The sequence below is a fragment of the Saccharothrix violaceirubra genome (genome assembly GCF_014203755.1).
GTDB lineage: Bacteria > Actinomycetota > Actinomycetes > Mycobacteriales > Pseudonocardiaceae > Actinosynnema > Actinosynnema violaceirubrum.
Map to the genome: position 1 here is coordinate 6,005,716 of NZ_JACHJS010000001.1, position 57,671 is coordinate 6,063,386.

Sequence of the window (57,671 nt, forward strand, 5' to 3'; positions counted from 1 at the left end):
AACCGCTCGCCGCCGCGCACCTGGTACGGGATGCCGAGCTCGGCCAACGCCTGCTCGAACAGCTCCGACTGGGCGTTGACCCGGTAGAGCACGGCGATCTCGCTGGCCGCCACGCCCGCGTCGAGCAGGGCCTTCGCCCGCTGCGCGACGGCGGCGGCCTCGACCGACTCGTCGTCGAACTCGGTGAACGCGGGCTCGGGACCGTCCGGGCGCTGCCCGACCAGCCGCAGCCGCGACCCGGCGGGCCGGCCGCGCGCGAACCTGAGCACGTTGTTCGCCAGACCCACGACCTGCGGCGTCGACCGGTAGTCGCGTTCGAGCCTGACCACGGTCGCGTCCGGGAAGCGGCGCGGGAAGTCCAGCAGCGGACGCGGCGAGGCGCCCGCGAACGAGTAGATGGTCTGGCTCGCGTCCCCGACCACGGTCAGGTCGTCACGCGGACCCAGCCACGCGTCGAGCACACGCTGCTGCAACGGCGTGACGTCCTGGTACTCGTCGACGACGAAGCACCGGTAGCGGTCGCGGAACTCCTCGGCGACCTCACCGTGCTCCTCCAGCGCGGCGGCCGTGTGCAGGAGCAGGTCGTCGAAGTCGAGCAGGCACGCGTCGTTCTTGAGCTGCTCGTAGGTCTGGTAGACGCGCACGACCTGGTCGGCGGGCGCGGGCGTGTCGCGGTGCGCGCGCTCGGCCGCGAGCGGGTACGACTCGGGCGCGATCAGGGACGCCTTGGACCACTCGATCTCGCCCGCGAGGTCGCGCAGCGAATCCGACTCGGTGGACAGGCCGACCCGGTTGGCGGCCTGCGCGACCAGGCGCAGCTTGTTGCCGTCGATCAACTGCCAGTGCGGACCGCCCACGACGCGCGGCCAGAAGTAGCGGAGCTGGCGCAGCGCGGCGGCGTGGAACGTGCGGGCCTGCGCGCCGTGCACGCCCAGCGCGCGCAGCCGGGTGCGCATCTCGCCGGCGGCACGCGCGGTGAACGTGACGGCGAGGACCTGGCCCGCGGCGACGTGCCCGCGGACGACGAGGTGGGCGATGCGGTGCGTGATCGTGCGGGTCTTGCCCGTGCCCGCACCGGCCAGGACGCAGACCGGTCCCCGCGGCGCCTCGACGGCGGCACGCTGTTCGGGGTCCAGTCCGTCCGGCATGCGGCCCATCCTCGCATTGGGACGAGGCGGCGGGGTGAAGGGGCGACCCGGCGAGCCGTATCCTGGTGGGTATGGCTGGTAAGCAGGACAAGGCGGCTGCCAAGGAAGCGGCGAAGGCCCGGCGCGCGGCTTCGAAGGCGAGGCGCTCGCAGATCTTCGAGGCGTTCAAGATGCAGCGCCGCGAGGACAAGGCGCTCGTGCCGCTCATGCTGCTGTGCCTGCTGGGCACCGCCGCGGTCGCCTTCCTCGTCGGTCTGATCTGGGACATGCAGTGGGTGCTGCTGCCGCTGGGCCTGGCGGTCGGCGCGCTGCTGGCGGTGATCCTGTTCGGTCGCCGGGTCCAGCGCAACGTGTTCGCGAAGGCCGAGGGGCAGACCGGCGCGGCGGCGTGGGCGCTGGACAACCTGCGCGGCCGGTGGCGGGTGACCCAGGCGGTCGCCGGGACGACCAGCGGCGACATGGTGCACCGGGTGATCGGCCGGCCCGGCGTCATCCTCGTCGCCGAGGGCGCACCGCACCGGGTCAAGGCGCTGCTCGCGCAGGAGAAGAAGCGGGTGGCCCGGGTGATCGGCGAGACGCCCATCTACGACGTGATCGTGGGCAACGAGGAGGGGCAGATCCCGCTCCGGCGGTTGCAGGGGCACCTGATGAAGCTGCCGCGCAACATCACCAACCCGCAGGTGGACTCGTTGGAGAACCGGCTGAACGCGCTGGCCAACCGGGGCGGGGCGGCGTTGCCCAAGGGGCCGTTGCCGCAGGGTGCGAAGATGCGGAACGTGCAGCGCGCGATGCGCAAGCGCTGAGGTTCGGATTTCGCGAAGGCCCCGCCCACCGGCGGGGCCTTCGTCGTGTCCGGGGTCCGACTCGCCGGCATGGGGTGCGGAGCGTCGGCGGCGGGGTCCGGTGGGCGTCCGAGTGCGTATTTCAGGGTGTCCGAACGCGTGTTTCGGGGTGCCTGAGCGTGTATTTCGGGGTGTCCGAGTGGAGGACTCGCGAAAGGCCGAAGGCCGGGCGCCCCGCGGGGTGCCCGGCCTTCGTGGTGAAGCTCGATCACACGTCGTAGTACAGGTGGAACTCGTACGGGTTCGGGCGCAGGCGCAGGGGGTCGATCTCCTGCTCGCGCTTGTACGTGATCCACGTGTCGATCACGTCGGGGGTGAAGACGCCACCCTCCAGGAGGAACTCGTGGTCGGACTCGAGGCTGTCGAGCACCGCGTCCAGGGTGGCCGGGACCTGCTTGACGCCGCGAGCCTCCTCGGGGGGCAGCTCGTAGAGGTCCTTGTCGACCGGGGCCGGCGGCTCGATCTTGTTCTTCACGCCGTCGAGGCCCGCCATCACCATGGCCGAGAACGCCAGGTACGGGTTGCCCGACGAGTCGGGGCAGCGGAACTCGATGCGCTTGGCCTTCGGGTTGTCGCCGGTGATCGGGATGCGCACGCACGCCGAGCGGTTGCGCTGGGAGTAGACCAGCGACACCGGGGCCTCGTAGCCCGGGACCAGGCGGTGGTAGCTGTTCACGGTCGGGTTCGTGAACGCGAGCAGCGACGGGGCGTGGTGCAGGATGCCGCCGATGTAGTGGCGTGCCATGTCGGACAGGCCCGCGTAGCCGGCCTCGTCGTGGAACAGCGGCACGCCGTCCTTCCACAGCGACTGGTGGGTGTGCATGCCCGAGCCGTTGTCGCCGAACAGGGGCTTGGGCATGAAGGTGACGGACTTGCCCGCCTGCCACGCCGTGTTCTTGATGATGTACTTGAACAGCATCACGTCGTCGGCCGAGTGCAGCAACGTGTTGAACTTGTAGTTGATCTCGGCCTGGCCGCCGGTGCCGACCTCGTGGTGGGCACGCTCGATCGTGAAGCCGCTGTCCTGGAGGTTCAGCGTCATCTTGTCGCGCAGGTCGGCGTAGTGGTCGGTCGGCGTGACCGGGAAGTAGCCGCCCTTGTACTTGACCTTGTAGCCCCGGTTGCCGCCCTCTTCCTCACGGCCGGTGTTCCACGCGCCGGAGATCGCGTCGATCTCGTAGAAGGAGGCGTTGGGCTGGGTGTCGAAGCGGATCGAGTCGAAGATGTAGAACTCGGCCTCGGCACCGAAGTACGCGGTGTCCGCGATGCCCGACTCGGCGATGTACTGCTCGGCCTTGCGCGCGATGTTGCGCGGGTCGCGGCTGTACGCCTCGCGGGTGAACGGGTCGTGCACGAAGAAGTTGATGTTCAGCGTCTTCTCGATCCGGAACGGGTCGAGGCGCGCGGTGTACAGGTCGGGCAGCAGCAGCATGTCCGACTCGTGGATCGACTGGAAACCGCGCACGGACGAGCCGTCGAACGCGAGGCCCTCCTCGATGGCGTCGGCGTCGAACGCGGCGGCCGGGAGCGTGAAGTGCTGCATCACGCCGGGCAGGTCGCTGAAGCGGACGTCGATGAACTTCACGCCCTCGTCGGAGATGAACTTCAGGACCTCGTCGGGATTCTTGAACACCCTCGTCGACTCCTCTGCTGCGGTGGGGCGTGTATCGCCGCCGCGCTTCGGGCGCGGCCGTTCCGTCGTCGGTGACGCTATGGGCGCGGTGTTGCCCGGCAGTCACCCTCGTGTTTCGCCAGTGTTAACGGGGCCCGTGTGCCGGGCAACACGACCTCGCGTCCCTCACCCAACGACACGGGCTTACGCTGGTGGGGTGAGCAAGTGGACCGGTTCGTGGCTGTCGGGACCGCGCGCGGCGCTGGAGCCGGGCGCCGACTCGAACGACGGGACCGCACAGCGCTGGAAGGGCGAGCGCCTCGGTCTGCCCAAGGACGGTCCGGGTTCGGTCGCCTCGACCGGGCGCCGGGCGTTCGCGATCATCGTGGACTTCGCGCTCGCCGCCGGTGTCGCCGGGCTGTTCACCTACCCCGACCTGCCGCGCAACTGGAGCCTGCTCGCCTGGTTCGCCATCACGACGGTCGCGGTCGCGTTCTTCGGCTTCACGCCCGGTCACGCGCTGTTCGGCCTGCGTGTGGCCCGGATCGACGGCGTGGCGCTGGTGGGCGTGCCGCGGGCGGCACTGCGCACCGCGTTGATCTTCCCGATCATCCCGGCCGTGGTGTGGGACGCCGACGGCCGCTGCCTGCACGACAAGGCGGCGCGCACGGTCGTCATCCGCGTCCGTTAGCGCGGGATCACCACGTCGTCGACGGTGAGCGAACCGCCGGTCGGCGCGAGCTGGCCGAGGATGCCCGCGAAGGTGATGTCCAGGGTCTTCGCCGCGGCGGACGGTCGCCCCTCGAAGTCGAACCGGCCGGTGATCGTGCCGCTCTTGGGGATGCTCGCCGGCCACTGGCTGGTCGACACGGACGCGCCGTAGGTGCCGCCGGCGTCGTCGACCGCGGACACGGTCGCGACCGGCAGTTCCATCCTGGCCGCGCTCGCGTTGACCGCGACGGCGTGCACGCTCAGTCGACCGTCCTGGTAGTCGACCCTGGTCACCTCCACCGTGAGCAGGCCGCGCGACCGCTTCCACGAGCCGATCGCGACTCTGGCCTCCTCTGCGGCCTCCTCGGTGACGCGTGGCGGCGGCGTGGTCGTCACGTCGGACGCGCTGTCCGCGATCGGCGCGACCGGCGGCGACGTGGTCGGCCGCAGGTCGAGGCTGAACGCGCCGATGCCCACGACGCCGGACACCACGCCCTGCACGACGGCGAGCAGCACGAGCACGCCCGCGGCGGCCAGGGCGATCTTCGGCCCCGCGTGTCGCTTCCTGCGGTGGGAGTGCGGCATGGTGTCCTTCGTCCGGGTTCTCGAACGGGTGACGGCGGCCAGTCTGCAAAGCAGAGCCCCGCTCGTCAACGTTCGCGGCGCACGGGCTGCCCATGACCCGTCCGTGGCCTCGGGTTAGGGTCGCGCCGTGTCTGAAGACCTCGCTCCCACCGCCCAGGTGCTGTCCACCGTCGTGTACGACTCCGCCGCCGAGGCGATCGAGGCGATCGCCGCCGCCGACACGCTCGGCCTCGGCATCAAGGTCGCGAACCGGCTCGTCCCCGAGGAGGAGTCCGAGGACCTCGTCGAGGAGTGGGTCGTGGAGATCCTCACCGCCGTCCCCACCGTCGACGAGAGCTGACCGGCCCGACGGTGTGACGGGCCGGTCCCGTCACACCGTCAGCACGACCTTGCCCCGCACGTGCCCGCCTTCGAGCAGGCGTTGCGCGTCGGCCGCCCGCTCCAGTGGGAACGTCCGCTGCACCTCGACCCGCAGCGCGCCCGCGTCGACCTGCCCGGCCAGCCACCGCAGGTCCTCGGCCACGGGCTTGGCGTAGGCGTACACGCCGCCGAGCGCCGCCACATTGGCGTCCACAATGGACACGATGCGACCGGGTTCGCGGGTCAGCGCCACCGAGTCCTCGACGGCCGGCCCGCCGACGCAGTCGAACGACACGTCGACCCGCCCGTCGCCGCCGACCGCCTCGGCCACGTTGTCGACCAGCGCGTCGCCGTAGGCGACCGGCTCGGCACCCAGCGAGCGCAGGAAGTCGTGGTTGCGCGGCGAAGCCGTGCCGACCACGCGCGCCGCGCCGAGCGCCTGGGCGATCTGCACGGCCAGATGTCCGACACCGCCCGCCGCCGCGTGCACGAGCACGGTGTCGCCGGCCGACACACGGACCTTCCGCAGCGCCTGCACGGCGGTCAACCCGGCCAGCGCCAGGCCGCCCGCCTCGACGAATGACAGCGACTCCGGTTTGTGCGCGAGGCCGCGTTCGTGCGCCGCGACGAGTTCCGCGTACGTGCCGTGCTGGACGTGGTCTTTGCGCTGGTAGCCGAACACCTCGTCGCCGACCGCGAAACCGTCGACCGCCGAACCCACCGCGCGGACGACGCCGGCGACGTCCCAGCCGGGCACGAGCGGGAAGTGGTGTGGCAGCGCGCCCGCCGCGAGGCCTTGGCGCACCAGCCGGTCCACCGGGTTCACGCCCGCCGCCCGGACCTCGACCAGCACCTGGTCGAAGGAGATCGGCGGGTCGGGCAGTTCCCGGTACTCCAGGACGTCGACGTCCCCGAATTCGTTCTGCGCGATCGCTTTCACGATCCCAGTGTTCACGAACCGGTGAGGGTTCGCCGGATGGTCACCCAGTGTCCACAATGGACCTACGAGCCGTAGAAGATCCGTTCGACGACGGCACGGGCCCGACGCGTGGTGCGGCGGTAGGAGTCGAGGAACTCGCCCGGCTCCTCGTCACCGTGCCCCATGGCCGCCGCGACGGCGGTCAGGTCACGACCCGACGAGGGCAGCTGGTCGTTGGGCTTGCCCCGCACCAGCATCACCGCGTTGCGGGCACGGGTGGCGAGCGTCCACGCGTCGAGCAGCGCGGTCGCGTCGTCGTCCTCGATCAGCCCCGCCTCGCCCGCCGCGCGCAGGCCGCGCACGGTCGACGGCGTGCGCAACGCGGACACCTCGCCGGCGTGCTGGAGTTGCAGCAACTGCACGGTCCATTCCACGTCGGCGAGCCCGCCGCGACCGAGCTTGGTGTGGGTCGACGGGTCCGCGCCGCGCGGCAGGCGTTCGGCCTCGACCCGCGCCTTGATCCGGCGGATCTCCCGCACCGCCGCCGCGTCGAGCCCCGCCGCGGGGTACCGGATCGGCGCGATCATCTCCACGAACCGCGCGCCCAGCTTCTCGTCGCCGCCGACGACCCTGGCCCGCAGCAACGCCTGCGCCTCCCACAGCTCCGACCACTGCGCGTAGTACGCCCGGTACGACTCGAAAGTCCGCACGAGCGGACCCTGGCGGCCCTCGGGACGCAGGTCGGCGTCGACCTGGAGCGCCGGGTCCTGGCTCGGCGCGCTGAGCAGGCGGCGCACGCGTTCGACGACCGAGTTCGCGTACTTCACCGCCTCCTGGTCGGTCGCGCCGTCGACCGCCTCGCACACGAACATCACGTCGGCGTCCGAGCCGTAGCCGAGTTCGCGTCCGCCGAGCCGGCCCATGCCGATCACCGCGATCCGGGCCGGCGCCGGACCCGCGGCGCGGACCACGGCGTCGAGCGCGGACTGGAGGACCGCGACCCACACCTGCGACAGCGACACGCACACGTCCCGCGTGCCGGCCAGGCCGAGCAGGTCGGCCGACGCCACCCGCAGCAGTTCCTGGCGGCGCAGCGACCGGGCGGCGGTGACCGCCCGGTCGAGGTCGTTGTAGCGGGACACGGTGCTGCGCAGGGGATTGCCGATGGTCATCGGGTCGAACCCGGTCAACGCGGACGTGTCCGCCAGCACCCGCAGCACCTCGGGCGCGCGCACGAGCAGGTCCGGCACGAGCCGGGACGTGCCCAGCAGCGTGGCGAGCCGCTCCACGACCAGGCCCTCGTCCCGCAGCAGCCGCAGGTACCAGGGCGTCTCGGCCAACGCCTCGGACACGCGCCGGTACGCGAGCAGTCCGCCGTCCGGATCGGGCGTGGTGGCGAACAGGTCGAGCAGCACGGGCAGCAGCGCGCCCTGGATACGGGCCCGCCGGGACACGCCGCGGGTCAACGCCTCGATGTGCTTGAGCGCGCCGTCGGGCGCGGCGTAGCCCAACGCGGACAGCCGGAGCGCGGCCTCGGCCGTGGTCAGCCGCAACGCCTCGGTCGGCACGTTCGCCACGGCCTGGAGCAACGGCCGGTAGAACAGCTTCTCGTGCAGTCGGCGGACCTGGTTGGCGCGCTTGCGGAACTCGCCCAGCAGCACCCTGGCCTCGGACTGGCCGCCCTCGCCGGTGAAACCGACCGAGCGGGCGAGCCAACGCAGGCCCGCCGCGTCGTCGTCGGCCGGGAACAGGTGCGTGCGCAGCAGCCGTTGGAGCTGCAACCGGTGTTCGAGCGTGCGCAGGAACCGGTACGCGCGCCCGAAGTCGGCCGCGTCCGCGCGCCCGACGTACCCGCCGCGCCCCAACGCGGCCAACGCCTGGGTCGTGGCCTGGATGCGCAGCGTCTCGTCGCCGCGGCCGTGCACCAGTTGCAGGAGCTGCACGGCGAACTCCACGTCGCGCAGGCCGCCCCGGCCCAGCTTCAGCTCCCGGTCGGCCAGGCCCGCCGGTACGTGCTCCTCGACGCGCCGGCGCATCGCCTGCACGTCCGGCACGAAGTTCTCGCGTTCGGCGGCGGTCCAGACCATCGGCCGGACCACCTCCAGGTAGTCCCGGCCGAGCCGCTCGTCGCCGACCACCGGCCTGGCCTTGAGCAGCGCCTGGAACTCCCACGTCCGGGCCCACCGCTGGTAGTACGACGCGTGGCCGTCGAGCGTGCGCACGAGCGCGCCCGCCTTGCCCTCGGGCCGCAACGCCGCGTCGACCTCGAAGCACGCCTGACCCGCGACCTGCATCATCGTGCCCGCCACCCGCGTGGCCACGCCCAGGTCGCCCTCGCCGACGAACACCACGTCGACGTCGCTGACGTAGTTCAGCTCGCGCGCGCCGCACTTGCCCATGGCGATCACCGCCAACCGGCACTCGTCGGACTTGGCCACCTGGCGCCGGGCCACGTCCAGCGCGGCGTCGAGCGCGGCGACGGCCAGGTCCGACAGCAGGCCCGCCACGTGGTCGTAGTCGACGTAGGGCAGGTCCGGTTCGACCACGTGCGCCAGGTCCTCGGCCGCGATCCGGCACAGGGCCGCGCGGTAGGCCAGGCGCAACGCGCGCACCGCGTCCGCACCGGAGCGGTCGGCGACGGCGGGCAGCAGGTCGAACGAGGACACCGGCTCGGGGTCGACCAGCGACCGCCACAGGTCCGGGTTGCCGACCAGCAGGTCGGACAGCGCGGTCGACGAACCCAGCACCGCGAGCAGGCGTCCACGCAGCACGACGTCGGCGCGCAACACGGCGTCGAGCGCGGGCCAGTCGACGGCTTCCCGCAGGCGGTCGACCCCGCGCAGCGCGAGGTCCGGGTCCGGGCAACGGGACAGCGCGACCAGCACGGGTTCGCTGCCCTCGGTCGGCCGGTCGAGCCACCAGCCGGCCGCGCGGAGGTGGTCGACGGTGCGCGCCTCGGTCAAGCCGAACCGCGCGGGCGACATCGTGGGACGGACTGACTCGGTCATCGCGACCACCGTAGACCCGTCACCCGAACGGGTAGAACGTCAGCGGGCCACGATCAAGTAGACCCCGAAGCCGACGACCGCGAAACACCCGGCGAAGCACACCGACGCCAACGCCGTCGCGCCACCACGCGAGTCGCGCGCCGACCACACCCGCAGGCCCGCCGAGAACAGCACCACGATGCCCAGCACCACGGCCAGGCTCACGCCGAACACCGTGCCCAGGGCCGACCAGTCGATCTTCACAGCACCACCTTGTGCGGCTCGGCCTGCGCGGCGAGCTCGTCGACGACGTGCTCGGGCCGTACCGGTTCACGCCGGGACATCAGCCAGATGACCAGCGACACCGCGATACCCACGGCGGCGACCGCGACCACGCCCGCCGTGCCCAGCGACGCGACCTTGCCCGCCAGCGCCCCGACGAGACCGGCGGCCGGCAGCGTGAACAGCCAGGCCAACGCCATCCGACCGGCCACGCCCCACCGCACCCCGTCGAGCCGGCGGCCCAGGCCCGAGCCCATGATGCCGCCCGACGCGACGTGCGTCGTCGACAGCGCGAAGCCCAGGTGCGACGACGCCATGATCACGGTCGCCGCGCTGGTCTGCGCCGCGAATCCCTGCGGCGCCTCGATCGTGGTCAGGCCCTTGCCCAGCGTGTGCGTGATCCGCCAGCCGCCCAGGTAGGTGCCGAGCGCGATGGCCACGGCCGCGCTCAGGATCACCCACAGCGGCGGTTCCGAACCCGGCGCCAACGTGCCCGCCGTGATCAGGGTCAGGGTGATGATGCCCATGGTCTTCTGGGCGTCGTTCGTGCCGTGCGCCAACGACATCAGCGCGGCCGAGGCGATCTGCCCGGTCTTGAACCCACGGTCTCGCACCTTCTCGTCGGTGCGCCGCGACAGCCGGTAGGTGAGCACGGTCGCGAGCAGCGCCACGATGCCCGCGACGAGCGGCGCGGCCACCGACGGGACCACGACCTTGTCGACGACCTTCGCGAAGTGCACTGCGTCCGCGCCGGACGCGATCCAGGTCGCGCCGATCAACCCGCCGAACAGGGCGTGCGAGGAACTCGACGGCAGGCCGACGTACCACGTGACCAGGTTCCACAGGATCGCGCCGACCAGACCGCCGAACACGATCGCGGGGGTGATGCGCGCGTCGTCGACGATCCCACCGGAGATGGTCTTGGCGACCTCCACCGACAGCAGGGCGCCGACGAGGTTCAACACGGCCGAGAACGCGACCGCCGTGCGGGGCCGCAGCGCACCGGTCGCGATGGACGTGGCCATCGAATTCGCCGTGTCGTGGAAGCCGTTGGTGAAGTCGAATGCCAAAGCCGTGACGACCACGACGATGACGAGGAGCGAGGCGTCCACGCTGAGTCCTCCGGCTGAACAGGACAGTCCGGGGTGAACGCTACCTGGCCGTCAGGTGAACACCGAATCAACCGAGATTCGTCACACCAGGGGAAGTTCACGCCTCGACGTGATAGCGCCCGACGCGAACCGGACGAAACGCTCGACGAACGGACGCCACACCTCTTCGATGTCCTCGTGACCGCGCGCGAGGCGTTCGGGGTCGAACCGGGAGGGCGGCACGGAGGCGGCCAGACCGGGCGACCGCACGACCCAGTCGAGCACGATGTCCGCGGTCGTCTCGATGTGGAACTGGAGCCCGTACGCCGCCGGGCCGACCCGGAACGCCTGGTTCGCGTAGGCGGGCGAGGACGCGAGCAGTTCGGCCGTCGGCGGCAGCAGTGCGATCTCGTCCTGGTGGAACTGGAGCACGTCCGGTGTCCAGGGCAGTTCGGCGAACAGGACGTCGTCCTTGGCCACGTCCCGCTTCGCCACGAGCCCCAGGCCGATCTCGGAACCGTTCACACCGCGCCGGACCTGCCCGCCGGTCGCGACCGCGAGCAGTTGCGCGCCCAGGCAGACGGCCAGGACCGGGACCCGCTTGGCCACCGCGTGCGAGAGCAGTCGGCGGAGGTCGGCCAGCCACGGGAACGCGACGTCGTCGAGCGCGCCCATGACCCCGCCCAGGCACACCAGCGCCCGGTAGCCGTCGAGCGTGTCCGGCACCGGGTCGCCGGCGTAGGGCCGCAGCACCACCGGGTCGGCGCCGGCGTCGGCCAGCCAGTCACCGAGGCGGGCGGGCGGGTCGGTCTCGTCGGGCTGCACCACGAGTACGCGCGTCACCCGCAAGAGGGTAGATCAGCAGTCGCAGGCAATCCCGTGGCCGGTGCCCTCCGTGGGATGGCCCGCCGCGTGCCAGGCCGTGATGCCGCCGGCGAGCCGCTTGACCCGGAAGCCGAGCCGGGCAAGCTTGAGGGCGCCCTTCGTGGCGGCGTTGCACTCGGAACTCTCGCAGTAGCAGACGTAGACGAGGTCGCGGTCCCAGTCCGCGGTCGTGGTCTCGTCCATCTCCCAGTGCGGGAGGTTGATCGCGCCGGGGATGCGCAGCCGGGCGAACGCCTCGGGGCGGCGCGTCTCCACGAGCCGGAAGCCCGCGGCGGTCCCGTCGGCCAGGTCGCGGACGACGTCGTCCGGGTCGGCTTCGAAGGCGAGTTCGGCGGCGAAGAACGCCGCGGCGGCGGCCGGGTCGGCGGCGGGGTGGACATGGCTCAATCGTGCGTCGTGGCAGGTCGGCGGCACCATGTGGAAGCCAAGGCGTCCGGGCGGGTCGACTTACGATTCCACGGTGGAACTGGACGATGTCGACTGGAAGCTGCTGGAGATCCTCCAGACCGACGGGCGGATCACGTTCACGGAGTTGGCACGCCGCGTGTCGCTGTCGGCGCCGGCCACGACGGAACGGGTGCGCCGGCTGGAGCAGGCGGGCGTGCTCACCGGGTACGTGGCGGTCGTCGACCACCGGCGGTTGGGGCTGCCGATCGAGGCGATCGTCCGGGTGCGGGTGCGCAGCCTCGACACGCCCCGGTTCCGCGAGCGGGTGGTGCCCCTGGCGCAGGTCCGGGATGCCGACCACGTGACCGGTGACGACTGCTGGCTGCTGCGCGTGGTGTGCCGCTCGACGCAGGAGTTGGAGGAGTTCGTCGAGCACGCCCAACGCTTCGGGGACACGACGACGTCGCTCGTGTTCTCGTCGCCGGTCCGCACTCGCCCGGTGACGCGGGAGACCTCCGACGGTATCGTTTTTCGATAACATCGAAAAACGATATGCAAGGGGGAGGCATGTCGCCACAGGGTGATGTCGCGGTGCGGAGGTTCACCGACGTCGTGCGGTTCGGCTGGGCTGTGACGGTGACCGGCGCGCTCTTGGGCTTGGCGGTCGCGGTCGGGGTCTGGTTCCAGGACAGGTTGTGCTTCGGCACCACACAGGGCGCGGCACTGGTCCGGGCCGGCACGACAACGACGCACATCGCCGCGAACGAGGTCTCGCTGTGCTTACCGGATCCGACCGGGGTCGACCGGCTGTTCGGGTCGCTGGTGTGGGCGCCGACGCTGATCGCCTACGCGGTCACGTTCCACCTGCTCCTGCGCACGACCGAACGTGCGCTGCGCGAAGGTCCGCACTCGCATGCCACGGCCCGTGGACTGCGGACGTTCGGGTGGTGGCTGCTGCTCGGACCACTGGCGGTGTCCGCGGTGGAGTTCGGCTCGGTCCTGGCCTTGGTCCGGTCGGCGGTGGGCGAACTCGGACCGGTTTCACTGCGCGACTGGCACGTGCCGTGGTGGGCGGTCGTCACGGGTTTGGGAATCGTCGTGCTGGCGGGGATCATGCGTACCGGTGCGGAGATGAGACTCGACCTCGAAGGAACCGTGTGACGATCCGGGTTCACCTCGACCGGCTGCTGGTCGAGCGGGGGATGACGTTGACCGAGTTGGCCGACCGGGTCGGCGTGACGGTGGTGAACCTCTCGGTGCTCAAGAACGGGCGGGCCAGGGCGATCCGGTTCAGCACGCTCACCGCCCTGTGCCGGGAGCTGGACTGCCAGCCGGGCGACCTGCTCAGCGACTCGGGCGAGTAGTTCGGCTCCGTTGCCCTTGAACGCAAAAAGCCCTGTGGGGTCGGACGATTTATCGTCCGACCCCACAGGGAAAGAATGTTCGGCGGCGTCCTACTCTCCCACACCCTCACGAATGCAGTACCATCGGCGCTGGAAGGCTTAACTACCGGGTTCGGAATGGGACCGGGTGTTCCCCAACCGCAATGACCACCGAAACACTATGAAGATAACCAACCGACCACACCCGACACTCCCAGCCGACCCTCACAAGTCGACCAGAACCCGCCGGGGGCCTGGTTTCGGTTCCTTCAGAACCGCACAGTGGATGCGTAACATCTTCATGACAAGTCCTCGGCCTATTAGTACCGGTCAACTCCAGCCGTTACCGACCTTCCATCTCCGGCCTATCAACCCAGTCGTCTACTGGGGGCCTTAACCCACAAAGGGGTGGGACACCTCATCTAGGAACGAGCTTCCCGCTTAGATGCCTTCAGCGGTTATCCCTTCCGAACGTAGCCAACCAGCCATGCCCCTGGCGGGACAACTGGCACACCAGAGGTCCGTCCGTCCCGGTCCTCTCGTACTAGGGACAGCCTTCCGCAAGTATCCTACGCGCGCGGCGGATAGGGACCGAACTGTCTCACGACGTTCTAAACCCAGCTCGCGTACCGCTTTAATGGGCGAACAGCCCAACCCTTGGGACCTACTCCAGCCCCAGGATGCGACGAGCCGACATCGAGGTGCCAAACCATGCCGTCGATATGGACTCTTGGGCAAGATCAGCCTGTTATCCCCGGGGTACCTTTTATCCGTTGAGCGACCACGCTTCCACAAGCCATGGCCGGATCACTAGTTCCGACTTTCGTCCCTGCTCGACCCGTCGGTCTCACAGTCAAGCCCCCTTGTGCACTTGCACTCGACACCTGATTGCCAACCAGGCTGAGGGAACCTTTGAGCGCCTCCGTTACCCTTTGGGAGGCAACCGCCCCAGTTAAACTACCCACCAGGCACTGTCCCTGATCCGGATCACGGACCGAGGTTAGACATCCAGTACGACCAGAGTGGTATTTCAACGACGACTCCACAACCACTGGCGTGGCCGCTTCACAGTCTCCCACCTATCCTACACAAGCCGAACCGAACACCAATACCAAGCTATAGTAAAGGTCCCGGGGTCTTTCCGTCCTGCCGCGCGTAACGAGCATCTTTACTCGTAATGCAATTTCGCCGGGCCTGCGGTCGAGACAGTCGAGAAGTCGTTACGCCATTCGTGCAGGTCGGAACTTACCCGACAAGGAATTTCGCTACCTTAGGATGGTTATAGTTACCACCGCCGTTTACTGGCGCTTAAGTTCTCAGCTTCGCCACAAAGTGACTGACCGGTCCCCTTAACGTTCCAGCACCGGGCAGGCGTCAGTCCGTATACATCGTCTTGCGACTTCGCACGGACCTGTGTTTTTAGTAAACAGTCGCTTCTCGCTGGTCTCTGCGGCCGGAAGATCCTAGCCCGCAAGGGGCTTCAAATCCCCCGGCCCCCCTTCTCCCGAAGTTACGGGGGCATTTTGCCGAGTTCCTTGACCACAGTTCACCCGATCGCCTCGGTATTCTCTACCTGACCACCTGTGTCGGTTTGGGGTACGGGCCGCATGAACACTCACTAGAGGCTTTTCTCGACAGCATGGGATCACTCTACTTCGCCTCAATCGGCTACGCATCACGTCTCAGCCTGTATGACGTGCGGATTTGCCTACACGTCGGCCTACACGCTTACACCAGTACTACCACTCACTGGCGGAGCTACCCTCCTGCGTCACCCCATCGCTTGACTACTACAAGTTCAGGTCCCGCGCTCCACGTCACACCATCACCCGAAGGATCAGGCGCGGGCTTCGGGCGGTTAGTATCACAAGGTTCGCCATGGGCGCGTTCACACGGGTACGGGAATATCAACCCGTTGTCCATCGACTACGCCTGTCGGCCTCGCCTTAGGTCCCGACTTACCCTGGGCGGATTAGCCTGGCCCAGGAACCCTTGGTCATCCGGCGGACGAGTTTCCCACTCGTCTTTCGCTACTCATGCCTGCATTCTCACTCGCACAGCGTCCACACCTGGATCACTCCGGCGCTTCACCCGCTGCACGACGCTCCCCTACCCATCCACGCTGATGCGTGAATGACACGGCTTCGGCGGTGTGCTTGAGCCCCGCTACATTGTCGGCGCAGGACCACTTGACCAGTGAGCTATTACGCACTCTTTAAAGGGTGGCTGCTTCTAAGCCAACCTCCTGGTTGTCTGGGCGACCCCACATCCTTTCCCACTGAGCACACACTTAGGGGCCTTAGCCGGCGTTCTGGGCTGTTTCCCTCTCGACTACGAAGCTTATCCCCCGCAGTCTCACTGCCGCGCTCTCACGTACCGGCATTCGGAGTTTGGTTGATTTCGGTAAGCTTGTGGGCCCCCTAGACCATCCAGTGCTCTACCTCCGGCACGAAACACACGACGCTGCACCTAAATGCATTTCGGGGAGAACCAGCTATCACGGAGTTTGATTGGCCTTTCACCCCTAACCACAGCTCATCCCCCAGGTTTTCAACCCTGGTGGGTTCGGGCCTCCACGCGGTCTTACCCACGCTTCACCCTGGCCATGGCTAGATCACTCCGCTTCGGGTCTAGACCACGCGACTATCACGCCCTCTTCGGACTCGCTTTCGCTACGGCTACCCCACACGGGTTAACCTCGCCACGCAGCACTAACTCGCAGGCTCATTCTTCAAAAGGCACGCCGTCACCCCGAAAGGCTCCGACGGATTGTAGGCACACGGTTTCAGGTACTATTTCACTCCCCTCCCGGGGTACTTTTCACCTTTCCCTCACGGTACTAGTCCGCTATCGGTCACCAGGGAGTATTCAGGCTTAGCGGGTGGTCCCGCCAGATTCACAGCAAATTCCACGAGCTCGCTGCTACTTGGGAACACCACAAGGAGACACCGGGTTTTCGCGTACGGGGCTGTCACCCGCTACGGCCACGCTTTCCAGACGCGTTCCGCTAACCACAGTGCTTTCTGACTCCTTGCCAGTCCGGCAGAACTGACCAGTGGGTCCCACGACCCCGTACACGCAACCCCTGCCGGGTATCACACGAATACGGTTTAGCCTCTTCCGCTTTCGCTCGCCACTACTCACGGAATCACGGTTGTTTTCTCTTCCTGCGGGTACTGAGATGTTTCACTTCCCCGCGTTCCCTCCACACGCCCTATGTGTTCAGACGTGGGTGACCCCACATGACTGGGGCCGGGTTTCCCCATTCGGAAATCCTTGGATCTCAGCTCGGTTGACAACTCCCCAAGGCTTATCGCAGTCTCCTACGTCCTTCATCGGCTCCTGGTGCCAAGGCATCCACCGTATGCCCTTAATAACTTGCCACAAAGATGCTCGCATCCACTGTGCAGTTCTCAAAGAACAAACCAGACACCAGCCCACCAACGTCAACGCCTACCCGCACACCCCCGAAGAGGCACACCAGCGGTTCGAAGACCGGACCGGTCGGTCACTGAAAGACACTCGCGTGTTCTCTCAGACACCCAACAGCGCACCGAACAGAAACCCTCGACCCTCTGATCACCTTTCCACGCTCCGGAGAGCAGTACTCACTGACCAGACAACCGAAAACCCCGCATTAGCCAGCATCCACAAAATTGAGCCCCACCCGACGATCATCCGCCGCCGGCGTGGCCTCCACCACGACCCTCCGAAAAGGACCGCGGTGCAGATGCTCCTTAGAAAGGAGGTGATCCAGCCGCACCTTCCGGTACGGCTACCTTGTTACGACTTCGTCCCAATCGCCAGTCCCACCTTCGACCGCTCCCCCCCTTACGGGTTGGGCCACGGGCTTCGGGTGTTACCGACTTTCGTGACGTGACGGGCGGTGTGTACAAGGCCCGGGAACGTATTCACCGCAGCGTTGCTGATCTGCGATTACTAGCGACTCCGACTTCACGGGGTCGAGTTGCAGACCCCGATCCGAACTGAGACCGGCTTTAAGGGATTCGCTCCACCTCACGGCTTAGCAGCCCTCTGTACCGGCCATTGTAGCATGTGTGAAGCCCTGGACATAAGGGGCATGATGACTTGACGTCATCCCCACCTTCCTCCGAGTTGACCCCGGCAGTCTCCCATGAGTCCCCGCCACTACGCGCTGGCAACATGGAACGAGGGTTGCGCTCGTTGCGGGACTTAACCCAACATCTCACGACACGAGCTGACGACAGCCATGCACCACCTGTACACCAGTCCGAAGAGGCCACCATCTCTGGCAGTTTCCGGTGCATGTCAAGCCCAGGTAAGGTTCTTCGCGTTGCATCGAATTAATCCACATGCTCCGCCGCTTGTGCGGGCCCCCGTCAATTCCTTTGAGTTTTAGCCTTGCGGCCGTACTCCCCAGGCGGGGTGCTTAATGCGTTAGCTGCGGCACGGAGGACGTGGAAGCCCCCCACACCTAGCACCCACCGTTTACGGCGTGGACTACCAGGGTATCTAATCCTGTTCGCTCCCCACGCTTTCGCTCCTCAGCGTCAGTATCGGCCCAGAGACCCGCCTTCGCCACCGGTGTTCCTCCTGATATCTGCGCATTTCACCGCTACACCAGGAATTCCAGTCTCCCCTGCCGAACTCAAGTCTGCCCGTATCGACCGCAGGCTCCACGTTAAGCGTGAAGTTTTCACGGCCGACGCGACAAACCGCCTACGAGCTCTTTACGCCCAATAATTCCGGACAACGCTCGCACCCTACGTATTACCGCGGCTGCTGGCACGTAGTTAGCCGGTGCTTCTTCTGCAGGTACCGTCAGTCACCCTTCGTCCCTGCTGAAAGAGGTTTACAACCCGAAGGCCGTCATCCCCCACGCGGCGTCGCTGCATCAGGCTTCCGCCCATTGTGCAATATTCCCCACTGCTGCCTCCCGTAGGAGTCTGGGCCGTGTCTCAGTCCCAGTGTGGCCGGTCACCCTCTCAGGCCGGCTACCCGTCGTCGCCTTGGTAGGCCACTACCCCACCAACAAGCTGATAGGCCGCGGGTCCATCCCGTACCGCCGGAACTTTCCACCCCACGACATGCGTCGCGGAGTCGTATCCGGTATTAGACCCGGTTTCCCAGGCTTATCCCGAAGTACAGGGCAGGTTACCCACGTGTTACTCACCCGTTCGCCGCTCGTGTACCCCGAAGGGCCTTACCGCTCGACTTGCATGTGTTAAGCACGCCGCCAGCGTTCGTCCTGAGCCAGGATCAAACTCTCCAATAATGAACGAGTTGATCGCTCGAACGATGCTGACCCACGGACCGGAATATGGTCCGCGTTTGACAGTCAGTCGTCCAGTATTCGATCTCAAAGGAATACCTCTTGACGAGGTATATCAGTTTACTGGCTATTCGGCACGCTGTTGAGTTCTCAAAGAACACGCGCTCACCATCGTGTCCCGCGTCTTACCGCGGTTCATTCCGGGGCTGTGTCGAAAGCTTAGCTCGTTCGTTTTCGCGGTGTCAAATCGGCCGTTTCGGCTTCTTCGCTCCGCGACAAACCCGCTTCGCATTCATTTGGCTTGTGATTCCCCCGAGCCGAGGCAGCCGCAGTGGACCGCTTATTCGATCTCGGGAGTGACGCCGAGCAACTCTACCCGGCCCGATTCGCGGTGTCAACCGCTCGTTCCGGGGGTTTCGCTGGCGACGAGGGAAAAGTTACCCACGGCCTGAGACGAAGTCAAATCGCCTGGTCAGCGGGCTGCCGAGCGATCACGTCCACCTGCGGACCAGGCGGTTTGGGCGCCACGGGCCGGGGTCGCAGCCACAGCGTGATCGAACGGAGACCTTCCATCGCCGCCACGATCTGCTCGGCCGGCGCGGGTTCCCGCGTCGCCACGGGCACCAGGTCGTAACCCCACACCCGGAACTCCTTGAGGACCGTGACCGGATCGTCGCCGATCGACTCCGTCGCCGTCGCCGAGAACTCCAGGAACACGTGGGGCCGGTCACGGCGCAACAGCCGGACCAGACCGGCCAACGCGCGGTGCCCGCGTCCCGGCGCGTCGACCCGCACCACGGACAGCTTCCGGCCGGCCAGCTCGGGCACGGCCTCCAACTCCTTGTCCAGGCGCGTGGACCGGACGGTGTCCGCGCCCTCGGGCGCGTCCGACGGCAGAGGTGCCACCGACACGCCGCCGGTCAGTGACGGCGACGCGGCCAGCACACCGGTGCTCTCCCACGCCGCCGCGTCCACCAGCACGAGCCGTTGGGCGATGCGCTCCGGCAGGTTCACGGTCACGTTGTGCCGCAGCAGCTCGCACGACGACGGGCACGGCTCCACCGCCACCACGGCACCGGTCGGGCCGAGCCGGTCGAGCATGCGCACGGTCTGGTAGCCCACGTACGCGCCGACGTCCACGAAGATGCCCTCGGGGTCCACCAGCGAGTCGATCAGCTCCGACAGCTCCGGTTCCCACACCCCGTTGCTGGACAGCAGCGGCAGCATGAACGCGTCGTCGGCGGGCAGCCGGAGCAGGCCGACGTCGGTCAGCACGAGCGAACTGCGCACGGTCGGCGCCGACGTGGCGTGCCGCTCGTGCTCGCGCACCACGACCCGGCGCAACGCGTCCGCCGTGAGCTGCGCCTGGCCGGCCGCCCGGATGCCGACGTCCATCCGGGAATCGCGGTCGCGCAGCACGTCGACCACCTTCGACTCCAGCGAGTCGATCCGGTCCAGCGTGCGTTCCAACGCGACGGCCAGCTTGTCGATCCGCTGGGCCAGCGCGTCGCCCTGCTTGGCGCGCTTGGCCGCCTCGGCGACCACGGCGTCCTCGGCGTCGCGCAGCCGACGGCCCTGCCCGGCCATGTCCGCGCGGACCCGGACCACGCCGTCGTCCAGGCCCAGGACCTGGTCGGCGAGGCGGGCCGCGTGCTCGGCGTGGTGCTCGACCTCGTTGCGCAGCACTTCGAGTTCGCCGATGCCGATGCCGGTGGTGACCTCGTCCTGCCGGCGCACCACCTCGGACACGGTCCGCTCGACACCGTCCACAAGGGACGAAAGCACGTCGCGCATGTGGTTGTCGTAGTGGTCGAGCAGGCGCAACACGACCTTGCGCAACTGCGGCGCCATGGGCGTACGGCTGGCCTTGCCCACGTCGGGCTGGCGCAGCAACGCGTGCTTGGCCGACTGGAGTGGACGCAGCGGGTCGGTGGCGGGCGTGGGCTTCTGCGCGGCACGACGGGCACGCCACGCGCGATAGGCGTGCTCGACGCGGTCACGCATGAGGTCGGAGCTGTGCGCGAGCGTGCGCGTACGCCGGAGGCGGTCGCGGCCTTCGGCACCGATGCGGCGGGCGGTGTCCAGATCGTCGGCCAGCACGCGCAGCAGCTTCACGGCAGCCTGCACGTCCGGCTCGCCGCCCTGGCGGCACGGCACGAACACCGCCGACGACTGGTCGAACAGCTCGGCGACGGCACCGTGCCGGGCGACCAGCACGGGCACGCCCAGCGCGGCGACCCCGGCCAGCCGGAAGGCGATCCGGTCGTCGGCGCCCTTGCGGTGCACCGAGATCAGGCAGTCGGCGTGCGGGTCGACGTCCTCGACCAGCGTGATGCGCGGGTCGGCGGCCGTGGCCAGGCGCAGGCGCTCGGCGGCCTCGGGGTGGTCGTCGGCACCGGACACGGCGATGCGCAACGCGACGTCGGCACGGTCGGTGAACGCGGCCAGGAACGCGGACACGGCGCCGAGCACGTTGCCCGCCCGGTCCACGGCGTGGTCGGCGACGGCGGCGAACACCAGGCCCTCGTGCCCGTCGGGCGCGGGCGCGTCGACCTCGGGCGCGGGCAGCGGCAGCACGCGGACGGCCGGGCCGCCGGTGCGTTCGACATCGGCCTTCGTGGTCTCGGACGGCACCCACAGCTCGTCGGCCCGCGTGCTCGCGGCGGCGTCGAACCGGAAGTCGACGACGAACCGGTCCGCGGGCACGGGCGCGTCGTCCAGGCGCACCACGACCGGGTAGCCGTCGCCGGTGGGCAGGCCGGAGGCACGGGCGACGTCGCGGACCACGTCGGCGACCGGGCCGGTGCCCTGGATCGTGACGCCGAGCTGGTCGAGCAGCGCGGGCGCGTCGGCGACCGGGCCGGGCACGGCCGGGATCGGCAGGCGGGCCGCGGCGACGCCGACCGTGGCGCACCACTCGCGGAACCCGGTGAGGTCGGCGCCGAACGGGTCGGGGAACTGCGCGCGCAGCGCCGGGTCGTCGTGCCACACGGCCGCGGCCCAGCGCGTGCCGCGCGGGTGGACGTCGTCGGGTTCGCACGCCCACGCCACGAACGCCAGGCCCTGGTCCGGGCCGAAGGCGGCCGGCGGGGTGGTGCGCGGCGCGTCGGACGGGACCTCGCCCGCGTGCTCGGGGGCGAACGCCGAACGCGGGTCGCGGCGGGCGATCTCGCGGTAGCCGGCGCGCAGCCGGTCCGGCAGGCGGGTGCCGTCGGCGAGCTGCCCGAAGCCGTAGCGGACCCGCTGGGGCGTGTGGCCGCCGCGGACGAGTTCGGCGCGGTAGGCCGTGCACAGGTCGGCGAGCACCGGGTGCTCGGAGAGCAGGATGCGCGGCCGGTCGGCGAACTCGGCGGACAGCAGCCACGGGCGCTGCGGGTCGAAGCCCGCGAAGTGGACCGTGCGCAGGGGTTCGCCGAGCACGGTGATCGTGCCGTCGTCGAGGCGGTGCAGGGCGCGCTGGCCCGCGTTCCACGCGGACAGGCCGAGGGTGGCGTCGCGCAGCACGTGCACGTTGACCTGGGCGGGCGCGGTGTCGAGCACGGCCTTGGTCGCGTCGGGCGTGCGGCGGAGCTGGTCGGACAGCGTGCGCAGGAACACCTCGGCGCCGGGCGCGACCACCAGGAAGCCGGGGTCGAACACACCGGTGTCGAGCAGTTCGGACTGGGTGGGGCGCAGGTCGTCGTCGGGCAGCGGGCGCAGCGAGCGCGGCAGGAGCACGAGCGTGCCCCGGCGCACGGCGTCGAGCACGACTTCGGTCAGCGGGGACAGGACGTGCACCCACGGGTCCAGGTACAGCACGGGCACGCCCTGGCCCAGGAGCTGTTCGAGCAGCTTGGGCCGCAGCAGGCCGCAGAGCTGGTCGGCGGTGCACCCGGTGGCCAGCTCCGCGAGTTCCTCCGGTGTCACGCCCAGGTCGGCCGGTGTGACCAGGCCGGGGCCGGAGTTCTCCGGCAGGGCGTCCACGACCAGGGCCAGGAACCGGCCCTCGGGGTGGTTGGCCAGGAACGAGCCGGACAGCGCCTTCACGGCGGGCAACTGCGCGGCGGTCGCCACGGTGCACGCGATCAGGGCCGGCCGGGCTTCCGCCTTCGCGGGAACCTCGGTCACGGTGTGCAAACCTAGCTTCTCCGAGTGCCCGGTGTGGACCACCCGCACGGGTTGTTCCCTCACAGGACCGGCAGCAGGGTGCGGAGTTCGTACGGGGTGACGCTGCGCCGGTACGCGTCCCACTCGGTGCGCTTGTTGCGCAGGAAGAAGTCGTAGACGTGCTCGCCGAGCGCCTCGGGCAGCAGTTCGGAGTTCTCCATCTCCGACAGCGCCTCGCCGAGGTTCTGCGGCAGGTTCGCGTACCCGGCCGCCCGGCGTTCGCGGTCGGTCAACGACCAGACGTCGTCCTCGGCGGGCGGCGGCAGTTCGTAGCCCTTCTCGATGCCCTTGAGCCCGGCCGCGAGGATCACCGCGTACGCGAGGTACGGGTTGCACGCCGAGTCCAGCGAGCGGATCTCCACGCGGCGTGACGCCGACTTGCCCGGCGAGTACATGGGCACGCGCACCAGCGCGGAGCGGTTGGCGTGACCCCAGCACACGGCCGTGGGCGCCTCGCCGCCGACGATCAGCCGCTTGTAGGAGTTGACCCACTGGTTGGTGACGCCGGAGATCTCGCGGGCGTGCTTGAGCAGGCCGGCGACGAACATCTTGCCCGTGTCGGAGAGCTGGTAGGGGTCTTCCGCGTCGTAGAACGCGTTGCGGTCGCCCTCGAACAGGCTCACGTGCGTGTGCATGCCGGAGCCGGGCTGGTCGGTGAACGGCTTGGGCATGAACGAGGCGCGCACGCCCTGCGTGATCGCGACCTCCTTCACCACGTACCGGAACGTCATCACGTTGTCGGCCATGGTCAGCGCGTCGGCGTAGCGCAGGTCGATCTCCTGCTGGCCGGGTGCGCCCTCGTGGTGGCTGAACTCGACCGAGATGCCCATCGCCTCCAGCGCCTCGATGGCGTGGCGGCGGAAGTGGGTCGCGGTCTCGTGGCTGGTCTGGTCGAAGAAGCCGCCGTTGTCCGCCGGGATCGGCGCGCTGCCGTCGTCGGGCAGGTTCTTGAGCAGGAAGAACTCGATCTCGGGGTGCACGTAGCAGGTGAAGCCCGCCTCGCTGGCCCGCGCCAGGGTCCGCCGCAGGACGTGCCGGGGGTCGGCCCACGACGGCGACCCGTCCGGCATCGCGATGTCGCAGAACATCCGCGCCGAGTACAGGCTCTTGTCCGGCGTCTGCCAGGGCAGGACCTGGAACGTCGACGGGTCGGGCTTGGCCACCATGTCCGACTCGTACACCCGGGCGAAGCCCTCGATCGCGGAGCCGTCGAAGCCGATGCCCTCGCTGAAGGCGCCCTCCAGTTCGGCCGGCGCCACCGCGACGGACTTCAGGAAGCCCAGCACGTCGGTGAACCAGAGCCGGACGAAGCGGATGTCGCGTTCCTCGAGGGTGCGGAGCACGAACTCCTGCTGGCGGTTCATGGCACGAAGCCTAGGTAAAGCCGGCCGGAACCGCGCCGGCGACCTCGTCACTCGACCGTGACCCGCAGGTCGACGCTCTACGATTCGGCCCATGATCCCCCGTCGTGCGTTCCTCGGGTCGCTCGTGCTCGCGTTGGTCGTCGGCTGCTCCTCGGCCGCCGACGGTCCGGCCGGCGCCGAAGTGCTGACCAAGGCCGCCGAGTCGATGAAGGCGGTCACCGGCGCGCACTTCGTGCTCAAGGTCGACGGCACGCTGCCGGGCGTGGGCGTGCAGGCCGCCGAGGGCGACCTCGGCGCGGACGGGCAGTCGTCCGGGCACGCGCGCGTGGAGCAGTTCGGGCAGCTCGTCGAGGTCGACTACGTGCTCGTGGCCAAGGACCTGTACATCAAGGGCGCGACCGGCGGGTTCACCAAGGTGCCCGCCGCGCTGGCCGGGTCGGTGTACGACCCGAGCGCGATCCTGTCGCCGGACAAGGGCGTGGCGAAGGTGCTGTCGAGCGCCCGCGACCCGAAGACGGTGTCGTCGTCCGGCGGGACGCACGTCGTGGAGGCGACCGTGCCGCGCGACGTGGTCGCCGGGCTGGTGCCGGGCATCGCCGAGGACGTGGCCGGGTCGTTCTCGGTCAAGGACGACAAGCTGGTGAAGGCCGTGTTCACGGTCTCCGGCGGTGCCAAGGCCACGATCGAGCTGTCCGACTTCGGCAAGACCGTCACGGTCGAGCGCCCGGCGTGAGGTCCCGGCGGCTCGCGGTCGGCGCGGGCGCGGGCGCGGTCCTGCTCGGCGCGCTCGACGCGTACGTGGTGGTCGGCGTCCTGATCGACATGGTGCGCGACCTGGGCATCCCGGTGAACCACCTGGAGCGGGCCACGCCCGTGGTGACCGGGTACCTGCTCGGCTACGTGGCCGGGATGCCGCTGCTGGGGCGGCTGTCGGACCGGTTCGGGCGGCGGGTCGTGCTGCACGTCGGGCTGCTCGGGTTCGCGCTCGGGTCCGTAGTGACGGCGTTGGCGCCGGGACTCGAAGTGCTGGTCGTGGGGCGTGTGGTGCAGGGGCTGGCGGGCGGTGCGCTGCTGCCCGTGACGATGGCCCTGGTCGCCGACCTGTGGGAGGAGCGGCGGCGGGCCGCGGCGCTGGGTGTCGTGGGCGCGGCGCAGGAGTTGGGCAGCGTGCTGGGGACGCTGTACGGCGTCGGGGTCGCGGGGCTGTTCAACGCGTGGGCGTTCTTCTCCGCGTTGGAGCCGCAGTCGTGGCGGTGGGTGTTCTGGGTGAACCTGCCGTTGGCGCTGATCGCGTCGGTGGTCGTGCAGGTGAGCGTGCCGGGCGGTGGTGGGCGGCGGGTCCGGCTCGACCTCGTCGGGGGCGGGTTGCTGGCGGCGTCGCTGGCCCTGCTGGTGGTGGGGTTGTACAACCCCGATCCCGAGCATTCGGTGTTGCCGTCGTGGGGGCCTTACGTGCTCTTGGCGGGTGTTGCGGTGTTCGGGGCGTTCCTGTGGTGGGAGCGGCGGGCTTCCGTCCGGCTGCTGGACCCCGTCGGCGTGGCGTTCCGGCCGTTCGTGGCCTGCCTGGCGGTGTCGTTCGCGGCCGGGGCGGCGTTGTTGGTGACGTTGGTCGACGTCGAGCTGTTCGCGCAGACGGTGCTGCTCGAGTCGGCCGGGGACGCGGTGCTGGTGTTGGCGCGGTTCCTGATCGCGTTGCCGGTCGGTGCCGTGCTCGGCGGGTGGGTGGCGTCGCGGGTCGGCGACCGGTGGCCGGCGGTCGTGGGGCTGCTGGTGGCGTGTGGTGCGTACGTGCTGATCGCGCGGTGGCCGGCGGACGTGGCGTCCGGGGTCGTGGACCGGGACCTGGCGATCGCGGGGTTCGGGCTGGGACTGGTGATCGCGCCGGTGTCGGCGGCCGTGCTGCGGGTCGTGCCGGCGGCCGAGCACGGGGTGGCGTCGGCGTTCGTCGTGGTGGCGCGGATGACCGGGATGCTCGTCGGGGTGGCCGGCGTGACGGCGTGGGGGTTGCACCGGTTCCGGGAGCTGACCGCCGGGTTGGCGACGCCGTTGCCGTTCGGGGTGGCCGAGGCCGAGTTCAAGGCCCAGGTCGAGGTGTACCGGCGGCAGCTGACCGAGGCGTTGCTGACCGAGTACCACGAGATGTTCCTGATCACGGCCGGGATCTGCCTGGTCGGGGCGGTGCTGGCGCTGGGCCTGCCGGGCCGTTCGCGCGAGTCCTCCACTCAAGCACCCTGAAATACGCACTGGGGCACCCCCGATCGGGGTGCCCCAAGTGCAGGTTTCGCGGTGCCTGAACGTACAACTCGCGGTGTCTGAACGTATAACTCGCGGGGTCAGCCCTCGCGCCAGCCGTTGGTGATCGGCAGGCGGCGGTCGCGGCCGAACGCCTTGAACGAGATCTTGGTGCCCGGCGGGTACTGGCGGCGCTTGTACTCGGCCTTGTCGACCATGCGCAGGACACGGTCGATGAGGTCGTGGTGGAAACCGGCCGCGATGAGGTCCTGGTAGCCCTTGTCGCCCTCCACGTAGTCGTCGAGGACGGCGTCGAGGAGTTCGTAGTCGGGCAGCGAGTCCGTGTCGACCTGGCCCGGACGCAGCTCTGCCGACGGCGGCTTGCTGATCGAGTTCTCCGGGATCGGGGGCTGCTCCCCCAGCTTCTCCGCCTCGGCGTTGCGCCAGCGGGCCAGGTCCCAGACCAGCGTCTTGAGCACGTCCTTGATCGGGGCGAAGCCGCCGACCGCGTCGCCGTAGATCGTCGAGTAGCCGACCGCCAGCTCGGTCTTGTTGCCGGTCGCCAGGACCAGGTGCCCGTGCTGGTTGGACAGGCCCATCAGCGTCACGCCGCGGCAGCGCGCCTGGACGTTCTCCTCGGCCAGACCGGTCAGGCCGAGCTGGTCCACGAACACCTCGACCATGGCCGCGATGGGCTGGACCTCGTAGTGCAGGCCCGTGCGCAGGGCCATGTCCTCGGCGTCGGACTTCGAGTGGTCCGACGAGTAGACCGACGGCATCGAGACGCCGTACACGTGGCCGGCGCCCAGGGCGTCGACGGCCAGCGACGCGACCACCGCGCTGTCGATGCCGCCCGACAACCCCAGCACCACCGAGCGGAAGCCGTTCTTGTGCACGTAGTCCCGCAGGCCCGTGACCAGGGCGTGCCACACCTCGGCCTCGTCGGACAGCGGCTCGGCGGTCGGCGGCACGGGCAGGTGCTCGTACGCGGGGACCGGTGCGTCCGAGATCGTCTTGCGGGTCACGGTGAACCCGCCGACCTCACCCGACGCGCGCGCCGCGCCGCCGGGCAGGTCCAGGTCCAGCACGGTCAGGTGCTCCACGAACTGCGGCGCGCGGGTGACCGGCACGCCCGCGGCCGTGACGACCATCGTGTCGCCGTCGAAGACCAGCTCGTCCTGGCCGCCGACCAGGTTCACGTATGCCAGCGGAGCGCCCGCCTCGGCCGCGCGGCGGGCCACGAGCGGCAGCCGGGCGTCGTCCTTCTTGCGCTCGTACGGCGACGCGTTGGGCGACACGACCAGGTCCACGCCCGCCTCGCCCAGGGCCGCGATCGGGCCGCCGTCCTGCCAGAGGTCCTCGCAGATGACCATGCCGACGTCGACGCCGTGCAGCCGCACGATCTCCAGCGCGTCGCCGCGCACGAAGTAGCGGCGCTCGTCGAACACGCCGTAGTTGGGCAGGTGGTGCTTGTACTGCCGGGCCACGACGGCGCCCTCGTGCAGCACGGCGGCGGCGTTGCGCACGCCCCGCTCGTCGCGGTCGAGGTAGCCGACGAACACGGCGATCCCGCCGAGCCCGGCATCCGCCAACCGGGTGGCCAGGGCCGTCAGGGCCGCGCGGGACGCCTCGGCGAACGACTCGCGCAGGGCGAGGTCCTCGACCGGGTAGCCGGTGAGGGCCATCTCGGGGAAGACGACCAGGTGCGCACCGGACTCGACCGCCTTCCGGGTCCAGTCGACGACCAGGTCCGCGTTGCCGGACAGGTCGCCGACGCAGGCGTTGACCTGGGCGAGGGCGAGTCGGAGCGAAGGCATGGGGACATCTTCGCTCACGCCACGGGCAGGTGGTGCCGGTTGTGTCCGGCCCGTCACACCTACGATCTGGAGGGTGCGCCGTTTGCTGCTGCTGACTTTGGCCGTCCCGTTCCTCGCGTCGTGCACGGTCGTCGTGGCCGGCGCACCGTCACCGGGGGTGAAGTTCGAGAAGAACGCCCCGTCCGCCGCGCCACCCGGGCTGGAGCGGTTCTACAGCCAACAGCTCGGCTGGGAGGACTGCGGGCCCTACGCCACGACCGCCACGGCCCAGTCGCAGTTCAAGAACCGCAAGAGCCTGGAGTGCACCCGCATCGAGGTGCCGCTGGACTACGCCAAGCCCGACGGCAAGGTGATCAAGCTCGGGCTGCTGCGGCAGAAGGCGTCCGGCGAGCGGATCGGGTCGCTGATCCTCAACCCGGGCGGTCCGGGCGCGTCCGGCATGGAGGCCGCCGCGAGCCTGTCCACGAGCGTGCGCCGCACGCCGGTCAGCGAGCACTTCGACCTGGTCGGGTTCGACCCGCGCGGCGTCGGCGCCAGCGAACCGGCGGTGAAGTGCCTCAGCGACACCGAGCGCGACACCGACCGGCTCGACAACGACGTGGACACCTCGTCCGCCGGCATCGCGCAGACCGAGGCCGAGAACAAGGCGTTCGCCGACAAGTGCGCGGCCAAGATGGGCGCGGACGTGCTGGCCAACCTGGGTACGCGCGACGTCGTGAAGGACCTGGACGTCATGCGGTCCGTGCTCGGCGACACCAAGCTGACCTACCTCGGCTACTCGTACGGCACGGCCATCGGCACCGCGTACGCCGAGGCGTTCCCGGACAACGTCCGGGCGCTCGTGCTCGACGGCGCGGTGGACCCCACGCAGACCGAGGCCGAGTCGCTGGTCGCCCAGGGCGCCGGTTTCCAGAAGGCGTTCGAGGAGTTCGCCGCGTGGTGCGCGCGCCGTGACGACTGCGCGTTGGGCAAGGACGTGGCGTCGGCGAGCAAGACCTTCCGCGAACTGACCCTGCCGCTGGTGCAGAACCCGATCGCGGTGGGCGACCGCAAGCTGTCCTACGGCGACGCGATCACCGGCGCGATCCAGGCGATGTACTCCAACGACCTGTGGACGCCGTTGAACACCGGACTCGCCGAGTTGCGCGGCGGCAAGGGCGACATGCTGTTGACGTTGGCCGACGCGTACTTCGGTCGGGACGAGGACGGTCGCTATTCGTCGATCACCGATGCCTTCACCGCGATCAAGTGCGTCGACGAACCGCGGTTGACCGACCGGACCGTGCTCGACGACATCGCGCGCAAGTACAAGGCCGCGGCGCCGTTCCTCGACGACGGCAACCCGGCGGTGGGCGCGCTGGACGCGTGCGCGTTCTGGCCGGTGCCGCCGACCGTGACGCCGCACCCGCCGTCGGTCAAGGGCCTGCCGCCGGTGCTGGTGATCTCCACGACCGGCGACCCGGCGACGCCGTACGACGCGGGCGTGAACCTGGCGCAGGCGTTGGGCGGCTCGCTGCTGACGTTCGAGGGCAACCAGCACACGGTGTACCTGCAGGGGAACAGCTGCGTCGACCCGATCGGGCACGCCTACCTGGTGGACCTGACGCTGCCGGACAAGGGAAAACGCTGCTCGTAGACGTGCGGCCGGCCCGGTCCGCGCGGTGGACCGGGCCGGTGTCGGGCAGGGCGATGGGACGGGTTCCGGCCCCGCGGCCGGGCCGGGCTTCGACGCCGGCCGCGTCGTGGACGCGGCCGGTCGCCCGCGGGCTAGAACCGATCGGCCTTGGCGGCGGCCAGGAACGCGGCAAGGCCTTCAGGACCGATTTCGAGCACCGGCCCGTCCAGGTTCTTCGAGTCCCGGACGGCGGTGAGCCCGGACCTCAGCTCGACGCACTGGCCGCCGCTGTTGCCGCTGCGGCTGCTCTTGCGCCACACCGCCGTTTCGTGGTGCCCGATCATGTCAGTCACACCTCCGCTGGTGTTCACAGTTGCCCGGCGACAGTAGCGAGTAGCGCCACCGACGCCGTGGGCGAGAGTGCGACCCCCATTAGTTCCCGAAATGCGGTCTCATATTTCGCAACGCGTAATGGCTCGTCGACGAACAACCCGTCGGTGAGCGTTTCGACGTACACCATTCGGCGCCGTCCTTGCGGAGGGGTGAGAATTGTGAACGGCAGGCCGGAGCCCGCGTGAGCACCCAAACTCGTGGGAATCACCCGTATGGTGATCTCCGGCCGGCGGGCGAGCCGGCGCAGGTGTGCGAGTTGTTCGGCCATGACCACCGGACCGCCGACCTGGCCCCGCACCACGGCCTCGGGAACGGCAAGTGTCAACGCGGGCGCATCACTCGATTCGAGCAGTGTCTGACGGGCCATCCGGGCGTCGACGAGCCGCTCGACCTCCTCGGGCCGGAACGCGGAGTTCGTCGACAGGACGGCCCGCGCGTACGCCTCGGTCTGCACGAGGCCGTGCAGCAGCTCGGGCAGGTACGCCTCGATCTTGACCGCGGTCTCCTCGGTGGTGAAGAACTTCTTCAGCCGGTCCGGGATGACGCTGCCCCAGGGCGTGCGGGGCCGTCGGCGTTTGGCCTCCGCGGCGAGGTGTTCGACGTCGGCCCGTTCGTCGCCGGTCACGCCGTACAGGTCGAGGACGACCTTCAATTCGGCGGCGCGGATGGCCACGTCACCGCGCTCGATCGTGCCGATCTTCCCCTCGCTGCACCCGAGTTCGTCCGCCGCGGCCTTGCGCGGCAGCCCGGCGTGCAGCCGGAACCTCTCCAGCGCGGCGCCCAGCTGCAACTTGTAGCTCGTCGGGTTCTGCTCTCGCACCATGCCCAGCTCTCCTCGGTAGATCGCGCAACAGTCTGCACGATCACCGGGTCGGAGTACGGCATTCCCACGCTGCGTGTGAAACAAATATTGCCGTCAAGATTTGACGTCAATATTCAGACGACCGATTCAACGGCTTTCCAGCCCCGGGAGCAGCGGCGCACCGTCCGTCGGATCAGCCGCCGATCGGTGCGCTCCAGCTCGCGAGCAACCGGAGACGTTCCTGTGTCGGCGAGCCGACCGGCGCCGTGTAGACGCAGAGGGCCAGGTCCGGTTCGCCGGGCAGCCGGAAGGTCTCGTAGTCCAGGTCCAGGTCGCCGACGACCGGGTGGCGCAGCAGCTTGGTGCCGTGCGTCTTCTCCAGCACCGCGTGCCTGGCCCACAGCTCCCGGAACGTCGCGTCCTTCACCGACAGCTCCCCCACCAGCGCGGCCAGCAGCGGGTCGTCGGGGTGGCGGCCCGCGTCCAGCCGCAGGAAGGCGACCTGGTCGGCCGCGACCGTGTCCCACTCGCGGTAGAACGACCGCGCGTCGGGGTCCAGGAACGTGTGCCGCGCCGAGTCGCGCATCTCCGGCGCGGCGTCGTCGAACCCGTACAGCGCGCCCGCCAGCGAGTTCCACGCCAGCACCTCGGTGCGGCGGCCGAGCACGAACGCGGGCACGTCGGCCATCGACTCCAGCAGGCGCAGCACGCCGGTCCGCACGCGCCGCGGGGCGGACCGCCGCGACCGGGCGGGCCGGACCAGGTTGCGCAGGTGCGCGCGTTCGGTCTCGTCCAGCCGCAACACGCGGGAGACCGCGTCGAGCACCGCGTCCGACACCGCGGGCGTGCGGCCCTGCTCCAACCGCATGTAGTAGTCCACGCTCACGCCCGCGAGCAACGCCAACTCCTCGCGGCGCAGCCCCGGTACGCGCCGCCGCCCACCGCCCGGCAGACCGACGTCGTCCGGCCGCACCCGGGCCCGCCTGCTGCGGAGGAACTCGCCCAGATCGTGGTTCACCGGGCCAGTATGGCCCGGCCGGCACCGCCGATCCTGGTCCTGCGGGACCCCGGTAACCGCCGTGCCCGGGAAGATCGGACACAGGAAAGTCGGACACAGGTAGGCCAGGCACAGGAAGACCGGGGCCTGGGACCGCGACCGTCCCGGCGGCACGGTTGTCCCATGACCTACGACCTCACCGACCGCACCGCGGTCGTCACCGGTGCCTCCAGCGGCATCGGCGCCGAGACCGCCCGCACCCTGGCCCGCGCCGGAGCCCGGGTCGCCCTGCTCGCCCGGCGTGCCGAACGGGTCGCCGAGCTGGCCGACGAGATCACCGCCGAGGGCGGGCAGGCGGTCGCCGTGGCCGCCGACGTCACCGACGACCTGGCCGTCGCCGTCGACCGCGTGCACGACGCGTTCGGCCGCGTGGACCTCGTGGTGGCCAACGCCGGCGTGATGCTGCCCAACCCGATCGCCGACGGCCGCGTCGACCAGTGGCGGCGGATGCTCGACACCAACGTGCTCGGCCTGCTGGCCACGGTCCGCGCGTTCACCGACGACCTGGTCGCGGCCGGCGCCGAAGGCCGCCGGTCCGACCTCGTCACGGTGTCGTCGATCGGCTCCTACCTGGTGCTGCCCGACTACGCGGTCTACTGCGCCACCAAGGCCGCCGTGACGCACCTGGCGGCCAACCTGCGCACCGAGTTCGGGCCGCGCGGCGTGCGCGTGACCAACGTCGAGCCCGGCCTGGTCGAGACCGAACTCGGCGACCACATGGACAACCCGCGCATCAAGGCGGACCTGGCCGCGTGGCGCGAGGCGGCACCGCCGCTGTCGCCGGTCGCGATCGCCGACGTGATCGCGTACACGACCAGCCGGTGCCGGGAGTTCAACGTGCGCCAGGTGGTCGTGCTGCCCACGGCCCAGGTCTGAGCCCGGGACGGGGCTAGGACGGCCGCACGAACGGGAACAGCACGGTCTGCCGGATCGACGTGCCGGTCAACATCATCAGCACCCGGTCCACGCCCATGCCCAGGCCGCCGGTGGGCGGCATGCCATGCTCCAACGCGAGGAGGAAGTCCTCGTCGAGTTCCATCGCCTCGACGTCGCCGCCGGCCGCCTTGAGCGACTGGGCCTCGAGGCGGCCACGCTGCTCGACCGGGTCGGTCAGCTCGGAGTAGGCGGTGCCGATCTCCGCGCCGAACGCGACCAGGTCCCAGCGTTCGGCCAGGCGCGGGTCGACCCGGTGCCGGCGGGTCAGCGGCGACACGGACGTGGGGAAGTCGGTGTAGAAGGTCGGTCCGACGGTCGCGGGTTCCACCAGCGCGTCGTACGCCTCCTGCACCAGCGCGCCGTGGTCGGCGTCCTCGTCGGCCGCGACGCCCCGGTCGGCGAGCAGGGCGCGCAGCCGGTCGACCGGGGTGTCCGGCGTGACCTCGACGCCCAACGCGCCGGAGACGGCCGAGTACACCGGGACCACCGGCCAGTCCCCCGAGATGTCGACCTCGACCCCGTCGCCGCGCACGGCCACCTGGCGGCCGTGCGCGGCGACGGCGGCGTGCTGCACGAGTTCGCGCATCAGGTCCAGCATCACCCGGTAGTCCGCGTACGCCTGGTACGCCTCCAGCATCGTGAACTCGGGGTTGTGCGTGGCGTCCGCGCCCTCGTTGCGGAAGTTGCGGTTCAGCTCGAAGACCCGGTCGACGCCCGCCACGCACAGCCGTTTGAGGTACAGCTCGGGCGCGATGCGCAGGAACATGCGCGTGTCGTAGGCGTTGATGTGCGTCACGAACGGACGGGCGTTCGCGCCGCCGTGCACGGCCTGGAGCATCGGCGTCTCGACCTCCAGGTACTCGCGGTCGTGCAGGAAGTCCCGGATCGCGCGCACCACGTCGCTGCGCAGCCGCAGCATCCGCGCCGAGTCCCGGTTCACGACCAGGTCCAGGTAGCGCTTGCGGACGCGGGCCTCGGGGTCGGCGAAGCCCTTGTGCCCGTCCGGCAGCGGGTGCAGGCACTTGGCGGTCACCGTCCACTCGTCGACCAGCACGGACAGCTCGCCGCGCCGCGACCGCACGACCTCGCCCGAGGCGCCCACGTGGTCGCCGAGGTCGACGCCGTACTTCCACAGGGCCAGGTCGGGCAGGCGGCCCGCGTCGAGCATGAGCTGGATCTCGCCGGTGGAGTCGCGCAGGCGGGCGAAGCACAGGCCGCCGAGTTCACGGGACGCCACGACGCGGCCGGCGACGTGGACGTGGTCGCCGAACCGCTCGCGGGCCCGCGCGAGGGAGACGTCGCGCGGGAAGCCCACCGGGTACGGGTCGACCCCGGCCGCCCGCAGCCGGTCGAGCTTGGCCAGCCGCACCCGCACCTGCTCGGGCCGGCGCACCGGCTTGGCCTCGACCTTCGCCGCGTCGATCGCGGCCACCGCGGCGACGAAGTCCGCGCCCGCGCGCTCGTAGCGCAACGCCCGGCCCGAACCGCGCTTGAGCAACGACCGCAGGCTCGGCACGAACCCCTCGGCGACACCCGCCGCGATCCCGGTCCGGACGAGGTTGCGCGTCCGGCCGAAGCACAGGTAGCGCGGCTGCCAGTGCGGGTCGTACTTGGCGTTGGACCGGTACAGCGACTCCAGCTGGAAGAACCGGGACGCCACGCCCAGCACGCGCCGCCACGCGCGCAGCACGGGTCCGGCGCCGATCCGGTCGCCCTCCTCGAACACCGCGCGGAACATGGCGAAGTTGAGCGAGATCCGCTGCACGCCCAGCCGCCCGGACGCCGCGACCAGTCCGTTGACCATGAACTCGTTGAGGCCGTTCTCGGCCGTGCGGTCGCGGCGCATCAGGTCCAGCGACACGCCCCGGCGTCCCCACGGCACGAACGACAGCAGGCCGCGCAGCTCGCCGCCGGCGTCGTAGGCCTCGACCATCACGCACCGGCCGTCGCTCGGGTCGCCCAGCCGCCCCAACGCCATGGAGAAGCCGCGTTCGGTCTCCGTGCCGCGCCACCGCCGGGCCAGCTCCAGGATCGCGGCCATCCCGTCGGGCGGGATCTCGGCGTGCCGCCGGACGCGCACGGTGTACCCGGCGCGCTCCACCCGGCTCACCGCCTGGCGGACCGACCGGTGCTGCGGGCCGGACAGGCTGAACCCGCGCACGTCCAGCACGGCCTCGTCGCCGATCTCCAGCGCTTTCAAGCCCGCCCTGGTGTAGACCCGCGCGCCGCGCTCCCCGGCGCCGAGCACGGCGGGCAGCCACCCGTAACGGCGCGTCTCGGCCAGCCACGCCTCGACGGCGTGCGGCCACGCGTCCTCGTCGCCGATCGGGTCGCCGCCGGCCAGGGCCGTGCCCGCGAACACCCGGTAGGTGAGCGCCGCACGTCCGTTGGGCGCGAACACCACGCTCTTGTCGCGCCGCGTGCCGAAGTAGCCCAGCGAGTCCTGCTCGCCGTGCTCGGCGAGCAGGCGGCGCACGGCCAGCTCCTGCTCGTCGTCGACGAGCAGGCTCGACCGCTCGCCCCGGAAGAAGACGTAGAGCGCGACGATGGCCACGACCGTGCCCGCCAACCCGAGCACCACGCTCAGCCACTGCGGGCCGGTGCCCACACCGGCGCGTTCCAGCGGCAGCACCTCGCCGACGACCTGGTTGGCCGCCCACACGAACTTCTCGCCCGTGCCCTGGAGCGTGCCCGGGAAGACGCAGGTCAGACCCCAGCCCGCCGGGATCCACGCGAGCAGGCCCAGCACGAACACGGCCAGCGCCCGCCGCCACGCGCCGGGCGCGAGCTTGGCCGGGAACGCGTCCCGGGACAGCCACAGCACCACGATGAACGACGACAGGCAGACCAGGCCCGCGATCTCCGCCACGACGGCCTCGCCGAACACCGGGTCGGCCGGGTCGGCCAGCGTCTCCGCAGGGGCGACCACCAACAGCGCGCCGAGCAGGAGCACCAGGCCAAGGCCCAACGACTCGAACAGCAGCAGCGTCAGGAACGCGGCCCGCTTGCGGCGGCGCAACGCGGCGCCGAGCACGAGCAGCACCAGCACGATGAACAGGTTCGCGTCCACCGGCAGGCCCAGCACGAAGCCGCCGAGGAAGATGGCGTCCGACAGCGGACCCTCGTCGGACACCAGCAGCACCAACGACGCCAGGGCCGCGAGCTGCACCACGGTGGCGGCGGCACCCGCCACCCGCCACTTCCACCCGGCGACCGCCACGAACACACTCCCACCCAAGACCGTCGCCGGAAGGGCCCGACGTGACCACCATGATCTCCTCACCGGCCGGCCGGGTGCACGTCCGGGCGACGGGCCGGGCGGACGGTCCGGTCGTGGTCCTCAGCTCGGGCCTGGGCGGCGCGTGGTTCGACTGGGACGCCACGGCCGCGCTGCTCGCGCCGCACGCACGCGTGCTGGTGTTCGACCGGCCGGGCACCGGCGGCAGCGGACCGGCGCTCGCGCCCGCCTCGCTGGAGCGCGAGGTGGCCGTGCTGGACGCGGTGCTCGCGGACGTGCCCGAGGCGGTGCTCGTCGGCCACTCGATGGCGACGCTGCACGTCGAGGCGTGGACCCGGCTGCGCCCGGACCGGGTGCGCGGGCTCGTGCTGGTCGAGCCCGACCCCGAGGTGCCGGGCGCGGGTCGGCCGTTCGACGTGTCGGCGGTCGTGGCCCGGTGGCTGCTGCGGCTGGGCGCGCAGCGGTTCATCGCCCGCCACGGCGTCCGGTTGCGCCGCCGGGCGGTGGCGTCCTCGACGCTGGGCCGGCGCGACCCGGCGCCCGCGGAGCTGGTCCGGGAGGTCTACGGGCGGCCGACGCTCGCCGGGGCCGTGCTGGACGAACTGGCCTCCTACCCCGACCAGGTGGCGTCGGTCGACCGGCTGCGCCCGGCTCGGCCGTTGCCCGAGGTGCCGTTCACGGTGTTGAGCGCGGGACGCGTACCGACGGCGCACCGGCTGCTCGCGGGCCTGGTGCCGTGGGGCGAGGCGGTCGCCGTGCCCGGCAGCCGCCACCTGATGCCGGTCGACCGGCCCGATGCCGTGGCTTCAGCGGTGTCGCGTTCCCTGTGAAGTGACTCGCAACCCCGACGCGGGTCGACGGCATCGGTGTCACGCTGGACGGGTAACCGTGCAACACAGCCCGGAGACCCGCGACGGCGCGGGCTTCGAGGAGGGACGGTCGACGATGACCTCATCAGCCGAGGTGGCTGCGCCCTACGGCGGCGGCGCGGATCGCCCGCTCAAGCGGGTCCGCGTGCACCACCTGCGCGAGCTGAAGCAACGCGGTGAGCCGTGGCCCATGCTCACCTCCTACGACATGTACACCGCCGCGCTCTTCGACGAGGCGGGCATCCCGGTCCTGCTGGTCGGCGACTCGGCGTCGAACAACGTCTACGGCAACGAGACCTCCCTGCCGGTGACCGTGGACGAGCTGATCCCGCTGGTCCGGGCCGTGACGCGGGCGACGAAGCACGCCCTGGTCGTCGCGGACCTGCCGTTCGGGTCGTACCAGGTCTCGGTGGAGCAGGCGGTCGCCACGGCCGTCCGGTTCATGAAGGAAGGCCAGGCGCACGCGGTCAAGCTGGAGGGCGGGCGCCACTTCGCGCCGCACATCCGGGCGATCGTGGCGGCGGGCATCCCGGTCATGGCGCACATCGGGTTCACGCCGCAGAGCGAGCACCAGCTCGGCGGTTACCGGGTGCAGGGCCGCGACGCGGCGTTCGACGACGTGGTCGCGGACGCGCTCGCGGTGCAGGAGGCCGGCGCGTTCGCCGTGGTGCTGGAGATGGTGACCGCCGAGGTCGCCAAGCGGATCACGCACGACCTGGAGATCCCCACGGTCGGCATCGGCGCGGGCCCGGACACCGACGCCCAGGTGCTGGTGTGGCAGGACATGATGGGGTTGAACCGGGGCAAGGGGCCGCGGTTCGTCAAGCGGTACGCGGACCTCGCGGGCGTCATGTCCGCGGCGGCGCGCGAGTTCGCCGCCGAGGTGCGGGGGCACGCGTTCCCGGGTCCCGAGCACACGTTCCACTAGCCGGGTGATGCGGCGGTAGCCGGACGAAGGGTGTTCGGGATCCGTGATCCGGACACCCTCCCACCGCTCCGACGCGACCACCCCGAGCGGCAGCCCGCTCGGGCGGACCGCCGACGTGACCCGAGACGCGACCACGAGCCCGCCCGGCCTGCCGATCATCGCCGATCAGGGTCCCGTGGACCGATTCCGCGGCCCGCCGGGCGCATCACCCGACGACCGGCCTACGCGTCGCCCGTCCCGGCCAAGGCCGAGCCCAGGCTGTCCCGGGCTTCGACCAGTGCCGGGCCGTACCAGGTGAGGTGCCGCCCGTTCACGTGGACGGGCCGCTGTCGCGGGAAGAACCGCGGTCCGTCCTCGGGCGTGAACACGTACGGCTCGTCGGGCAGGACGACCAGGTCGGCCTCGACGGCGGCGAGTTCGTCCCGGTCCGGCCGGGGGTAGCGATCGGGGTGGCCGGCGAACGCGTTGACCACCCCCAGTCGGCGCAGCACGTCGCCCGCGAACGTGTCCCGGCCCAGCACCACCCACGGTTTGCGCCACACCGGCACGATCGCGGTGGCACGCGGCGGCGGGACGTCGCGCCACAGGTCCTCGGCGGCGGTCAGCCACGCCGGTTCCTCGTCCCACACCGTGCCGAACAGGCGGCGCAAAGACGCGAGCGCGGCGGGCACGGTGGCGGGCGCCGCGGTCACCCACACCGGGATGCCGTCGGCACGCAGGGCGGCCACGTCCTCGGGCCGGTTCTCCTCGCTGTTGGCGATCACCAGGTCGGGGCGCAGCGCCCGGACCCGGTCCACCTTCGGGTACTTCGAGCCGCCGACGCGGACGACGTCGAGGTCGGCGGGGTGCGTGCAGTAGTCGGTGGCGCCGACCAGGCCGTGCCCGGCGACGGCCTCGGTGAGGGACGGGACCAGGCTGACCACGCGGGTCGGCCGCGTCGGCAGCACGACGGGCGCGTCGAGGTCGTCGACGGGGATCACGCCTCGAACCCGATCTTGCGGCGGACCGGGTCGGCGACCGTGAGCCGCACCCGCACCCGGCCGCCCTCGGGCAGGTCGCGGCCGACGCACCGGCCGACGACCGGCGGGTCGGCGACGAACACGTCCGCGCCGTTCTTCTCCGCGCGCAGCACGACCGCGTCGAACTCCTGCCCGATCCGGTCGGCCAGCACCCACGCCTCGACCTGGTCCACGCACGCCCGGTCGACCTTGGCGGCCACCGAGTCCGAGGCGCCCATGAGACCGGGCAGCAGCGGCAACGCCCGGCGCAGCCAGGCCGGCACCTCCTCCCCCGCGGTCACGGCCAGGCACACCTCCGTGGCGAACCGGTCCACCAAGCGCCGCAAGGGAGCCGTGACGTGCGCGTACGGCGCGGCCACCCCGGCGTGCGTGGTCACCGGCGGCAGGTCGCCGTCGAACGCGGTGTACCCGGCGCCGCGCAGCAGCCGGGTCGCGTCGGTGAACAGCGCGAGCGACTCGGGCCGGGCCGGGTCGAGTCCGGCGAGGAAGCGGGCGGGCGAGGCGCCGTCGGGCCACGGGATGCGCAGCGCCGCCGCGTCGCGCTTCAGGGTCTCGACGGCGGTCGGTTCGGCGTCGGGCAGCGTGCGCAGGACGCCGATCCGGGCGTCGAGCATGATCCGGGCGGCGGCCATCCCGGTCAGCAGCGAGATCTCCGCGTTCCAGGCCTCGACCTCGACGCGCGGGCGTACGACCAGCTTCCAGTCGCCGGCGCCGTTCGGCGCGATCTCCTGCTCGGGCAACTGGAGTTCGACCGCGCCGCGTTCCAGCGCGCGTTCCCGCCGCAGTCGACCGAACGCCTCCAGCGCGGCCAGCGACGGGTGCACGGGTCCGCGCGCGACCTGCGCGTAGTCGAACTGCTCCCGTGAACGCACGATCGCGCGGCGCACCACGGTGCTCCGGGGTTCGCCGTCGGTGTCGCAGTCGAACGTCCACAGCACGGCGGGCCGGGTCCGGCCGGGCAGCAGGCTCGCCGCGCCCTCGCTGAGGACCTCCGGGTGCAGCGGCACGTTGCCGTCGGGCAGGTAGTGGGTCTGGCCCCGGCGGCGGACCTCCTGGTCCAGCGCGCCTTCCGGGCGGACGAACAGGCCGAGGTCGGCGATCGCGTAGTGCACGCGGAAGCCGGACGGCGTGCGTTCCAGGCACACGGCCTGGTCGAGGTCGCGCGAACCGGGCGGGTCGATGGTGACCAGCTCCAGGTCGGTGGCGTCGTGCCGGGGCCCGGGGGCGGTGTGCCGGGCCTGTTCGGCCTCGTCGCGCACCGCCTCCGGGAATCCCGTCGGCAGCCCGAACCCGGTACGGATGCCGGTGAAGTCCAGGTCGGTCGCACCCGTGCGGATCACCATGGAGGCCACGTCCCGCACCCTAACCCGGCTCAGGTGCCGCGGTTCCACTCCTTGTCGCGCTTGTCCTCGGATTCGGTGCGCCGCCGCGCCAGTTCGAGCGCGTCGCGCGCGGTGGCCTCGTCCGGGTACGGGCCCATGCGGTCGCCGCCCCGGCACCCGACACCGCGTTCCGCCTTGCCGTGCGTCAGGCAGTAGTACCAAGCGTTCTCGTCCGACATGGGACCAGACTTCCATGCGCGAACGCGCATGTCATGCGGGCCAGGACGGCGGGGCCTGGACCTGTAACGGGCCGGACGGCGGGAACTGGGGCTGCGGGAACCCGTTGGGCGGCGTGCGCTGCGTGGCGTTGGCGTAGGCGGCCGGGATCGGGTCGAGCACCGACACCAGCGCGGTCTGCCCGTCGGGGTTCTCGATGCGCTTGCCCGCGCGGTCGCGGTAGACCAGGTCGCCGTCGCCGTCGATCTCCATGATCACGCCGACCTCGGCGAGCTGGTCCTCGTCCAGGTCGACCAGGCGCTCCACCCGGGACGGCACGACCCGGTACACCGGCCAGCCCAGGTGCGCGTAGGTCCGGTGGAACTCGGCCAGCAGGTGCGTCATCTGCTGCTGCCACGCCAGGGGCATGGACTCGACCAGGTTGCGCGGCAGCACGGCGTAGGTCTGGTCCACGCCCGGCGGGCGCGTGTTCAGGTAGTCGCGGGCCGGTGTCCCGGACGCGGGCGGGCCGACGGGCCGCTGGACCGGGTCTGGGGTGTACATGCCCGCCTCCTCACACGCCCGGCCGGACGGCCAGCGGCATCAGCTCGTAATAGTCCCAGTTGATCTTGCTGATCTTCACGACGTCACCGGTCTGGGGCGCGTGGATGTACTGGTCGTTGCCCAGGTACATGCCCACGTGGTGCACGGTGACCGGGTTGGCCGGGTTGGTCGCCCAGAAGATCAGGTCGCCGGCCTTGGCCTCGCGCACCGGCAGGTGGGCGCCGCCGGACATGTACTGGTCGTTGGCCACGCGCGGGATCTTCACGCCCGCCGCGCCGAACGCCTTGACCAGGATGCCCGAGCAGTCCCACGCGTCCGGCCCGTTGCCGCCCCACAGGTACGGCTCGCCCAGCTGCTGCCGGGTGAACTCGATCGCGGTCGACGCCGCGCCCGAGGCGACCAGGAAGTTCCCGGCCGACGCGCCGCAGCCCGCCGGGTCGGGCACGTCGCCGAGTTCGCCGATCATGAACGCGGCCATGGCCTCCCACCGGTGGTAGCGGTCGGGGTAGGCCGAGCGCTCCACGTCCTGCGCCGAGTCGCCGGGCCGCTGGTCCTCCCAGCCCGGCACGTTCAGCAGCACGGCGTAGAACTTGCGGATCGCGTAGTCGGGATCGGTGACCTGCTGGGGCGTGCCCCAGCCCATCGACGGGCGCATCTGGAAGATGCCCAGCGAGTCGCGGTCGCCGTAGTCGAGGCTGCGCAGCCCGGACTCGGTCATGCCCGCCTGGATGGCGATCTGCCACGCCAGCGGGGGCAGCTTCAGCTCCTGGCCGATCGAGATGATCATGCCGACGGTCTTGCGCTGCTCGCCGGACAGCCGACTCGCGTCGCCGCGCCCGCGTTCCTCGCCGCCGCCTTCCCAGGGGCCGATGGACGCGTTGCAGCCGACGCTGCGGATGTTCATGCCCTCGACCGGTGTCGACCCGCTGACGGCGGTCTGGACTCCGTTCACGACCGCGACGGCGATCACCACGACGACCGCGGTCACCGCCAGGACGATCTTCAGCATCTCAGCCCACCTTGTCGTACCTGTGCACGCGCCAACCCTCGGGGCGCTTCACCACGGTCAGCAGAAGCTTGCCGCTCTCCAGCGGGACTTCGAACTCCACCGAATCGGTGAACGACTTCGTCGACTTGACCACACCTTTGATCACGGTCGGTGCGTTCGCCGGGTCGATGGAGGCCAACTGGGGGAAGAACTCGGTCGAGGTGTAGCTCTCCAGCCCCTTCAACCACGCCTCCTTGGTCGTGCCCGGCTTGAACGACACGAACGCCTCGGCCCAGTTCTCGGCCACGATCTGGGCCTCGGGCGCGACCGCCGCGGTCGGCGGCGCGGACGTCGGACTCGCGGCCTTGGTCGGCGGCGGGGTCGTGGTCGCGCCGCTCGCGGGCAGCACGCCGACCTGGCCGGCGCCCGTCGTCGGCGGCGCGGACGTCGTGCCGGCCGCGGTCGTCTTCGACTCGATCGCGTTGGGCACGACGACGCTCACGACCGCGATCAGCACGGCGAACCCGATGATCGTCACCGCGAGGTGGCGGGGCGAGCGCAGCGGCCAGCCCCACAGTCGGCGGTAGACCGCGGCCCGGCCGCGGTTGGTCCTGATCGGCATCAGCTGTCCCTGACTTCGAGCCCGCGCGACGGTCGGTAGATCACGTGCACCTGGCGGCCCGCGACGACCTCCGTCTCCGCGCGCCGGGGTCCGGGCAGGACCGGGCCGTCCGCGGCGAGCCGCTGGTGGCCGTTCGACACCCGGCTCGGCACGAGCACGGCGTCGTCCTGGCGGTCCCAGCCCCGGTCGACCACGGGCGGCGTGTCCACCACGCGCGACCGGGTCGCGGCGGGCAGGGCAGCCTGGCCGCCGCCCGAGGGCAGCGCGGCCTGGCGTGGCCGGCCGTCGAGTTCGCCGCGCACGGCAGGGGGCCGCCGGTCGAGGCGCTGGGCCGTGGCGACGACCGGTCCCGAGGACACCGGCCCGGACGCCTCCGGGCGCACCCGGCCATCCCGACGCGGCGCCTCGGGCGAATCGGGGTCGGTGTCGCGGACCTGGTCCCAGAACTCGTCCTGGGGCGTGGGCCCGGCGTCCTTCTTGCGCCGCAACCGGGACAGCAGGCCGCCGCGCATCGGCAGGGCGCTGCTGGCGCCGCCGACCGACATCTCGACCATCTGCCACATCCGCCGCAGCGGCTTGCCGATCATGAAGCAGACCACGGTGAGCATGAGCGCGAGCAGCGTGCGGGTCAGCAGCGACAGGCCCGTGGCGTTGAAGATCGCCTGGAGCAGCAACGCGTGCGTGCCCGCGAGCACGGCCAGGACCAGGACGTTGAACACGGTCACGGCCGCCGCCCGGCCGACCTTGCGCAGCAGGTCGTGGTGGATCAGCGCGACCAGGCCGATGAGCGGGCCGGCGAGCGTGAGGACGCGCAGCAGCAACTGGGCCAGCAGCACGGCCGCCTTGGCGAAGAGCTGGAACAGCGAGAACGCCACGGCCTGCAACAACGCCAGGAACCCGGCGCCCGTCCGGCCGCCGTCGGCACCGGTGAAGGCACCCCGGGCCGAACCGAGTTCCTTCTCCAGCGCCTTGTAGTCGTTCTTCTTGGCCTCCATCGCGGCCTGGTCGCCGTCCTTGTGGTCGGCCAGTTCCTGCACCGACCACGCCTGGTCGGCGAGCAGGCGGGACCCGAACTGGGCGGCCTGCGGTGCCTCGGGTGAGCCGAACACGCCGCGCAGCCAGCTCTGGTAGACCACGGAGTCGTGCAGCCGGGACGGCAGGATGTCGAGCTTGTCCTTGCCCTCCTCGACGTCGATGAACCCGGCCTGGATCTCGGAGGTGCGGGTCACCAGCGTCGAGTCGAGCAGGTTGTAGAACTGGGGCAGCGCCAACGTCGAGGTCGCCAGCCACATCGCGGCCAACGCCCACATGCCGCGTTTGCTGATCGCGGCCAGGTCGCCGCTCCAGATCTGGCGGAACATCAGCATCGCCAGGACCAGCGCGACCAGGCCGAACCAGCGCAGGTAGACGTTGTCGTAGACCTTCTGCACCCCGGCCTTCACCGCGTCGTCCAGCGGCTGGAGCAGACCCTGGCCGACGACCGTGTAGTGCAACGCGTTCGTGGCGCCGACGATGTTCTTGCCGACGTTGAACAGCTCGTTGCCCATCCACGTGTCGATCACCGCGGCGGTGTCCGGCAGTTTGAGGCAGTCCGGCTGGTAGGCGTGCCAGACCATGCCCGCGTACCCGTAGACCAGGTACGGGCTGTCCTTGACACCGTTGCCGATCGACGGGTCGATCGCGCCGACCATGCCCGAACCCGGGCGCTCCGGGTTGGGCGCGTCCCCGCAGCCGACCGCGTTCGCCGCCGGTGCGCCGAGCACGGCCTGCAACGCCAGGATCGACACCACGCCCGCCAACGCGGGCCAGCGGCGTACCCCCTTACGGGCCGGGAAACGGCGACGCAGCCACACCAGCGCGACCACGACGGCCGCGATCGACAACAGCGTCATGCCGCACCTTCCCGGCCGTTGCGGCGGTTTCCTCCCTCGCCGTGCGCCGAGTCGACGAGTTCGTCGGTCAGGCCGACCTCGAGGTCGGCGGCCAACTCGTCGTCGATGTCGTCGGCGTAGTCCTCCGCGTACGCGAACGGGTCCTGCGGTGGCGAGCTGACCTCGACCTCGGTCTGCGCGCCGCTCTCGCGCAGCGCGTCCGGTGTCGTGTCCAGCGCGTTGCGCAGGTGTTCCAGGTGCGGCCCGGAGAAGTCGATGCGGATGCGCTCCACGCCGCCCGCGCCGTCGCCGAAGATGAACTGGCGCGGTGCCCGGTCGCGTTCGACGTTGGTGCGCACGCCGCCGGGCCGCCGGCCCAGCGAGGCGACCACCTGCTCGTAGCCCGCGCCGACCGGGACTTTCAGCAGGCGCAACGCGTCCGCCTGCGCCTGGTCGTCGTCGAGGCGGCCGACGAACACCGAGTCGAGCAGCGCAACGAAGCCCTGGATCTTGAGGAAGTCCGCCGGGATCTGCGAGGACAGCAGGACGCGGACGTTCCACTTGCGGGAGTCGCGGGCGAACCGGTTCATCAGCACGCGACCCGTGGGCACCTCGGACAGGAAGAACGCCTCGTCGATCCAGACGCCCTTGCGCAGGTCCTTGGGCCGCTCGTAGATCGACCGCTGGGTCAGCCACGCGGCCAGGTTAAGCATCTCCACGCCCAACGCCTCGGCGTCGGTCCAGTGCTCGCGGCCCACGCCGTCCTTGGGCAGGTTCAGGCCCGCCATGGTCAGCACGGTCAGCCGGTCGTCGCGCTGCTCGTTGTACGGGTCGGCGTCCTCTTCGGGGATGAGCAGCGACATGCGCTCGCGCATCTCGTCGAGGAAGTCCGCCACCACGACCGCGTGCTCGTGGTGCTCGGACGCGTCCCGCCGCAGCGCCTCGAACACCTGGCCGGGGTGGGCGTCGGGCCGGCCGCCGACCGTGCGGACCGCGCGCAGCAGCACGATCCGGGTCTGCGGCAGGCGGGCCACCTCGTAGGGCAGCAGACCGGTGAGCACGTCGAGCACCAGGCGGCGGCGGGTCGCGGCGGCCAGTGCGCGCTCGCGGCGCCAGGCGCGTTCCGCGTCCTCCTCGTCGACGAAGTGCTCCAACTGCGGCTCGGCCACGACCCGGTACGGGTTGAGGATGCCGGGCTGGGCGTTGAGCAGGTTGATCGGCCGCGCGTACGGCTTGAGCTCGGGCAGTTCGCACAGCGCGGCCAGCGGACCGGACGGGTCGAGCAGCGTCCAGTGCGCGCCGGCCCGCAGCGTCTTGTAGACGATGCCGCCGCCGAGGAACGACTTGCCCGCGCCCAGACCCGCGACCATCGCGGTCAGGCCCGAGGCGTCCCGGAGTTCCTGTGCCATCCACGGGTCCCAGGCCACCGGGCGCCGGGTCGCGGTCACGGTCTCGCCGAGCAGGATGCCGCGGCGGTCGCCCACCTCGGCGGTCGCGGTGGGTACCGCGGAGGCCGCCCACAGGACGGAGCCGCGCCGCAGGTAGGCCGAGGACGACAGGGCCTCGCCGGGGATGAACTCGCGGGCGATCGCGTACTGCGCCTCGGGGTGCTCGATGGCGACCTTGGGCTTGTAGAGGTCCAGCAACGCCTGCGCGAGCCGCAACGCCTCGCGTTCGGTCGGCCCGGAAACCGCCAACCGCCACCAGGAACGCACGCGTGTGCCCAACGCGGTGAAGCCCGACGTCATCTCGTCGTCGATCTCCAGCACGCGGCCCGCCTGGCGGGCCAACGACTGCGGCGGTTCGAGTTCGTGCTCGTCGGTGTAGTGGCGGACCTGCGAGCGCACCTTGTTCATCTGGCGCTGGAGTTCGCCCGAGACCTCCTCGGGCCGGCGCACGTAGATCCGGGCCGACCACTCCACGGCCGCCGGCAGCCGGTCCGCGCGCTGCACCCACGGGTCGTCGACCTCGGGGATCTGCAGGCCGTGCATGAGACCCACGGTCAGCACGGCGACGTGCCGCCGGACGCCCGCGTTCGAGCCGGTCCGGCCGCGCACGGTCACGGTCGGCGAGTACGGCTCCTGGTGGAAGTCGGCCGCGTCGGTGAACGACGCCAGGTCCTCGGGCTCCCACGGCGCCCCGGGCACCGCGGGCAGGTTGCGCGGCGCGGGCAGGCCCAGCGAGCACGACCGGTGCATCAGCCAGGACATCTCCTCGGCCGTCGCGGGCCGGCCTTCGAGCCCGGCCGAGCCGATCACCTGGTCGAGGTGGTCGACCTCGGACTCGATGGCGACGAGTTCGGCGTCCACCGCGTCCGGGAAGACCTTGCGCAGCACGGGGGCCGCGCGTTCGACCGCGCGGTCCATCATGTTGCGGGTCTGCACCTGGACGCCGAGGTAGACCTCCTTCTCGGCCATCGACCGGCCCATGAGCTGCTGCTGCTCGCCGACCATGTAGTCGTCGAACGACAGCGTCCCGTGGGTGTCGGGCAGCCGGCGCACGGCGTTGTGCACGTGCGCCTCGGCCCACATCCGGATCGGGTACGGCCGGGTCGTGACGCGCAGGTGCATCCAGCGGCCCTGGAGTTCGGCGTACTGGCCCGCGATCGCCGCGATCAGGTCCTGGCGCTGCGAGTCCGAGCGGAACGACCAGCGCTGCGGCGCCAGCCGGTACCAGGCGTAGACCTCCTGGCCGGTGCGCAGCAGATGGCCGTCGATGCTGCGGGCGGCGATCGACGGCGTGTAGCTGGGCACCGACTGCTCACCGGGCAGGCGGCGTCCGCGCTTGCTGTAGGCGCTGCGGTCGTTGCTCGCGGCGGCGGCGTGCTGGGCGACGTGCGCTGCGGACCGACGGTCACGGTCTCGCCGGCGTCCGAACACCGCGAACCTCCTTCTTACGGCGGTCTGACTGCCTGGGGGTCTGTGCTCGGGTGGCGCTCGCGGCGCGTTTCGCCCCCTTTTTCCTCTGCTGCTTGGGTTGTCTGCGCGGGCGTTCGGCGGTGACGCGCAGCCGGGCGGCACTGGACGCGCCGCCCCGGCCGGAGGTGACCTCGCGCGGCGCGGTCAGTTCCCGCCCCCACATCGTCAGCACGGCGGACAGCGGGCGCTCGTGGCTGATGCGCGCGCAGATGAACCGGGTGAGGATGAGGGTCGCGACGAACGCCCAGGCCGTGCTGAAGAAGCCGAATCCGATGCCCATCTGCCGTTCGACGGTCATGACCAGCAGGAACACCGCGATGCCGACACCCCACGCGACATAGCGCGCACGCCAGGGGAAAGTCGCCTTCGGCGGGCCGAGCCACACGGCGTCGACCCGGTAGACCTCGTCGTCGGTGCGCACCCGCAAGGGGTCACCCGCCGGTGAACAGGCCGGCGATCCACGAGCCGATGTTGGCACCCGCGTTCGTGGTCACGGCCAATCCGATGATCGCCAGCGCGATGATCACGCCGCCCAGCCGGCGCATGACGCCGGCGTTGTCGCCCTTGCCGCCGCCGAGCCAGAGCAGGAGCAGCGCGACGGTGAGCAGCAGCAGCGGCACGAGGTTGTCGAGTATCCACTGGCGCACCCCTGTTGTGCCCGGAGTCGTCTGCTGGGCGAGCGTTGCCAGGGTCAAGGCGGTCATCTCGTACTCCTGAGTACGCGGGACTTCACCGGGCGGTCGGAGGGGGGTCCGTCCAGGTGGTGCGCTGTCGAGTAGAACACGTCTCCGTCACAAGCTGTATCGGTCGGCGAGCGGTCGGTAGATCAAGTGCCGTTCCCCCCGAACAAGATTACGTCTAATCTGGCCATGGACATCATGGTTCGAGGTGAGCCGGTGGTGAACCGGCGACGCCGGATTCTCCCGATTGCCAGATCAGTTCACCCGACTGCGACAAGGTCGGTCACGCACCGTGTGTTGAACTGTCCGCCCCCTGTCCGATCGCCAGCCCCTGATGACCCGTTCGGTCCGGACGGCTGCTCCGAACGGTCCGCCCCGGAGCCACTCGCCGAGGAGTGCAGAACGATGGCCCAGTCGCCCGAAGCCGCGCCCGAGCCGGTCTCCGCAGTGAACGAGATCACCGTCGCCGTCACCGTTTCGGGCGAAGATCAGGCTACCGGGGAGGCGTCGGCCGGCGGGCGGCGGGTGCAGCGGACGGTCAACTTCGACCAGGACGTCCTGGACCGGGCCAGAGCCGCGGCGACCTACCTCGCGGCGTACGAACCGACCGCGGGCGTGCGCAGCCTGGCGGACATCGTGAACCCCGCCGTCGCCGCGTACGTGGCCGAGCTGGAGCGGCGCTTCAACGGCGGCGAGGGCTTCCGCCCGGTCTTCCGCATGCCGCCGGGCCGGCCCTCCCGCCGGACGTGAACGGGTCCCTTCCACACCCCCAGGGAGCGGAAGGGACCCGACGATCACGCGGTCAGCTCGTGCCGGAGATCCGCCACCACCCGACGGTGGGCAGCGTGTCCGGGCCGACCGGACCCTTGCCCCAGAAGTAGTCGTCGAAGTTCGCGATCCACGACGACCCGATCGGGCCCATGGTCGACCACACGACCGACGACGGCTGGGTGTCGATCGACGCCTGCGCCCACGCGGCCCGCACCTTCAACGGCTTGTTCCACCACAGGAACGGCGTCCGCAGCAGGTAGTTGCCGAACTTGCGGCCGTGCGTGGACGTGTGCACGACCCCGCTGTCGAAGCCGTTGATCTGGTGCAGGCCCTGGAACGCCTTGCCCCACCGCGCGGCCCAGCTCTTGCCCGCCCACGTCGACCGCAGCACGCCCGGCGCGTACAGGCTCAGCCACTCCAGGTCCCGGTTGCCCCAGCGGGCCTCGGTGTTGGCCAGGAACGAGTCGCTCTGCGCGCTGCACCCGGCGAACGACAACCCGGTGGGCGACCCGCGGCCGGTCCAGTAGGTCAGGTCCACGTCGTCGACGTAGAGCTGGTCCCAGCCGTACGGGAAGGCCGGGTCCTTGAAGTCCCGCTCCCACGCGTTGGTGTCGCGCCACTTGAACTGCACCGGGATGCCCCGGCCGGTGAACTCCGCGTCGAACCGGTTGTTGTTGAGGTTGGTCAGCGGCAGGCCCGCGCACCAGCCCGTACCCTCGTCGCCCACGTCCACGCGCGGGATCGACGCCGTGCCGAACGACGCCTCGCGGGGCGGCGGGGTCGGGTCGGGCTGGGGCAGGGACGCGGACGGGTTCGCGGGCACGGTGACCGCCTGCGCGGACGGCGTGTCGGCGACCTCGGCCAGGCACCGCACGGACGGCTCCAGCCGGTCGACCTTCTCGTCCAGCGCGGGCGAGTCGTACACGTACGACACCCCGGAAAGCCGCGTGTCCGCACCGAGGACCTTGAGGCACCGCTCGCGGGCGCCCGCCTGGTCGAGCACGGGCACGCTGCCGACCTTGACCAGTTCCCGCGTGCTGTAGGTCAGCGCGGAGACCGCGCCGGAGCCGTCGAACGCGATCCGGATCTTGGCGCCCGCGCCCTCGAGCGGCACGCCGTCGACGCTGAGCGCGAACGACACCGCGGTGTCCAGCGGCGCCGACACGACCGCCTTCCCGTCGGCGTCCACGACTTCCAGGGTGGTCTGCCGCGCGGTGGGCGTGGCGCCGGCGGGCAGCAGGCCGACGCCGCGCAGGGTCTCGGCGGCCTTCTTGATCGCGTCGGCCTCGCCGATCGCACGCAGCCGCTTGATCGCGTCGAGGTCGAGTTTCGTGCCGGTGGTGGCCTGCCCCTCCTCGTCGGCCTGGCCGGTGCCCGCGTCGAGACCGGGGACCCGGAGATAGGTCGCCTCGTCCGCGAACGACACCGAGCCGTCCTCGGCGCGGTGCACGGACTTCAGGCCGAACGCGCGCTGGAGCGCGGTGGCCTGGTCGGCGGTGAGCCCGGTGGAGCGCACCGCGTAGACGGGCAACTCGGCCGCCGCGGCGGCGCCGGGGGCACCGCCGATCACGGTGGCGCCCAGGAGACCCGTGACGGCGAGCCAGGTTCCGGCTCGTCTGCTGGTCGACATGCCTGCCTCCCTCTGCCGACCGCGGCGCAGGGTGCCCGCGGTCCGCGAGGAGGACTCGGCGGCGTGCGGCGGTGATACCGGGCCGGGTGGACTCCACTCGAACGGCGCCACTTGTGTAACGCGGACCCGCCGCACTGGATTTATAGGCGGACTATTGGGTCCGCACGCACGAAGTGACGTGCGCCATTCCACGCGGGATGGCTTCGGGTGGTGTTCGGCGAGCCGAAGGCGGGGCGGACGAGTCGGCTGGTAAGCCGGATTCTGTTCACGGGCGCCTCGCGGCGGTCCCGATCGGCGACCATCCATCTCGGCCTGCCGTCGCCGGCAGGCTCGTGCGGCCTACCCGCAGGCTCGGGCGGGCAGCCCTCGAACGCCTGCGCAGGTGCCCGGGGGCACCCTCTTGGCCTTGCTCCGGGTGGGGTTTACCTAGCCACCCCTGTCACCAGGGGTGCTGGTGGTCTCTTACACCACCGTTTCACCCTTACCCCGGCTCGAAAGCCGAGGCGGTCTGTTCTCTGTGGCACTGTCCCGAGGGTCGCCCCTGGTTGCCGTTGACAACCACCCTGCCCTGTGGAGTCCGGACTTTCCTCGGCGACGGAGGTGAATCCGTCGACGCGGTCGCCCTGCCGACTCGTCCGCGGGCGTCAGGATAGCCGGGCACGTCCCAGGACGTGGAACCAGGTGGGCGAAACCTTGTCGTGATGTGGACGCGACTGCTCTACTCGAACCATGGCAGGAATCGGGATTCTCACCCGACGGCGCTATGTCGACTTCGGTCGGACCGACGCCGCGATCTGTTCCCGCTGACCACTTTTACCTCGCACCCCGAACCTTTTTCGAGGAAGGTGTCAGTTCGTCATGTCCACCATTCTGACGATTTCCGGCAGCCCGTCACCGGTGTCGCGCACCGGGATCGTCGCCGCGCACGTCGACGACCTGTTGCGGGCCGCGGGGTACGGGGTGACCACGCTCGACGTGCGGCAGTTGCCGACGCTGTCGCTGCTCACCGAAGACCTCCAGGACCCCGAGATCGCCGACGCGGTCGCCGCCGTGCTGCGCGCGGACGGGATCGTGGTGGCCAGCCCCGTCTACCGCGCGGCCTACAGCGGCCTGGTGAAGGCCCTGCTCGACCTGCTGCCCAAGAAGGCGTTGCGGGGACGGGTGATCCTGCCCCTGGCGACCGGCGGCAGCCAGGGCTTCCTGGTGGCGATGGACTACGCGCTCAACCCGCTGCTGGCGGGCAAGGGCGCGGACAACGTGCTGCGCGGCGAGTTCGTGCTCGACCAGGACATCGTGGGCGACGTGATCGCGCCGACCGCCGCCGACTCGCTGCGCACGGCGGTCGACCGGTTCGTGACGTCCGTCGAGCTGGCCCGCGACAAGCGCCGCCGCATGCACCTGCGCCCGGCCGTCTGACCGCTCAGACCAGGTGCGACGTGTCGTTCACGGACCGGACCGACGCGAAGCCGTCCGGGTAGAACTCCACGACCGACACCGACGCCAGGTCCAGGTGCAGCCGGTAGAGCAGCGTCGGACCGACATCCAGCCCGAGGCGCAGCAGCTGCTTGATGGGGCTGACGTGGCTGACCAGCACCACGTCCCGGCCGGCCCACCGGTCGAGCACGCGGTCGAGCAGCCGGCCGACCCGCACGAGCACCTCGTCGAAACTCTCGCCGCCGGGTGCGGGCACGGACGAGTCGCCCAGCCAGCGCCGGTGCAGGTCCGGGTCACGGTCGGCGGCCTCGGCGAACGTGAGACCTTCCCACGTGCCGAAGTCGACCTCGACCAGGTCCTCGTCGACCACCACGTCCGCCGAGATCGCGCGGGCGGTGGTCAGCGCGCGGTCCAGCGGGGACGAGAGCACCACCGCGGGGAGCACGGCCGAGGTCACCCGCCGGCCGACCGCCGCCGCCTGCCGCCGGCCGACGTCGGTGAGCGCGGGGTTGCCCCGCCCGGAGTAGCGGCGTTCGACGGACAACGCGGTCTGCCCGTGGCGCACCAGGTACAGCCGGGTCGGCTCGCCGACGGCGCCCGACCACACGGCCGGTGGCGCGGTGACGTGCGCGGCGGTCCCGGTCGCCGCACCGGACGGCTCGATCCCGGCCTGCTCGTCCATCGCCCGGTTGGCCAGCTCGTCCGCGTCCCCGTTGCGGGCCCGCGGAATCCACTCGTAGGCCACGGTCGCGAACGCCCGTGCCACTTCGCGGGCCTGCGCCGCCAACGGCTTCATCGCCGGGTGCTTCACCTGCCAGCGACCGGACATCTGCTCGACCACGAGCTTGGAGTCCATCCGCACCAGGACGTCGTCCGCGCCGAGGTCGGCCGCCGCGCGCAGACCCGCGATCAGACCCTGGTACTCGGCGACGTTGTTGGTCGCCACGCCGATCCCGGCGTACCGCTCGGCGAGCACCGCACCGGACGCGGCATCCCGGACCAGCGCGCCGTAGCCCGCCGGTCCCGGGTTGCCGCGCGAGCCGCCGTCGGCCTCGACGACGACCTTCACCGGTCGCCCAGGCGCACCAGGATCGCGCCGCACTCCTCGCACCGCACGACCTCGTCGGCGGGCGCGTCCTTCAACGCGCTCAGCGCGCTGCGGTCCAGCTCGATCCGGCACGCGCCGCAACTGCGGGTCTGGAACACCGCGGCACCCACGCCCTTGTGCTCACGCACCCGGTCGTAGAGGGCCAGCAGCGGCTCGGGGAACACCCCGGCCACGATCTTGCGTTCCGCCGTGCGCTTGGCCTCGGTGGACTCCAGGTCCGCCAACGCGCTGTCCCGGCGGCGGGTCGCGTCCGACAGCGCCTCCTGCGCCTTGTCCAACTGCACGCGGGCGTGCTGCGCGTCCGCGTCGACCGCCTCGCGGCGTTCCATCAGTTCGAGCAGGTCGTCCTCGAGCGCCGAACGCCGGCGGCCGAGCGTGGCCAGCTCGTGTTCGAGGTCGGTGAGCTGCTTGGCGCCGACCGTGCCGCCCTGGAGGAGCTTGCGGTCGCGTTCCTCGCGTGCCCGGACCTGGTCGATCTCGGTCTCCTGGCGCTTGACCTCGCGGCCGAGGTCGCCCGCGGTGGTCTCGACGAGGGTCAGCGCGTCCTGCTTGGCCCGGACCAGCTTCTCCGCCTCGGCGATCTCCGCGAGTTCGGGCAGCGTGCGGCGGCGGTGCGTCACGCGCGCCAGCTCGGTGTCGACCTGCGCGAGGTCGAGCAGCTTGCGCTGCACGGCGGGATCGGCTTTCACTTCAGCGGTCCTCCAGTTCGGTTCGTCGCGCCGACGGTCCACGGGTCGGTCCGGCGTGCGGAGACGAGGACGTCGACCGTACCGCCGAGGCCGGTCGACACGATGTCGGCCGCCCGCGCGCACCACGGCCACTCCCCGGCCCAGTGCGCGACGTCGACCAGGGCCGGTCCACCCGCCGCGAGGTGCTCGGACACCGGGTGGTGGCGCAGGTCGGACGTGACGTACGCGTCCACGCCCGCACGCGTCGCCGCGCCGAGGTAACCGTCGCCCGCGCCGCCGCACACCGCCACGCGCTTCACGGGCCGCGCCGGGTCGCCGGCCGCGCGCACGCCCCACGCCGTCGCGGGCAGGGCGTCGGCGACCCGCTGGGCGAACACGGCCAGCGGCTCGGCCGAGGGCAGTTCGCCGACGCGGCCGATGCCCGTGGTGCCGGGCAGTCCGGGGATCTCGTTGAGGTCGAACGCGACCTCCTCGTACGGGTGGGCCGCGCGCAGGGCGGCCACGACGCGGGCGCGGGACCGCCGGTCGAGCACGGTCTCGATGCGGGTCTCGCGCACGTACTCCAGCTCGCCGACCGTGCCGATGGTCGGGTTCGCGCCGCCGACCGGCCGGAACTGCCCGGTGCCGTCGACGGTCCACGCGGTCTCGCGGTAGTCGCCCGCGCCGCCCGCACCCGCCGCGTGCAGGGCGGCCAGCACCTGCCGGGCGTGCTCGACCGGCACGTAGGTGGTGAGCACGTCGCGTTCGGGTTCGGGCGCGGGGGTCAGCGGGCCGGTCACGGTCAGGCCGAGGGCCGACGCGAGCGCGTCGGACACGCCGTCGTGCGCGGCGTCGGCGTTGGTGTGCGCGGTGTACAGCGCGATCCCGGACCGGATGAGCCGGTGCACGAGGGCGCCCTTGGGGTCGTCGGCGGGCACGCCCTTGACCCCGCGCAGCAGCAACGGGTGGTGCGCCACGAGCAGTTCGGCGCCCACCTCCACCGCTTCGTCCACAGTGGATTCGACCGGGTCGACGCAGAACAGCACGCGGCGCACGGGTTCCGCGCGGTCGCCGCACACCAGCCCGACCGCGTCCCAGGACTCGGCGGTGCCCGGCGGGTAGGCCGACTCCAGCACGGCGAGGACGTCGCCGATCGTGGTCACAGTTCCTCCAGCACGACTCGCAGCGCGTCGACGAACAGGGCGTTCTCGGCGGGTCCGCGCACGGCGACCCGCAGGTGATCGGCGGTCAGGCCGGGGAACGTGTCGCCACGCCGCACGGCGATCCCCTTGTCCCGCAAGGAGATCCGCACCCGTTCCCCGTGCGGCACGCGCAGCAGCACGAACGGCGCGCACGGTTCGACGACGGCGAACTCCCCCAGCGCCTCGTACGCCGCCCGCGTGTGCGCGACGGACTCGGCCGCCCACCGGACCGCCTCGGCGACGGCCGCCGGCGCGCAGCACGCCTCGACGGCCTCCAGCACGAGGGCACCGACCGGCCACTGTGGACGGTGCAGGTCGAGCCGGGCCAGCAGGTCGGTCGCGCCGAGGGCGTACCCGGCGCGCAGTCCGGCCAGCCCCCACGTCTTGGTCAGGCTGCGCAGCACCAGCAGGCCGGGCAGGTCGGCACCCGCCAGCGACTCCGGCTCGCCCGGCACCGTGTCCGCGAACGCCTCGTCGACCACCAGCACCCGTCCGGGCCTCGCCAGCGCGGCGACCACCTCGCGGGGGTGCAGCACGGACGTCGGGTTGGTCGGGTTGCCCAGCACCACGAGGTCGGCCTCGTCGGGCACCGCGTCGGGCCGCAGCCGGTAGCCGTCGGCGGCGGACAGGTGCACGCGGTGCACGGGCACGTCCGCGTCGCGCAACGCCACCTCGGGCTCGGTGAACGACGGGTGCACGACCGCCGCGAGGCGTGGCCGCAACACCGGCAGCAGCGCGAAGCCCTCGGCGGCGCCGTTGAGCACGAGCACCTCGTCGGGCCGGCGGCCGTGGCGGGCGGCGACGGCCTCGCGGGCGGCGGCGGTCGACGTCGGGTAGCGGCCCAGGTCGTCCAACGCGGCGGCGAGCCGGTCGCGCAGCCACGCGGGCGGGCGGGGCAGGCGGACGTTGACCGCGAAGTCGACCAGTCCGGGCGCGGCGTCGACGTCGCCGTGGTGGCGCAGCAGCGCGCGGTCGGCCGGATCGGTGCTGGTCATCGCCCGGAGTCTAGGGGGTCGGGTCCGGGCTTCCCGTCGCGGCGGCGCAGGTTCTCGTCCACGGCGTGCAGCAGGTCGATGCGGTCCTCGCGGCGGCGTTCCCGGTCCTCCTGCTCGCGGACCAGCGCGGCGATGTCGGCGGCCCGGTGGCCGACGGCCTCGGTGTGGAAGCCGTCCTCGAACCACCACCAGGCGCGGCGGCCCTGGCGGGCGACCAGCACGGGTTCCGTCTTGCGGCGTTCGTCCAGGTCGGCGTAGCCGGAGACGACCAGCGGCGGGCAGCCCGTGCCGAGGAAGAACACCCGGTCGCGGAAGGCGAACCCGCGCTCGACGGAGAACCCGGCGTTCGGGTCGGGGCGCAGTTCGACGCTGGGCGAGGCGGCGCCGATCTCGGCGAAGGCACCCGCCGCCGGCCGCGTGACCCGCACCAGCGACAGCCCGGCGACCGCGCAGACCGCCGCGATCGCCAACCACACGCCCGTCATGACACTCCCCACCTGGCAAAATCGCGAACCGTGCCCGACGTCGCATTCATCTGCACAGGCAACATCTGCCGCTCTCCCGTGGCCGCGATCATATTCCGCGAGCACCTGCGCCGGGCCGGCTTGGCCGACCTCGTCCGGGTGGACAGCGCGGGTACGGACGGGTGGCACGTCGGCGACCCGGCCGACCACCGCGCCGCCCGGTCGTTGGCCGACCGCGGCTACCCCACCGGGCACACGGCCGCACGGGTGGACCGGGCGCACCTCGACGCCGACCTGCTGGTCGCGCTGGATTCGGGGCACGCGCGGGCGTTGCGGAGGATGGTCGACGACCCGGACCGGGTGCGGCTGCTGCGGTCGTTCGACCCGGATGCCGACGGCGTGGACGTACCCGACCCGTACTACGGCGACCACCAGGGGTTCGAGGACGTGGTGGACATGGTGGAGGCCGCGGTGCCGGGCCTGTTGGCCTGGGTGCGCGAACGCCTGTAGTGCGGTTGTCCGGTGATCACGGCCAGGCCGCTCGCCCGGACCACCGGCCGAAACCGACCTGACCGGAGCCGGTCCGACCGGCCGCGGTCCCGAACCGGCCGCGACCGCCGGAGCCGAGAGTCCGCCCGGCGGTCACGAGCCGATGGCGGCCAGCCGGGAACCACCTGTGATCGCGGACCCTCCGTCCGGGCGCGGCCGGACGGTCCGCGATCACCCCGTCGACCCGTGGCCGGGTGCGGGTCACATCGGACCAGGGCTTACCGTGGTCGGTGTGCGGTTGAAGTTCCTCTTGCGCCCCGGATGGCTCGCGTTGACGCTGGCGGTCTGGGTGTTCGCGGCGGTCTGCTTCACCCTGCTCTCCCCCTGGCAGTTCGGCCGCGACGACGAGCGCCGGACGCAGAACGACGCCGTCACCTCGTCCGTGCGCACCGACCCCGTCCCGATCGCGACGGTCCTGGACCGGCCACCCGCCGAGGTCGAGTGGCACCGGGTCACGATGACCGGCCGCTACCTGCCCGAGGGGCAGGCCGTCGCCCGGCTGCGGACCGTGCAGGGCGAGGCCGCGTTCGAGGTCCTGACCCCGTTCGCCCTGGTGGACGGGCCGGTCGTGCTGGTCGACCGGGGTTACGTACGGCCGGTGAACGGCATGCGCGTGCCGACGCTCAAGGCCGTGCCCGACGGGCAGGTCACGCTCACCGCGTGGGTGCGCGCGGGCGAGACCGACGACCGCGACGCGTTCGACCAGGACGGCTACCGGCAGGTCTACGCGATCAACCCGGCCGTGGTCGGCCGGGCCGCCGGGCTGGACCTGCGGCCGGGCTACTTCCAACTGGCCGACGCCGCGCCG

General features: G+C 71.0%; 48 protein-coding genes, 3 rRNA genes and 1 other RNA gene (2 of these 52 only partly in view). 16 read left to right on the top strand and 36 right to left on the bottom strand.

Annotation, left to right across the window (positions count from 1 at the left end):
• On the bottom strand, positions 1 to 1,157 hold the 5' portion of the coding sequence (locus F4559_RS27605; RefSeq protein ID WP_184673556.1) for an ATP-dependent DNA helicase UvrD2. Its footprint begins 892 nt before the window's first position; 1,157 of the gene's 2,049 nt are visible here — the first part of the coding sequence; the start codon lies at positions 1,155 to 1,157; its stop codon lies beyond the left edge, outside the window.
• Between the two features lie 62 nt (positions 1,158 to 1,219).
• On the opposite strand from F4559_RS27605, the gene F4559_RS27610 reads away from it, so the two are divergent.
• A complete protein-coding gene (locus tag F4559_RS27610; RefSeq protein WP_184673559.1) occupies positions 1,220 to 1,951 on the top strand; it encodes a DUF4191 domain-containing protein in 732 nt (243 codons plus the stop codon).
• A 247-nt stretch (positions 1,952 to 2,198) separates the two neighbouring features.
• Here F4559_RS27610 and glnA read toward each other — a convergent pair whose 3' ends face one another.
• Entirely contained in the window at positions 2,199 to 3,623 is a 1,425-nt protein-coding gene (glnA, locus tag F4559_RS27615) for a type I glutamate--ammonia ligase (RefSeq protein WP_184673561.1), read from the bottom strand.
• Positions 3,624 to 3,819: 196 nt separating this feature from the next.
• Here glnA and F4559_RS27620 point away from each other — a divergent pair, with 196 nt between their 5' ends.
• The gene (locus F4559_RS27620; protein ID WP_184673563.1) at positions 3,820 to 4,293 is read left to right on the top strand and encodes an RDD family protein; all 474 of its coding nucleotides are present in this window, start codon (positions 3,820 to 3,822) and stop codon (positions 4,291 to 4,293) included.
• Here the strand turns inward: F4559_RS27620 and F4559_RS27625 are convergent.
• Complete coding sequence (locus tag F4559_RS27625) at positions 4,290 to 4,898, bottom strand: hypothetical protein (protein WP_184673566.1); 609 nt, start codon at positions 4,896 to 4,898, stop codon at positions 4,290 to 4,292. The genes F4559_RS27620 and F4559_RS27625 overlap by 4 nt on opposite strands.
• 127 nt (positions 4,899 to 5,025) lie before the next feature.
• On the opposite strand from F4559_RS27625, the gene F4559_RS27630 reads away from it, so the two are divergent.
• Positions 5,026 to 5,238, top strand: coding sequence for a hypothetical protein (locus F4559_RS27630; protein WP_184673568.1), 213 nt, complete (start codon positions 5,026 to 5,028; stop codon positions 5,236 to 5,238).
• A gap of 30 nt (positions 5,239 to 5,268) precedes the next feature.
• Here the strand turns inward: F4559_RS27630 and F4559_RS27635 are convergent, their stop codons facing one another.
• From F4559_RS27635 to F4559_RS27660, 6 genes are all read right to left on the bottom strand, one after another.
• Positions 5,269 to 6,198: an NADP-dependent oxidoreductase gene (locus F4559_RS27635; RefSeq protein ID WP_184673570.1), complete on the bottom strand. Its 930-nt coding sequence runs from the start codon at positions 6,196 to 6,198 to the stop codon at positions 5,269 to 5,271.
• A 62-nt stretch (positions 6,199 to 6,260) separates the two neighbouring features.
• A complete protein-coding gene (locus tag F4559_RS27640; RefSeq protein ID WP_184673573.1) occupies positions 6,261 to 9,185 on the bottom strand; it encodes a bifunctional [glutamine synthetase] adenylyltransferase/[glutamine synthetase]-adenylyl-L-tyrosine phosphorylase in 2,925 nt (974 codons plus the stop codon).
• A gap of 39 nt (positions 9,186 to 9,224) precedes the next feature.
• Positions 9,225 to 9,428, bottom strand: coding sequence for a hypothetical protein (locus tag F4559_RS27645; RefSeq protein WP_184673575.1), 204 nt, complete (start codon positions 9,426 to 9,428; stop codon positions 9,225 to 9,227).
• Positions 9,425 to 10,558, bottom strand: coding sequence for an inorganic phosphate transporter (locus tag F4559_RS27650; RefSeq protein WP_184673577.1), 1,134 nt, complete (start codon positions 10,556 to 10,558; stop codon positions 9,425 to 9,427). The genes F4559_RS27645 and F4559_RS27650 overlap by 4 nt, the downstream gene beginning before the upstream one ends.
• Before the next feature lie 81 nt (positions 10,559 to 10,639).
• Positions 10,640 to 11,386 (bottom strand): type 1 glutamine amidotransferase, encoded by a 747-nt coding sequence (locus tag F4559_RS27655; protein ID WP_184673579.1) that lies wholly within the window; start codon positions 11,384 to 11,386, stop codon positions 10,640 to 10,642.
• 9 nt (positions 11,387 to 11,395) lie between these two features.
• Positions 11,396 to 11,809: a rhodanese-like domain-containing protein gene (locus tag F4559_RS27660; RefSeq protein WP_376774666.1), complete on the bottom strand. Its 414-nt coding sequence runs from the start codon at positions 11,807 to 11,809 to the stop codon at positions 11,396 to 11,398.
• A 73-nt stretch (positions 11,810 to 11,882) separates the two neighbouring features.
• Between F4559_RS27660 and F4559_RS27665 the strand changes: the two genes are divergently transcribed.
• The 3 genes from F4559_RS27665 to F4559_RS27675 are packed head-to-tail and all read left to right on the top strand — an operon-like array spanning position 11,883 to position 13,173.
• Positions 11,883 to 12,347 carry an Lrp/AsnC family transcriptional regulator gene (locus F4559_RS27665; protein ID WP_184673598.1) on the top strand — a complete coding sequence of 155 codons (465 nt, stop codon included), beginning with the start codon at positions 11,883 to 11,885 and terminating at the stop codon, positions 12,345 to 12,347.
• Positions 12,348 to 12,400: 53 nt separating this feature from the next.
• On the top strand, positions 12,401 to 12,970 hold the full coding sequence (locus F4559_RS27670; RefSeq protein ID WP_184673600.1) for a hypothetical protein: 570 nt from the start codon (positions 12,401 to 12,403) through the stop codon (positions 12,968 to 12,970).
• Entirely contained in the window at positions 12,967 to 13,173 is a 207-nt protein-coding gene (locus F4559_RS27675; RefSeq protein WP_184673602.1) for a helix-turn-helix domain-containing protein, read from the top strand. The genes F4559_RS27670 and F4559_RS27675 overlap by 4 nt, the downstream gene beginning before the upstream one ends.
• A gap of 77 nt (positions 13,174 to 13,250) precedes the next feature.
• Here the strand turns inward: F4559_RS27675 and rrf are convergent.
• From rrf to F4559_RS27700, 5 genes are all read right to left on the bottom strand, one after another.
• Positions 13,251 to 13,367 (bottom strand): 5S ribosomal RNA (gene rrf / locus F4559_RS27680).
• 124 nt (positions 13,368 to 13,491) lie between these two features.
• Positions 13,492 to 16,575 (bottom strand): 23S ribosomal RNA (locus F4559_RS27685).
• A gap of 357 nt (positions 16,576 to 16,932) precedes the next feature.
• Positions 16,933 to 18,448 (bottom strand): 16S ribosomal RNA (locus F4559_RS27690).
• Together the 16S, 23S and 5S rRNA genes form the textbook arrangement of a ribosomal RNA operon.
• A gap of 456 nt (positions 18,449 to 18,904) precedes the next feature.
• Positions 18,905 to 22,552, bottom strand: coding sequence for an FkbM family methyltransferase (locus tag F4559_RS36575; protein WP_184673604.1), 3,648 nt, complete (start codon positions 22,550 to 22,552; stop codon positions 18,905 to 18,907).
• Between the two features lie 59 nt (positions 22,553 to 22,611).
• Positions 22,612 to 23,955 carry a glutamine synthetase family protein gene (locus F4559_RS27700; RefSeq protein ID WP_184673606.1) on the bottom strand — a complete coding sequence of 448 codons (1,344 nt, stop codon included), beginning with the start codon at positions 23,953 to 23,955 and terminating at the stop codon, positions 22,612 to 22,614.
• Positions 23,956 to 24,046: 91 nt separating this feature from the next.
• On the opposite strand from F4559_RS27700, the gene F4559_RS27705 reads away from it, so the two are divergent.
• Together F4559_RS27705 and F4559_RS27710 are read left to right on the top strand one after the other, a co-directional pair.
• Entirely contained in the window at positions 24,047 to 24,688 is a 642-nt protein-coding gene (locus tag F4559_RS27705) for an LppX_LprAFG lipoprotein (RefSeq protein ID WP_184673617.1), read from the top strand.
• Positions 24,685 to 26,190, top strand: coding sequence for an MFS transporter (locus F4559_RS27710; RefSeq protein ID WP_184673619.1), 1,506 nt, complete (start codon positions 24,685 to 24,687; stop codon positions 26,188 to 26,190). The genes F4559_RS27705 and F4559_RS27710 overlap by 4 nt, the downstream gene beginning before the upstream one ends.
• Positions 26,191 to 26,288: 98 nt before the next feature.
• Here the strand turns inward: F4559_RS27710 and F4559_RS27715 are convergent, their stop codons facing one another.
• Positions 26,289 to 28,004, bottom strand: a complete 1,716-nt coding sequence (locus F4559_RS27715) for an NAD+ synthase (protein WP_184673621.1) — start codon at positions 28,002 to 28,004, stop codon at positions 26,289 to 26,291.
• A gap of 73 nt (positions 28,005 to 28,077) precedes the next feature.
• Here F4559_RS27715 and F4559_RS27720 point away from each other — a divergent pair, with 73 nt between their 5' ends.
• Positions 28,078 to 29,640, top strand: a complete 1,563-nt coding sequence (locus F4559_RS27720) for an alpha/beta hydrolase (protein ID WP_376774667.1) — start codon at positions 28,078 to 28,080, stop codon at positions 29,638 to 29,640.
• Positions 29,641 to 29,771: 131 nt separating this feature from the next.
• Here F4559_RS27720 and F4559_RS27725 read toward each other — a convergent pair whose 3' ends face one another.
• The 3 genes from F4559_RS27725 to F4559_RS27735 all read right to left on the bottom strand — a co-directional run bounded on the left by F4559_RS27725 (position 29,772) and on the right by F4559_RS27735 (position 31,832).
• Complete coding sequence (locus tag F4559_RS27725) at positions 29,772 to 29,963, bottom strand: DUF397 domain-containing protein (protein ID WP_184673624.1); 192 nt, start codon at positions 29,961 to 29,963, stop codon at positions 29,772 to 29,774.
• Between the two features lie 23 nt (positions 29,964 to 29,986).
• Positions 29,987 to 30,835, bottom strand: a complete 849-nt coding sequence (locus F4559_RS27730) for a helix-turn-helix domain-containing protein (RefSeq protein WP_184673625.1) — start codon at positions 30,833 to 30,835, stop codon at positions 29,987 to 29,989.
• Positions 30,836 to 31,007: 172 nt separating this feature from the next.
• Positions 31,008 to 31,832, bottom strand: a complete 825-nt coding sequence (locus F4559_RS27735; RefSeq protein WP_184673626.1) for a helix-turn-helix transcriptional regulator — start codon at positions 31,830 to 31,832, stop codon at positions 31,008 to 31,010.
• Positions 31,833 to 31,994: 162 nt separating this feature from the next.
• On the opposite strand from F4559_RS27735, the gene F4559_RS27740 reads away from it, so the two are divergent.
• On the top strand, positions 31,995 to 32,747 hold the full coding sequence (locus F4559_RS27740) for an SDR family oxidoreductase (RefSeq protein ID WP_184673627.1): 753 nt from the start codon (positions 31,995 to 31,997) through the stop codon (positions 32,745 to 32,747).
• 13 nt (positions 32,748 to 32,760) lie between these two features.
• Here the strand turns inward: F4559_RS27740 and lysX are convergent, their stop codons facing one another.
• On the bottom strand, positions 32,761 to 36,033 hold the full coding sequence (gene lysX / locus F4559_RS27745) for a bifunctional lysylphosphatidylglycerol synthetase/lysine--tRNA ligase LysX (protein ID WP_376774668.1): 3,273 nt from the start codon (positions 36,031 to 36,033) through the stop codon (positions 32,761 to 32,763).
• A 44-nt stretch (positions 36,034 to 36,077) separates the two neighbouring features.
• Here lysX and F4559_RS27750 point away from each other — a divergent pair, with 44 nt between their 5' ends.
• On the top strand, positions 36,078 to 36,875 hold the full coding sequence (locus F4559_RS27750) for an alpha/beta fold hydrolase (protein ID WP_246446485.1): 798 nt from the start codon (positions 36,078 to 36,080) through the stop codon (positions 36,873 to 36,875).
• 115 nt (positions 36,876 to 36,990) lie between these two features.
• Positions 36,991 to 37,842 carry a 3-methyl-2-oxobutanoate hydroxymethyltransferase gene (gene panB, locus F4559_RS27755; protein ID WP_184673629.1) on the top strand — a complete coding sequence of 284 codons (852 nt, stop codon included), beginning with the start codon at positions 36,991 to 36,993 and terminating at the stop codon, positions 37,840 to 37,842.
• 221 nt (positions 37,843 to 38,063) lie between these two features.
• On the opposite strand, the gene F4559_RS27760 is transcribed toward panB, so the two are convergent.
• From F4559_RS27760 to F4559_RS27805, 10 genes are all read right to left on the bottom strand, one after another.
• Complete coding sequence (locus tag F4559_RS27760; RefSeq protein ID WP_184673631.1) at positions 38,064 to 38,822, bottom strand: helical backbone metal receptor; 759 nt, start codon at positions 38,820 to 38,822, stop codon at positions 38,064 to 38,066.
• Positions 38,819 to 40,204: an RNB domain-containing ribonuclease gene (locus F4559_RS27765; RefSeq protein WP_184676287.1), complete on the bottom strand. Its 1,386-nt coding sequence runs from the start codon at positions 40,202 to 40,204 to the stop codon at positions 38,819 to 38,821. The genes F4559_RS27760 and F4559_RS27765 overlap by 4 nt, the downstream gene beginning before the upstream one ends.
• 29 nt (positions 40,205 to 40,233) lie before the next feature.
• Complete coding sequence (locus tag F4559_RS27770; RefSeq protein WP_184673633.1) at positions 40,234 to 40,422, bottom strand: hypothetical protein; 189 nt, start codon at positions 40,420 to 40,422, stop codon at positions 40,234 to 40,236.
• A gap of 31 nt (positions 40,423 to 40,453) precedes the next feature.
• The gene (locus tag F4559_RS27775) at positions 40,454 to 40,963 is read right to left on the bottom strand and encodes a hypothetical protein (protein ID WP_184673636.1); all 510 of its coding nucleotides are present in this window, start codon (positions 40,961 to 40,963) and stop codon (positions 40,454 to 40,456) included.
• Between the two features lie 10 nt (positions 40,964 to 40,973).
• Entirely contained in the window at positions 40,974 to 41,972 is a 999-nt protein-coding gene (locus F4559_RS27780) for a C40 family peptidase (protein ID WP_184673638.1), read from the bottom strand.
• Between the two features lies 1 nt (position 41,973).
• Positions 41,974 to 42,573, bottom strand: coding sequence for a RodZ family helix-turn-helix domain-containing protein (locus F4559_RS27785; RefSeq protein ID WP_184673640.1), 600 nt, complete (start codon positions 42,571 to 42,573; stop codon positions 41,974 to 41,976).
• Positions 42,573 to 44,465 carry a hypothetical protein gene (locus tag F4559_RS27790; protein WP_184673642.1) on the bottom strand — a complete coding sequence of 631 codons (1,893 nt, stop codon included), beginning with the start codon at positions 44,463 to 44,465 and terminating at the stop codon, positions 42,573 to 42,575. Before F4559_RS27790 ends, F4559_RS27785 begins: the two co-directional genes overlap by 1 nt.
• On the bottom strand, positions 44,462 to 47,215 hold the full coding sequence (locus F4559_RS27795) for an ATP-binding protein (RefSeq protein ID WP_246446488.1): 2,754 nt from the start codon (positions 47,213 to 47,215) through the stop codon (positions 44,462 to 44,464). The genes F4559_RS27790 and F4559_RS27795 overlap by 4 nt, the downstream gene beginning before the upstream one ends.
• Positions 47,216 to 47,297: 82 nt before the next feature.
• Positions 47,298 to 47,789, bottom strand: a complete 492-nt coding sequence (locus F4559_RS27800; protein WP_184673646.1) for a hypothetical protein — start codon at positions 47,787 to 47,789, stop codon at positions 47,298 to 47,300.
• Positions 47,790 to 47,793: 4 nt separating this feature from the next.
• Positions 47,794 to 48,066, bottom strand: coding sequence for a hypothetical protein (locus F4559_RS27805; RefSeq protein WP_184673649.1), 273 nt, complete (start codon positions 48,064 to 48,066; stop codon positions 47,794 to 47,796).
• Between the two features lie 381 nt (positions 48,067 to 48,447).
• Between F4559_RS27805 and F4559_RS27810 the strand changes: the two genes are divergently transcribed.
• Complete coding sequence (locus F4559_RS27810; RefSeq protein ID WP_184673651.1) at positions 48,448 to 48,792, top strand: ParB family protein; 345 nt, start codon at positions 48,448 to 48,450, stop codon at positions 48,790 to 48,792.
• 52 nt (positions 48,793 to 48,844) lie between these two features.
• Here the strand turns inward: F4559_RS27810 and F4559_RS27815 are convergent, their stop codons facing one another.
• Positions 48,845 to 50,443, bottom strand: coding sequence for a DUF6345 domain-containing protein (locus F4559_RS27815; RefSeq protein ID WP_184673653.1), 1,599 nt, complete (start codon positions 50,441 to 50,443; stop codon positions 48,845 to 48,847).
• A 234-nt stretch (positions 50,444 to 50,677) separates the two neighbouring features.
• Positions 50,678 to 51,077, bottom strand: an RNA gene (gene rnpB / locus F4559_RS27820) — RNase P RNA component class A.
• A gap of 224 nt (positions 51,078 to 51,301) precedes the next feature.
• Here rnpB and ssuE point away from each other — a divergent pair.
• Entirely contained in the window at positions 51,302 to 51,859 is a 558-nt protein-coding gene (ssuE, locus tag F4559_RS27825; protein ID WP_184673662.1) for an NADPH-dependent FMN reductase, read from the top strand.
• A gap of 4 nt (positions 51,860 to 51,863) precedes the next feature.
• Here ssuE and F4559_RS27830 read toward each other — a convergent pair whose 3' ends face one another.
• Genes F4559_RS27830 through F4559_RS27850 form a run of 5 tightly spaced genes read right to left on the bottom strand, consistent with a single transcriptional unit; the run spans position 51,864 to position 56,335 of the window.
• Positions 51,864 to 52,946: a bifunctional RNase H/acid phosphatase gene (locus tag F4559_RS27830; protein WP_184673665.1), complete on the bottom strand. Its 1,083-nt coding sequence runs from the start codon at positions 52,944 to 52,946 to the stop codon at positions 51,864 to 51,866.
• Entirely contained in the window at positions 52,943 to 53,674 is a 732-nt protein-coding gene (locus F4559_RS27835) for a zinc ribbon domain-containing protein (RefSeq protein WP_184673666.1), read from the bottom strand. Before F4559_RS27835 ends, F4559_RS27830 begins: the two co-directional genes overlap by 4 nt.
• A complete protein-coding gene (locus F4559_RS27840) occupies positions 53,671 to 54,816 on the bottom strand; it encodes a Nif3-like dinuclear metal center hexameric protein (RefSeq protein WP_184673677.1) in 1,146 nt (381 codons plus the stop codon). Before F4559_RS27840 ends, F4559_RS27835 begins: the two co-directional genes overlap by 4 nt.
• The gene (cobC, locus tag F4559_RS27845; RefSeq protein ID WP_184673679.1) at positions 54,813 to 55,850 is read right to left on the bottom strand and encodes an Rv2231c family histidinol phosphate aminotransferase CobC; all 1,038 of its coding nucleotides are present in this window, start codon (positions 55,848 to 55,850) and stop codon (positions 54,813 to 54,815) included. Before cobC ends, F4559_RS27840 begins: the two co-directional genes overlap by 4 nt.
• Entirely contained in the window at positions 55,847 to 56,335 is a 489-nt protein-coding gene (locus F4559_RS27850; protein ID WP_184673681.1) for a hypothetical protein, read from the bottom strand. Before F4559_RS27850 ends, cobC begins: the two co-directional genes overlap by 4 nt.
• Positions 56,336 to 56,365: 30 nt before the next feature.
• On the opposite strand from F4559_RS27850, the gene F4559_RS27855 reads away from it, so the two are divergent.
• Both F4559_RS27855 and F4559_RS27860 read left to right on the top strand, forming a co-directional pair.
• Complete coding sequence (locus tag F4559_RS27855; RefSeq protein WP_184673683.1) at positions 56,366 to 56,824, top strand: low molecular weight protein-tyrosine-phosphatase; 459 nt, start codon at positions 56,366 to 56,368, stop codon at positions 56,822 to 56,824.
• A gap of 271 nt (positions 56,825 to 57,095) precedes the next feature.
• A protein-coding gene (locus tag F4559_RS27860; RefSeq protein WP_184673685.1) for an SURF1 family cytochrome oxidase biogenesis protein crosses the window boundary here: on the top strand, positions 57,096 to 57,671 show its 5' portion. Its footprint extends 231 nt past the window's final position; 576 of the gene's 807 nt are visible here — the first part of the coding sequence; its start codon is at positions 57,096 to 57,098; its stop codon lies beyond the right edge, outside the window.

What these genes read in the sequence shown, in the direction of transcription:
- F4559_RS27610 (WP_184673559.1), top strand. Translation starts at nt 1,220, where the DNA reads ATGGCTGGTAAGCAGGACAAGGCGGCTGCCAAGGAAGCGGCGAAGGCC.
- F4559_RS27625 (WP_184673566.1), bottom strand. Translation starts at nt 4,898, where the DNA reads ATGCCGCACTCCCACCGCAGGAAGCGACACGCGGGGCCGAAGATCGCC.
- F4559_RS27640 (WP_184673573.1), bottom strand. Translation starts at nt 9,185, where the DNA reads ATGACCGAGTCAGTCCGTCCCACGATGTCGCCCGCGCGGTTCGGCTTG.
- F4559_RS27700 (WP_184673606.1), bottom strand. Translation starts at nt 23,955, where the DNA reads ATGAACCGCCAGCAGGAGTTCGTGCTCCGCACCCTCGAGGAACGCGAC.
- F4559_RS27705 (WP_184673617.1), top strand. Translation starts at nt 24,047, where the DNA reads ATGATCCCCCGTCGTGCGTTCCTCGGGTCGCTCGTGCTCGCGTTGGTC.
- F4559_RS27715 (WP_184673621.1), bottom strand. Translation starts at nt 28,004, where the DNA reads ATGCCTTCGCTCCGACTCGCCCTCGCCCAGGTCAACGCCTGCGTCGGC.
- F4559_RS27725 (WP_184673624.1), bottom strand. Translation starts at nt 29,963, where the DNA reads ATGATCGGGCACCACGAAACGGCGGTGTGGCGCAAGAGCAGCCGCAGC.
- F4559_RS27730 (WP_184673625.1), bottom strand. Translation starts at nt 30,835, where the DNA reads ATGGTGCGAGAGCAGAACCCGACGAGCTACAAGTTGCAGCTGGGCGCC.
- F4559_RS27740 (WP_184673627.1), top strand. Translation starts at nt 31,995, where the DNA reads ATGACCTACGACCTCACCGACCGCACCGCGGTCGTCACCGGTGCCTCC.
- F4559_RS27750 (WP_246446485.1), top strand. Translation starts at nt 36,078, where the DNA reads ATGATCTCCTCACCGGCCGGCCGGGTGCACGTCCGGGCGACGGGCCGG.
- panB (WP_184673629.1), top strand. Translation starts at nt 36,991, where the DNA reads ATGACCTCATCAGCCGAGGTGGCTGCGCCCTACGGCGGCGGCGCGGAT.
- F4559_RS27765 (WP_184676287.1), bottom strand. Translation starts at nt 40,204, where the DNA reads ATGGTGATCCGCACGGGTGCGACCGACCTGGACTTCACCGGCATCCGT.
- F4559_RS27770 (WP_184673633.1), bottom strand. Translation starts at nt 40,422, where the DNA reads ATGTCGGACGAGAACGCTTGGTACTACTGCCTGACGCACGGCAAGGCG.
- F4559_RS27775 (WP_184673636.1), bottom strand. Translation starts at nt 40,963, where the DNA reads ATGTACACCCCAGACCCGGTCCAGCGGCCCGTCGGCCCGCCCGCGTCC.
- F4559_RS27780 (WP_184673638.1), bottom strand. Translation starts at nt 41,972, where the DNA reads ATGCTGAAGATCGTCCTGGCGGTGACCGCGGTCGTCGTGGTGATCGCC.
- F4559_RS27785 (WP_184673640.1), bottom strand. Translation starts at nt 42,573, where the DNA reads ATGCCGATCAGGACCAACCGCGGCCGGGCCGCGGTCTACCGCCGACTG.
- F4559_RS27790 (WP_184673642.1), bottom strand. Translation starts at nt 44,465, where the DNA reads ATGACGCTGTTGTCGATCGCGGCCGTCGTGGTCGCGCTGGTGTGGCTG.
- F4559_RS27805 (WP_184673649.1), bottom strand. Translation starts at nt 48,066, where the DNA reads ATGACCGCCTTGACCCTGGCAACGCTCGCCCAGCAGACGACTCCGGGC.
- F4559_RS27810 (WP_184673651.1), top strand. Translation starts at nt 48,448, where the DNA reads ATGGCCCAGTCGCCCGAAGCCGCGCCCGAGCCGGTCTCCGCAGTGAAC.
- F4559_RS27815 (WP_184673653.1), bottom strand. Translation starts at nt 50,443, where the DNA reads ATGTCGACCAGCAGACGAGCCGGAACCTGGCTCGCCGTCACGGGTCTC.
- ssuE (WP_184673662.1), top strand. Translation starts at nt 51,302, where the DNA reads ATGTCCACCATTCTGACGATTTCCGGCAGCCCGTCACCGGTGTCGCGC.
- cobC (WP_184673679.1), bottom strand. Translation starts at nt 55,850, where the DNA reads ATGACCAGCACCGATCCGGCCGACCGCGCGCTGCTGCGCCACCACGGC.
- F4559_RS27850 (WP_184673681.1), bottom strand. Translation starts at nt 56,335, where the DNA reads ATGACGGGCGTGTGGTTGGCGATCGCGGCGGTCTGCGCGGTCGCCGGG.